This window comes from Streptomyces sp. JW3 (assembly GCF_052216785.1).
Lineage (GTDB): Bacteria > Actinomycetota > Actinomycetes > Streptomycetales > Streptomycetaceae > Streptomyces.
In genome coordinates, this window is the sequence record NZ_JBQOUX010000043.1 from 1 (window position 1) to 53404 (window position 53404).

A 53404-nucleotide genomic window follows, 5' to 3' on the forward strand; every position below is an offset into this window, starting at 1 on the left:
CCGCACCCCCGTCACCGCCGCCTCACCGGCCGGCCGGTGCGCTGACGGCCGGCGCGCTGACGGCCGGGGCCGGATCGGCCGGCCCGGCGGGCGCCGCCTCGCCGAAGCCGACCACCTGCCCCCACAGCCAGACGCCCGCCAGCAGACCGGCGATCGTCCATCCACTCATCCGTTTCGCACTCCGCGGCCTCGGATTGCGGCGGATGTGCGCGCGCACGGTGTGGAACCCGTCCGGTGCGTTCCCCATGTCTCCCCCACCCTGTCGTCGTCGGCCGCCTGGTGCGACCCGTCTCCAGGAACGGGTCTAACAGCGGGCACTGACAGCCGCCGGGGGTGCCGCCGCCCGGCGGGAGACGATCAGGACAGGGGCTCAGGCGGCCGGTCCGGGCCGCCGGGAAACGTGGGCGGGGTGATCGCAGGAGGGGTGTCGACCCAGTTCAGCTGGCCCTTCCCTGCCCTCTGCCCCGCCCACCGCGCCCCCGCGTCACCCGCACGAAGGGGACGGTTCACGGCAAAGCCTGCCTTGCGGGGAATGGCCGGATACCGCGGGCGCGTTCGACGGGCGGCGGGAGCGGGCGGACGGCGCCTGCGCCGGGGCGGACGGCCGGCGGTCCACGCGGGGCGCGGCGGGCGACAGCCGGTAGGACCCGGCCAGCTCCCGCACCTCCGCCGAGCGGATCACGCCGTCCGCCCGCAGGTGCTTGTCGACCAGGGCCAGGATGCTTTCGGCGAGGTGCGCCCGGAGCGCCTCGGACCGGCCCGGCTTCAGACCCACCTCCACATGCACGAAACCATCGCCCGCGTCCGCCCCGGCACCGACGTACGTCTCGGCCGGACGCACGAGCGTCTTGCACACGCCCGTCGATCCGCTCTCCTTCAGGACGAGCGGGTGCAGTTCCCTGACCAGGGCCGCTCGGTCGAAAGCGGCGGCCAGGTGGGCGGAGTAGTCGATGGTGAGGTGGGGCATGGAGGACCTTTCACACAGCCTGGTTTCGTCAGGCAACCATTTTCTCGCGCGGCGGGACCGCCCGGCCCCACCGGCCACGTCATTCACCTCACGTCAACGGCGCGCCGGACTGTCACCCGTACGAGATCGGGCGTGGTAGGCACTGGCCGGGCGTGTCGCCGGAGTGCCTCCCAGGGGGTGACGCGGCGCGGCGGGTGCCCGGGGGCCCGCCGACCGGCCACGCTGCGGTGACCGGCCGATTCCAGAACGTAACGTGGCTGCGGCAGACTGCTCTGCCGCACGGCGCGGAGATCATCGCGGTGCGGCGACGCGCGAGGGAAGGGGACGAGGATGGAGATGGAGGCCCACGCGACGAGCGGGCCGGGTGAGCGGGTGCTGGGGCGGTCCTGGATGGTGCGCCTCGATCCGGCCGGCCGGGGCAGCACGGCGGTGCGGTTCACGTGCACCCGCCCGGCGTGTCCGGCCCAGCGCCTGCCCTCCGCCGCCGCCGGCCGGTCCTTCGCCGTCGCCCACCTCACCGCGCATCTGCGGGCCGCGGCGGGCCCCCGGGGCGAGGCGTACTGCGCGTGCCGGGCCGACGGCTGCCATGGGCACGGCGACGCCGCGGCCGTCGGCCGGCCGTCCGGCGCCCCGGCCTGGCGGTGCGGTGGCGGGGTGGTGTTCGCGGTCCTCACGGACCGGGCGGGACGCTGGTAGCAGGCGCTCGAGTGCTGTGCGCGCTGCGCGGCCGCGCAGCCCGCCGCGCAGGTCGTGGCCACCGCGCCGGCCTCGGCCGGACCGGCCGAGGCCCGGACCGGCCGGACCGCGGTGGGCCCGCGGTTCTCCCACGCGCCCGCGGCCGGGGCCCAGTCCGGCGTACCGGCCGGCGTACCGGGCGCCGGTACGCCGGGTGCCGGGCTGCCCGCCCCGCGTCCGGCCGGCGGCCGGCCGCACGGCAAGCCGGGGAAGATCGCGCAGCGCATCGTGCCGTACCACCTGCGGCCGACCAGTCTGCGCGACGAACTCATCGATCTGGGCAACCAGTTCCGCGCCTACCAGAAACGCGCCGAGCCCGACCTGACCCTCCTCGCCGACCTGCACACCCGCAAGGCGCGCGCCTTCCACGAGTGGGCCGACATCGTCGGCGACGTCCAGTTGCGCGCGGACGCGCAGCGGGCCGAGCAGGCCGCGGCCACCGCCCGGCGCCAGCACCAGCAGCGCACCGGGCACACCGGTGACGGCGTGGAACCCGCCGTGCCGCGGGTGCTGACCGGACCGCAACTGTGGGAACACGCCCGTACCGTGCTCGCCCACGCCCGGGACCACGCGCCGCTGCCCGGCCCGGAGGCCCGGCTGCTCACCCTGCTGCTCGTCCTGCGGGCCGCCCGCACCGGCACCGGCAACCTGACCGGGCAGGACCTGACCGCGCTGCCGCTCGGCGATCCCGAACAGCTCATCGGCCGGCTGACCGAGAGCGGCTGGCTGCGGATTCCCGGTGCGCCCGCCGACGTGCTCGCCTCCCGCCCCGAGAACCCCACGCCCATCACCGTGCCGTCCCTGGAGCCCGGTCCGGACGGCAGCCGTCCGCTCCCGTTCGGGAAGAACACCCGGGCCAAGGTCAGCGGTTGGACGCAGCGCGTCGTCACCGAGCGGAAGCTGCGCAAGTCGAAGGCGAGCGCCGGTGCCCGGCTGCTGGCCCTCGCCCTGGCCACCCGCACCGCCCTGGACGGGCAGGCGCTCGGGCTCGACGGGCAGGGGGTGGACGTGGTCCCGCTCGCCGCCCTGTGCGCCGGTGATCCCGGGGCGCTGCCGCCCCTGGTCGACGAGTTGACGGCCGCGGGCTGGCTGACCGACGCGGAGATCACCGAGGACCGCCTCACCGGCCGGCTGCCCGAACGGGTGTGGCCGCTCAGCTGTCCCCTGCCCTTGCCCTGATCCGGACCGGAGGTTCCTGACCATCATGTCCACTCGGAGACTCGAACTCACCCGGCCGCCGGCCGCCTCCGCTTCCATGATCATCCGCAGGCCCCCGGCGGAGGTGTACGAGGCCTTCGCCGATCCGTCCGTCACGACGCGGTTCTGGTACAGCGCGAGCAGCGGACGGATGGTCCCGGGGGCGGAACTGCGCTGGGAGTGGGCGGTCTACGGCGCCTGTGTCCAGGTCCGGGTGGAGGCGGTGGAGGAAGGCCGGCTGATCCGGTTCGCCTGGGGCAACTACGAACAGCCGACCGTGGTCGAGATGGTGTTCGCCGCGCACCCGGCGAACGCCACGTTCGTGACGGTCACCGAGACCGGCTTCCAGGGGTCCGGGGACGACGCGGTCGGCTGGGTCAACGACACCGTGGGCGGCTTCACCACCGTGCTGTGCGCGCTGAAGGCCCTCCTGGAGCACGGCATCGAACTCGGCGCGGTCGCCGACCACCATCCGGCCTGACGGGCGGCTTTCCGCGCCCGCCGGTTGAATTCGGTTGCGGCGGGGCCGGTGGGACCGGTGAGGTACCGCCATGGACGGTGGCTCGGAGCGGGCACGACGACCGGCTCCCTGGCGCGGGGCGGCCGTACTCACGGCGCTGCTGCTGGCCGCCTTCACGTTCAACACCGCCGAGAGCCTGCCGATCGGCCTGCTGGACGTCATCGCGGAGAGCCTGCGGGTGCCCCAGGCGGCGGTCGGGCTGCTGGTCACCGGCTACGGCCTGGCGGTGGCCGCCGGGTCCGTGCCGCTCGCCCACGCGGTACGGGCCGTGCCCCGCCGCCATGTGCTGGCCGGGCTGCCGGCCGCGCTGGTCGTCTCCGCGCTGATCGCGGCGGCGGCGCGGTCCTACTGGCCGCTGCTCGGGGCGCGGCTGCTGACCGCCCTCGCCCAGGCGCTGTTCTGGGCCGTGGCCGGTCCGGTCGCGGTGGGCCTGTGCGCGGCCGAGGCGCGGGGACGGGTGATGGGCGCGCTGTCCGTCGCCGGTTCGCTCGCTCTCGTCCTCGGTGTCCCCGCCGGAACCTGGCTCGGCCGGGCGATCGGCTGGCGGCTGCCCGTCGCCCTGCTGGCGGTCCTGGGGCTGGTCTCGCTGGTGACGGTCGCCGTCGCGCTGCCGGCCTCGCGGCCGGAGGCGGAGCCCGCCGCCTACGGGGCCGCGCCCGATGTCCGCCGGTTCAGGACCGTAGTGGCGGCCGGAGCGCTGTCCGCCACCGGGGCGTTCGCGGGCTACACCTGCCTCGTGACGTTCCTGGGCGAGGTGAGCGGGTTCTCGCCGGGCACGGTCGGCGTCCTCCCGGTGGCGTTCGGCGGGGCGTGTCTGGCCGGGGCCGGTGTCACCGGGGCGCTGCTGGACCGGTTCGCGCGGGGTGTGCCGGTCGCCGCCGTGGCCACGCAGGCGGTGGGCCTGCTCGGGCTGTCCGCGGCCGGCGCCGAACCGGTGGCCGCGGTGGTGTTCCTGGTGCTGCTGGGCGGGGCGCTCGGGGCCGGTGTTCACGGCCACCCAGCACGCGGTGCTGCGGTGCGCGCCGGGCCGCACCGATCTGGCGCTCGCGGTGAACTCCGGTGGCTACCACGCGGGTATCGCGGCGGGCGCCGCGCTCGGGGCCTTGATGCTGCCACTCGCCGGCGTGCGGGGCGCGTTCCTCCTCGGCGGACTGCTGACCGCCGTCGCCTGCGCGGTGCTGTGCGGCGGCGAGTCGACGCTCCGTCGCCCGGCGGTCCGCCACGAGTACGGTCGTCGGACCCGTCGTCGGTCGCGTCGCCGGTGCGGAGTCGAAGAGACCGGTACGGAGTCGATGAGAGGCGGGATGCCGCGTGAGGGAGAAGTCGGACGGGGTGGCCGAGGCGATCGCGGGTGAGCTGCGGTTGCTGACGCCCCGGGTCAGGGCGTCGCGGGAACTGGCCGGGCGGCTTCTGGACCCCGAGTTCGTCGAGGTGGGCGCCTCCGGCCGCCGGTGGGACCGGGAGACGATGCTCGCCGAACTGCCGGACAAGCCGGGCGCCTCGGACGAGGGGCCGCGCTATCAGCCGGTCGGCATGCGGGGGACCGTACTGGCACCCGGCGTGGTGCATGTGACGTACGAGGCCGTCCTCGGCGGGCGGCGGAGCCGGCACAGTTCGATCTGGCGGCGGCCGGCCGAGGGTGCCGGGTGGCGGATGTACTACCACCAGGGCACCGTCGTTCCGGCCGGGACCGGGTAGGAGCGGGTGCGGTGACGGTGACGCGGTCGGCCGGGCAGGTCTCGCCGCGTCACCGTGCCGCTCGGCCGGAGGACCGGTTGTCGCGGCTCAGGCGCTGACCTCGTGGCGGTCCCGACCCAGCGGTTCCACGGCCTGCGGCATCCGTGCGGCGGGGCGCCGGCGCGGCAGCGGCGGCAGACAGGTGACGATCATCCCGGCGAGGATCAGGGCGCAGCCCGCCCAGGCCGACCCGGTGAGCCGCTCGTCCAGCAGGAACACGCCGATCAGGGCCGCGGCGAGCGGCTCGGCGAGGCTGAGGGTGCTGGCCGTGGTCGCCCGTACCCGGCTGAGCCCGGCGGTGAACAGCCAGTACGCGACGGCGGTGGTGGCCACCCCCAGCCAGCCGATCAGGGCGAGGGTACCGCCGTCCCGCACCGGGGCCAGGTCCCCGAGCATCCAGGGCAGCAGCGGCACCGAACCCACCAGCAGGGTGAGCGCGGAGAGGGTGGGCAGGTGGGCGGCGGGGTGCGCGTCGGCGGTCCGCTTGGCGAAGACGGTGTACAGGCCGTAGCAGGAGCCGGCGGCCACCGCCAGGAGCAGGCCGAACGGGTCCACCCGGGTGTTTCCCGGGGCCAGCAGCAGCGCGCAGCCGGCGACGGCCGCGACGGTGCCGGCCAGCCAGGCGGCGCTCATCCGTTCGCCGGTGAGCCAGCGGGCGCACACCCCGGTCGCGGCGGGGGCGATGCCCAGGGCGACCACCGTGGCCAGCGCCGCCCCGGCCCGCGCCACCGAGGAGAGGAACGCCACTTGGTAGAGGCCGGTGGAGAAGGCGCAGATCAGCAGCGGCCGGACCATGCTGCGGGTGGCGAAGGCCCGTAGCCTGCGCGGGCGGACGGTGCAGACCGCGAGGACCAGGCCGCCCGCGACCAGCCGCCAGCCGCCCAGGGCCGCCGGGGTCATCGGGCTGGACGCCAGGACCTGGGCGGGTCCGACGGTGCCCCACAGCACCGCCGCCGCCAGTACCAGCCCCACGCCGGGGTTCGCACCGCTCTTTCGTACATCCATGAGCGGTGAGGCTAATCAGGGATGCGGGGCTGATGGGGGCCTGCCGTACTTCATTCGGCATACAGTGGATTTCATGGAACTTGATGCGCTGGACCGGGCTCTGCTGCGGGAGTTGCAGAACGATGCACGGCAGACCAATCGCGAGCTGGCGGCCAGGACCGGGGTCTCGCCGTCGACCTCGCTGGAGCGGGTGCGGCTGCTGCGCGAGCGCGGGGTGCTCACCGGCTTCCACGCGGCGCTGGACCTCGACGCGGCCGGCCGGCCCGTCCAGGCACTGATCTCGGTGCGCATCCGGCCGCCGGCCCGGCCCGTCATCGAGGGGTTCCGGGAGTGGGCGGCGCGGCTGCCCGAGGTGATCGGTCTGTTCGTCACCTCGGGCAGCCACGACTTCCTGATCCACGTGGCGGTCCCGGACGTGGACAGCGTGTACGCCTTCGTGATCGACCGGCTCACCGAGCGCCGGGAGGTCGCCGACGTGCAGACCACGATGGTCTACGAGCACGTCCGCTCCCGCTGCATCGAACCGGCCGTCCCGGACCGGCCCCGCTCCTCGCGCCCGGCTCGCTGAGCCGGCGGGCGGCCGCCGCCGTGGCTCCGCCCCCGTGGCTCCGTCTCCGTGGTTCGTCTCCGTGGCTCCGTCTCCGGCGACCGCCCCGGTGTCAGCCGGCCGTGGAGCGCAGCGGCAGGTCCAGCCGGCCCGCGAGTTCGTCGACGGTGGTGCCGAAGGTCTCCCGCACCGAGACGCCCTGCGGCGTGATGTCGAAGACCGCGAGGTCGGTGTAGACCCGGTCGACGCAGGCCAGCCCGGTGAGCGGGTAGGTGCACTCGGGGACCAGCTTGGGCGCGCCGGTCTTGGTGAACAGCGTCATCATGACGAAGACCTTCTTCGCCCCGATCGCCAGGTCCATCGCCCCGCCGACGGCGGGTATGGCGTCCGGCGCGCCGGTGTGCCAGTTGGCGAGGTCACCGGCGGCCGAGACCTGGAAGGCGCCCAGGACGCAGATGTCCAGGTGGCCGCCGCGCATCATGGCGAAGGAGTCGGCGTGGTGGAAGTACGCCGCGCCGGGCAGCTCGGTCACCGGGACCTTGCCGGCGTTGGTGAGATCGGGGTCGATCTCGTCGCCCTTGGCGGCGGGCCCCATGTTGAGCATGCCGTTCTCGGTGTGCAGCACGACACCGGAGTCGGCCGGCAGATGGTCGGCGACCAGGGTCGGCTGGCCGATGCCCAGGTTGACGAAGGCGCCGTGCGGGATGTCGCGGGCCACGAGGGCGGCCATGTCGTGCTTGCCGAGCGGGCCGCGCCCGGTGCCGGTGACGAGGGAGTCGGTGCTCATGCGGTTGCCTCCTGCACCACGCGGTCGACGTAGATGCCCGGGGTGATCACGGTCTCGGGGTCGATGGTGCCGGTGTCGACGATCTCCCGGACCTGGGCGATCACGGTGGTCGCGGCGGTGGCCATGACCGGGCCGAAGTTGCGGGCGGTCTTGCGGTAGACGAGGTTGCCCATGCGGTCGGCCCGATGGGCGCCGATCAGCGCCACGTCGCCCTTGATCGGGTACTCCAGGACATGGCTGCGCCCGTCGATGACGCGGGTCTCCTTGCCCTCGGCCAGCAGGGTGCCGGCGCCGGTGGGGCAGTAGAAGGCGCCGATGCCGGCCCCGGCGGCCCGCATCCGCTCGGCGAGATTGCCCTGCGGGACGACCTCCAGCTCGATCCGCCCGGCCCGGTACAGCTCGTCGAAGACGTAGCTGTCGGTCTGCCGGGGAAAGGAGCAGACGACCTTGCGGACCCGGCCCTTCGCCAGCAGCGCGGCGAGTCCGGTGTCACCGTTGCCGGCGTTGTTGGACACGACGGTGAGGCCGGTGGCGCCCTGCCGGATGAGGGCGTCGATCAGCTCGACCGGCATGCCGGCCATCCCGAAGCCGCCGACCAGCACCGTGGAGCCGTCCTCGATCCCGGCGACCGCCTCGTCGGCGTCGGCGCACAGGCGTGTGCTCATCGGGCCGCCTCCGTGTCGTTCGCGGTGTCGTTCGCGGTGTTGTTCGCCGTGTCGTTCCCCGTCCCGTACCCGGTGACGTTCTCCAGGACGACGGCGAGGGCCTGGCCCACGCCGATGCAGATCGCGGCGAGGCCCCAGCGCTCGCCGGACTCCTTGAGCCGGTGGGCGAGGGTGCCCAGGATGCGGCCGCCGGAGGCGCCCAGCGGGTGGCCGAGCGCGATGGCGCCGCCCTTGGTGTTGACGACGGCCGGGTCGATCCCCCAGGCGTCCACGCAGGCCAGCGACTGCACCGCGAACGCCTCGTTCAGCTCGACCGCGGACACGTCGGACCAGGTGATGCCCGCCCGCTTCAGGGCCCGGTTCGCCGCCTCGACCGGCGCGAAGCCGAAGTCCTGCGGGTCCAGCGCGAACACGCCGCGCCCGGCCACCCGGGCCAGCGGGGCGGTGCCGATGCGGTCCGCGGCGGCGCCCGAGCCGAGCAGCACCGCCGAGGCACCGTCGCTCAGCGGCGAGGCGTTGCCGGCCGTGATCACCCCGTCGGGGCGGAAGGCCGGCTTCAGCCCGGCGAGCTTCTCGGGCGTGGAGCCGGGGCGGATGCCCTCGTCCCGGGCCAGGGTGCTGCCCTTGGCGTCCGTCTCGACCGGGACCACCAGGTCGTCGTAGAAGCCGTCCGTCCAGGCGGCGTCGGCGAGCCGGTGGGAGCGGGCGGCGAACTCGTCCTGCCGCTCGCGGGAGACGGTGAACCGCTCGGCGAGCTGCTCGTTGGCCTCGCCGAGGGAGACCGTCCACTCCTTCGGCATGCCCGGGTTGACCAGCCGCCAGCCGAGCGTGGTGGAGACGGCGGTGACGTCCCCGGCGGGGAAGGCGCGGGACGGCTTGGGCAGCACCCAGGGGGCCCGGCTCATCGACTCCACACCGCCGGTGAGCACGATGTCGGCGTCCCCGGTCTCGATGGCGCGGGAGCCGATGATCGCCGCGTCCAGCGAGGACCCGCACAGCCGGTTGACGGTGGTGGCCGGGACCGAGGTGGGCAGCCCGGCCAGCAGCACGGCCATCCGGCCGACGTTGCGGTTGTCCTCGCCGGCCCCGTTGGCGTTGCCCCACACCACGTCGCCGATCGCGGCCGGGTCGAGCTCCGGCGCCTTGGCCAGGACGCTCCGCACGGCGAGCGCCGCGAGGTCGTCGGGCCGGACACCGGCGAGCGCGCCGGAGAACCGTCCGAAGGGTGTTCTTGCCGCTGCGTACAGGTAACTGTCGGTCACCCCCTCACCGTAGGCTCGCGACCTTCATCACGTCCAAGACCTAATACGGATCGATTAATAAGGTGGCGGTATAAACCCTTGTAGGCTGTGGCCATGGAACTGCGTCAGGTCCGCTCCTTCCTCGTACTCGCCGAGGAGTGCCACTTCGGGCGCGCGGCGGCCCGTCTCCATGTCGCCCAGCCCGCCCTGTCCCAGCAGATCAAGCAGTTGGAGCACGAGCTGGGCACGGCGCTGTTCCACCGCTCCACCCGGCACGTCGAACTCACCGAGGCCGGCCGGCATCTGACGGGGTACGCCCGCACCCTGGTCGCCGAGGCCGAGCGGGCCCGCGTGCACATGGCGGAACTGGCCAGCGGCCACACCGGCCGGGTCTCCGTCGGCTTCATCGGCACCGCCACCTACGACGTGCTGCCGAGGATCGCCCGTACCGTACGGTCGCGGCTGCCGCACATCACGCTGGACCTGCGCGGCGAACTGCTCACCCCGCAGCTCGTCGAGGGCCTGCTCACCGGCGCCTACGACCTCGCCGTGTCGCGGGCCGGCGCGGCCGGCACCGAGGGGGTGAGTATCACGCCGCTGCGCGCCGAACCCCTGGTCGCCGTGGTCCCGGCCCACCATCCGCTGGCGGCCGACCGGGAGCTCCCGCTGTCCGCGCTGGCCGGCGAGCCCTTCGTCATCCATCCCGCGCAGCCGCGCTCCGCCATGTACGACCGGGTGCTGGCCGCCTGCGACCGGGCCGGATTCCAGCCCGCGTCGCTCGTCGAGGTCGGTGAGACCGCGACCCTCGTCGTCCTGGTGGCCGCCGGGCACGGGGTGGCGCTGGTGCCGCGGTCGGTGCAGAGCCTGCGGCTCGACGGGGTGACGTACGTGCCGCTCGCCGAGACGGAGACCATCGATCTGGTGCTGGCCCGCCGCGCGCACCGCAACTCGCCGGCGACCGAGCAGGTCGCCGCGGTCATCGAGGAGTGCGTGCGCGGCTGAAGTGTCACGGTCAAGATGACATCCGCGCGTCGGCACCGGTTCATCACGGCGTCACCGATGACTCCTACGGTTCCCCTGCCCTTGATCAACTCCGAGGGCGCCGACCCTGAAGGAGCCTCTGTGCGCATCGCCGGATCCGCCGCCCGCACCTCCGCCGCCACCGCACTCGCCGCTGCCGCCCTGCTCGCCCAGACCGCGTCGCCCGCTCAGGCCGCCGTCGACTTCGACGTGACGGCCACCGTGGAGACGGCCCCCGTCTCGCACAGCGGCGACGCCGCCGACGATCCCGCCATCTGGGTCAACCCGAGCGACCCCGCCAAGTCGGCGGTCATCGGCACCGACAAGAAGGGCGCGCTGGAGGTGTACGACCTGGCCGGCACCCGCCTCCAGCGGGTCAGCGGCGACTACGGCAACAACGTCGACCTGCGCGGCAACATCGTGATCTCCGCCGACGACGAGGCCGAGGACGGCGACGGCGCCATGCACGTCTACCGCATCGACGCCGCCACCCGGCAGCTCACCCACCTCGCCGACATCCCCACCGAGGTCACCGCGCACGGCATCTGCATGTACCAGTCGCCGGCCACCGGCAAGCTCTACGCCTACCCGAACTCCACCTCCGGCCGGGTGGAGCAGTGGGAGATGGCGGTCAGCGGCAGCACCGTGACCGCGACGTCGGTGCGGCTGTTCGACGCGGGCTCGGCCGTCGAGGGCTGCTACGCCGACGAGCGCACCGGCAAGCTGTACCTCGGCGAGGAGGACGTCGGCGTGTGGGCGTACGGCGCCGAGCCGACCGCGGGCACCACCCGCACCTCGCTGGACTCGGCCGGCTCCGGCGGTCACCTCACCGCCGACGTCGAGGGCATCACCGCGGCCGGCGACCGGCTGTTCGTCTCCTCGCAGGGCAGCGACGACTACACCGCCTACGACCGTTCCTCCGGCGCCTACCTCGGCCGGTTCGCCGTGGTGAGCGGCACGGCGGCCGACGACTGCGAGGACACCGACGGCATCGACGCCACCGCGTCCGCGCTGGGCAGCGCCTTCCCGCAGGGCATGTTCGTCTGCCAGGACGGCTCCAACTCGACGCCCGGCAGCAGCGGCGACCAGAACTTCAAGTTCGTGCCGCTCCAGCGGATCACCGCCTCGCTCTGACCCACGGCGGCCCCCGTATCCGGCCCGCTTCTCCCGAGGTCAGAGCGCAGATTGTCATGGACGGGACCCTGCGGTGCGGCGTATGGTGCGGCGGCCGTGCGATCTTCCGCAGGGCCCGTTCCCGTTGGTCACCCGTGGGGGGTCTCCTCGTCATGTCCGAATCCAGAGCGCCGCGTCCGCTGCCGCCGTTGCCCACGTCACCGCCGGTGCCCGCGCGGGGCTTCCTCGTCGCCGTGCTCACCGGGCTGGCGCTCTCCGCACTGGCCGATCTGTTCAGCCTGTTCGCCGGGTTCCGGTACCGGGCGGTCGTGGACGGGGACGCCGGGTTCCTGACCGCCTCCGAGGAGGAACTGGACGCCGCCGCCTCCCTGTACGACACGGCCGCGCGCTGCCAGATGGTCGTGCTGGTGCCCTGCGCGATCGTCTTCGTCGTCTGGTTCTTCCGGATGCGCCGCGCCACCGGAGCGCTCGCCCCGGACCGGTTCCGCAGCGGTCCCGGCTGGGCCATCGGCGCCTGGCTGATCCCGCTGGCGAACCTGTGGCTGCCGTACCGGGTCGCCTTCGACATGTGGGGCGCCGCCACGGTGCTGCCGTCCGACGGCGGGCTGCCCCGGACCCGGCTGTGGCCGCTCAACCTGTGGTGGGGCCTGTTCGTCGCGGGCATCCTGTTCAGCCGGATCGCCGGGAGCGAGGTCGACGACGCCGGGACCCTGGCCGAGGTGCGGGACGGGGTGGCGCGCTACATGGTGTCGGACGCCCTGCACCTCCTGGCGGCGGCCACCGCCGCGTACTTCGCCGTCCAGCTCACCGCCATGCAGCGGTACAAGGCGGTCTACGGTCCGTACGGCGCGCCGCCGGCCCAGGAAGCACCGGCCCCGTCCTCCTGATCCCGGCCCTCCCGATCCCAGCTCTCCTGATCCCGGCCCTCCCTCATCCCGCCGGGCAGCTTCCGACCCGGGCGCTCACACCGTCCGTACCACCTCCGCCGGTGCCGTCCGCAGGGTGCGCCGGGTGGGCAGTTCGACCGTGAGGAAGGACGTCAGCGCAACCGTCGCCGCGGCCGCCGGCAGCAGCCAGGCCGGGCCGGCCGGCCAGGGGCGGCCCAGGAAGCCCTGACCGAGGAGGGCCAGCGGCAGCGCGGAGAGGGCGAGGCCCGCGGCGAGGGCGGCGACGGTCGTCAGCGCGGACTCGCGGCGGGTCATCGCCAGGATCTGCCGGGGGGTGGTGCCGACCAGGCGGAGCGCGGCGATCTCGGTGCGGCGCTGGGCGGTGGCGGCGACGAGCTTGTTGGCGATGCTGAGCAGCAGGTAGCCGAGGAGGACGACGATGACGGCGAGGTTGATCCACACCTCCGGGGGCGTGTCCTGGCCGGCCGTGGCGGCCGCGTCCGTGCCGGTCAGCGCGAGGCCGGGACGGGCGGCGGCGAACCCGGCCAGCCGCTCGCCGGCGGCGGCCGTGCCGTCGGTGCGGACCAGGGCGCCGCGCGTCGCCGGGTCGGCCGTGGTGTGACCGGCGGCCAGGTCCCGGGACAGGACGACGGGGCCGAAGCCGAGCCCGCGCGCGTACACGGCGACGACCTCGGCGCTGACCTGTGCCCCGTCGCCCAGCACCAGCCGTATCCGCTCCCCCGGCTCCGCGCCGCGCTGTCCGGCGGTCTCGGCGCTGACCGCGACGGTGGCCCCGGTGAGCCGGTCCAGCGAGCCGCGCTCGGTCCCCAGGTCGAGGACGCCGGCCGCCCGGTCGGTGAGGATCATGGCCGACGCGGCCTCGGTCTCCGGCTCACCGAACTGCTCGTAGGACCACACCACCGTGGTCGCGGCGACCGGTTCGGCGGCCCGGACCCCCGGCACCTCGCGGACCGCTGCCAGGGTGTCCGCCGGCAGGCCGCCCAGCGCGGGTGCGGTCAGGCGGTACTGGGCCAGGGTGCCGGTGCGGGTGTCGGCGGCGGTGGCGGCCAGGACGGTGGTCTGGGCGAGGGTGTAGGTCAGGACGAACACGACGCCCATCGCCAGCGGGCTGATCACTCCGGACAGCCGCAGCGCGTGGGCCCGTACGTGGGACAGCGCCAGCCAGGTCGGGGCCGTCGCGCCGGGCCGCAGCCGCCGCAGCGCCGTCCGCCCGGCCGCCCGGACCAGGGCTGGGCCGGCCAGCGCCAGGCCGATCGCGGCGACGATGCCGGCCAGTGAGGTGGCCGAGGCGCCGAGCAGGGTGCGGGAGTACAGCGGGGCGGCGGCGAGCACGCTCGCGCCGAGGATCAGCAGCAGGCCGGCCCGGGTGCGCGGCCGGGACGGCGCCCGGGGTTCGGTGCGGGACTCGGCGACCGCCTCGGTGGCCGGCATCCGGGAGGTGCGCCAGGCCGCGCAGCGCGCCGAGAGCTGCACCGCGCCGGCGGTGAGCAGCAGGGTGGCGAGGGCCGGGAACGGGCTCAGCGTCAACGGCAGCCCGGCGGGCAGCACTTCGCGGTCGACGAGGACGTCGCGGAACGCGTCGGCCAGCAGGTAGCCGAGGGCCACGCCCGGTACCAGGGCGACCGCGGCGACGAGGGTCGACTGGGCGGCGGCCAGGCGCCGGATCTGCCGCGGTGTCGCGCCCACGGCCCGCATCAGCGCCAGGTCGCGGCGCTGTCCGGCGACGGCGAGGCCGAGCGCGCCCGCCGTGACGAATCCGGTGATCAGCAGGACGATGCCGCCGAGTGAACCGGCGAGCAGGACGAGCAGCGAGCGGGCGGAGCCGACGCCGGGTTCGCCTGCCTCGCCGCGGTCGGCGCCGGTGAGGATCCGAAGTCCGGTGCCGCGCAGCCGGTCGCGGACGGCCTGGGCGAGGTCCGGTCCGCCGCCGGGTTCGGCCCGCAGGCCGATCAGGTCGACGGTGCCGGCCCGGGGCCCGGCGCCGCCCGCCGCCCGGCCCGCCAGCCGCGCGGCCGTGCCGTCGGCGAGGTAGACACCGGCCTCCGGGGCGTCGACCAGGGCGGTGACCCGGTAGGACGCGGCGGGGCGGCCGCTGACGACGGCCCGGATCAGGTCGCCGACCCGCACGCCCGTTCCCGCCGGTACGGCGATCTCGTCCGCGCCGGCCGGTGCGCGGCCCGTGACGCGGGCTTCGGCCAGCAGCCGGGTGGAGGACCAGCCGTGACCCGCGGCGGCGGGGTCGGCGGTGGCCGGCCGGGGCCGGCCGTCCGGGTCGAGCAGCGCGGCCGGGAAGGTGATGTCACCGACGATCGCGGTGACGCCCGGCAGTCCGGTCAGGCGGCCGGTGAGCCGGGCCGGGATCGCGGCCCGCTCGGGCAGCGCGATCGGGAGGTCTCCGGCCGGGTGGTGTTCCTGGTCGGCGGCGACCACGACGTCCGCGCCGGCCAGCCGGCCGGGCGGCAGCTGGGAGCGCAGGCCGGTGTCGGCGAGTACGCCGGTGCCGGTGATCAGCACGGCGCCGCCGAGCACCGCGCAGGCCACCGCGAGCAGCGTGGCGATCCGGTGCCGAGCGGTACGCAGGGCGAGATACAGCATCGGTCAGCTCGCCCCCAGTACGACGAGCCGCTCGGCGAGCCGGGGCGCGGTCGGCGCGTCGAGGGACTCCACCACCCGGCCGTCGGCCATCACCAGCGCCCGGTGCGCGCGGGCGGCGGCGGCCGGGTCGTGGGTGACCATCACCACCGTCTGACCGAGTTCGTCGACGAGGTCGCGCAGCAGGTCCAGTACCTGGTGGGCGCTGCGCAGGTCCAGCGCGCCGGTCGGTTCGTCGGCGAAGACCACGGCGGGCCGGGTCACCAACGCCCGTACGATCGCGGCGCGTTGCTGCTGGCCGCCGGAGAGTTCGGCGGGGCGGTGGGTGAGCCGGTCGGCGAGGCCGACCCGTTCGACGAGGGTGCGCAGCCACCGGCGGTCGGGGGCGCGGCCCGCCAGCCGCAGCGGCAGCGTGATGTTGTCCTCGACGCTGAGCGACGGGATCAGGTTGTACGCCTGGAACACGAACCCGACGCGCTCGCGGCGCAGTTCGGTGCGGCGGGCCTCGCTCAGCCCGGCGATCTCCCGCCCGCCGATCCGGACGCTGCCCGAGGTGGGCGAGTCCAGTCCGGCGGCGCAGTGCATCAGGGTGCTCTTGCCGGAGCCCGAGGGGCCCATCACGGCGAGGAACGTGCCGTGCTCGACGGTCAGTGACACGTCGTCCAGGGCGCGGACGCCGCCCGGGTAGGTCTTGCCGACGCCGGTGAGGGCGATGGCGGGCGCGGTGCGCGTGGCGTCCGGCGCGACGGCGGTGCTCATCGGCGGCCGCGCAGCCCGCGCACGGCCAGCGTGCCGGCGGCGAGCACGGTGACGACGCCGCAGGCCAGGTTGACGGCGACGGGGGTGTCGCCGTAGGAGACCGCCATGTTGGTGACGGCGCTGAGCACGACCACCGCCCACAGCAGGGTCCGTACCAGGTCCGAGCGGCTGACGCCGGCCGTGCGGTCGTCGTCGCCGGCGCCGGCGTCGGTCAGCCGGTAGGGGTCGGGGTGCGGCATGGCGGGGGCCTCCCGGGGTTCGTGACGGCCGCTCCGCACGGCCGTCTTGCCATGCCGTCGACGCTAGGGACCGGCACCCCTCGCGGCCGATCCCGCAGTCCGCCCGGTCGGTGGTACAGCAGGCTGTACCTTTCCGGGCCCCGACCGACGGTCGCCCGGCCCGCGGCTTAGGGTCGGTGCGGACGGAGGTGGGCGGATGACGACCCGCGACGCGGCGGCCGGGGCCGCCGGTTTCAAGGAGATCGCGCTGCGGGCCCTGCGGGACGCCCGGGCCGCGGTCGCGCAGCTCGCCGGCGGGCTCGGCACCGCCGTCCCCGCCCTGGCCGTGCTGCTGCTGACGGCGGTGGCGGCGGTGACCGCGCCGCTCGGCGTGGGGCTGCTGGCCGGCCGGGCGGTGCCGCGTGCCCTGCACGCGCTGGCCCGCCGGGAACGCGCCCGGCTCGGCCGCTTCGGGCCCGAGGTGATCGCCCCCGAGCCGCCGCCGGTGCGGCTGCGGGCGGCGCTCGCCGATCCGGTCACCCGGCGCGAACTGCGCTGGCTGGTCCGGCACGGCACCGGGGGCCTGCTGCTGGGGCTGCTCGGAGTGCTGCTGCCGGTGGCCGCCGTGCGGGACTGCCTCTTCCCGCTGCTGTGGCCGCTGGCGCCCGCGGACGCCACCAGCACCTCCCTCGGCATCGGCACCGCGCACACCTGGCCGGAGGCCGCCGCGGTGGCCCTGCTGGGCCTCGGCTGGATCGCCATCGTGCTGGGTCTGTTCCCCGCGCTGGCCCGGTTCCAGGCGGCTACCGGGCGGCGGCTGCTGGCGGCCGGTCCGGAGACCGACCTGTCGCTGCGGGTCGCGGAGCTGACCGCCACCCGGGCCGCCGCGCTGGACGCCCACGCCACCGAACTGCGGCGCATCGAGCGCTCGTTGCACGACGGCACGCAGAACCGCATCGTCACCGTCACCGTGCTGCTCGGCGCCGCCCGCCGGATGGTGGCCCGCGACCCCGAGGGCGCCGGCGAGCTCCTGGAACGCGCCCAGTCGGCCGCCGAACAGGCCCTGGCCGAGCTGCGGTCCGTCGCCCGCGGCATCCTGCCGCCGGTACTGGCCGACCGGGGCCTGGCGGGCGCGCTGTCCGGGCTGGCCGCGCAGTGCGCGGTGCCCTGCCGGACCGACGTCGAGGTGCCGGAGCGGTGCGCCGCCTCGGTCGAGGCGACCGCCTACTTCGTCGTCGCCGAGGCCCTCACCAACATCGCCAAGCACAGCGGCGCCCGGACGGCCACCGTCACCGCGCGGGCCCGGGGCGGCCGGCTGCGGCTGCGGATCGCGGACGACGGGCGGGGCGGGGCCGACGAGCGGGGCGGTTCCGGGCTGGCCGGCATCCGGGGCCGGGTCGCCGCCCACGACGGTACGCTCACCCTGGCCAGCCCGCCGGGCGGCCCGACCGTCCTCGACGTGGAACTGCCGTGCGGGACATGAGCGATACGGACTGCGGAACGTGACATGCGCATCGTGATAGCCGAGGACGACCCGCTGCTGCGCGAGGGGCTCGCCCTGCTGCTGCGCGCCGAGGCGCTCGACGTGGTCGCCACGGCCGGTACCGCCGACGGCGCGCTGGCCGCCGTCGACGAGCACCAGCCGGACGTCGCCATCCTCGACGTACGGATGCCGCCCAGCCACACCGACGAGGGCGTCCGGGCCGCCGTCGAGGCCCGGCGGCGCCGTCCCGGGCTCGCGGTGCTGGTGCTGTCGGCGTACGTCGAGCAGTCCTTCGCCACCGAGCTGCTCACCGGCGGGGTGAGCGGCCTCGGGTATCTGCTCAAGGAGCGGGTCGGCCGGGTCGAGGAGTTCCTCGCCGCGCTGCGCCGGGTGGCGGCCGGCGGCACCGCCATCGACCCCGAGGTGGTCGCCCAGCTCTTCACCCGCTCCCGGCAGGACACCCGCCTGGAACGGCTCAGCCCGCGCGAGCGGGAGGTGCTGGCGCTGATGGCGGAGGGGCTCGGCAACACCGCGATCGCGCGGCGGCTGGTGGTGACCGACGGCGCGGTGCACAAGCACATCCGCGCCATCTTCGCCAAGCTCGACCTCTCCCCCGCCGACCAGGTGGACCGGCGGGTGGCGGCGGTGCTGCACTACCTGGAGGACGCCCGCCGCCGGAACTGACCCACGCCTTCCGGGACTTTGCCAGTTCTTTACAACCGGCCCTCCCGCTGTCTCGTCTCTCCGGTCGTTACCCGCCCCGCCCGGTCGCGCCGACCGCGCGGGGCGCCGAGACGGACCGACGAAGGAGAGCGCCCGATGCGCCGAACCACCCTCACTTCCCTGGCCCTCGCGGGCACCGCCGTACTGGCCGGTGCCGTGCCCGCGTTCGCCGCCGAGTCGGCGACCGCCGCCCCGAGTCCGGTCCCGGCCGAGAGCCAGGAGCCGACCGCGGTGCCGTCCACCGCCGATTCGGCCGCTCCGGTGCCCGCGGAGGAGCCGACCGGGGCTCCCTCCGAGGGCCAGGTCTCCGTCGTCCCGTCCGGCGCCGCCGACACCGGCGTGACGACGGCGGACCCGGCGTCCGGGCCGAGTGACGCGCTGCTCGGCGGGGGCGCGGCCGCGGTGGTCCTCGCGGGCGGCGCCACGGTGCTCGTCGTCCGCCGCCGTGGGGCGACCGGGGCGTGAGTACGTTCTCCAGGCGGGCGCTGGTCACCGCGGCGGCGGCCGCGCTGCTCACTGGCTGCGGCGACTCCGGCACCGGGCTGCGTACCAGTCCCGGCGTACGTACCCCGCAGCCGCCGTCACCGGCCTCGTCCGGCGGGTCGGCGCGGGCGGTGGCCCGTTCGGTGCCGGTGCGGCTCCAGGTCCCGGCGATCGGCGTGGACACGCCGGTCGTCCGGCTGGGGCTGGCGCCGGACGGCAGCGTGCGAGTGCCGCCGGTCACGGCGCACGACCGGGCGGGCTGGTACGAGCACTCGCCCACCCCGGGCCAGGTCGGCCCCTCGGTGCTGCTCGGCCATGTCACCGTCGGCGCGTACGGCGACGGCGTCTTCCGGCGGCTGGCCGCGCTGCGCCGGGGCGACCGGGCCGTGGCCCGCCTGGAGAACGGCACGGCCGTCGAGTTCGAGGTCACGGCCGTGCGCACGGTGGCCAAGTCCGACTTCCCGACCGAGGAGGTCTACGGGGACGTGGACCGCCCGGAGCTGCGGCTGATCACCTGCGGCGGCCCCCGGACCGGCGACGGCTACGCCGACAACGTCATCGTCTTCGCGGCCCGGGTCCCCGCCGGCCGCTGAACCAACCCGCCCCCACGACCCTGGACTACGTTGAAACGCTCCCGCGACCGGGCGGCCTCCGAACTGTTCGCCGCCCTCTACCCGCGCCTGGCCGGCTGGTGCCGCCGGCTCGTCGACGACGACGAGACGGCCCACGAGATCGCCGCCGAGGCGTTCACCCGGCTCTGGGCCCGGTGGACGTCGGTGGAGGAGCCGCGCGGCTTCCTCTACGTCACCGCCGCCAACCTGGTCCGGGACCACTGGCGGAAACTGGAGCGCGAGCGCCGGGCGGTGCGCCGGGCCACCACGGAGGCCGCCGTGCGCCCGCACACCGAGCAGGACGATCCCTCCGTACGCCTGCTGGTGCGGTCGCTGCCCGAGCGGCTGCGGGTGCCGATCCTGCTGCACTACTACGCTGACATGCCGATCCGGGAGGTCGCCGCGCTGACCGGACGCAAGGAAGGGACCGTCAAGGCCGATCTGCACGCGGCCCGGGAACTGCTCCGTGTCCATCTGAGGAGAAGCCTTGATCACACGCGTTGACGAGGGCGGCGAGGGCCCGGAGCCGGACGCCGACGACCCCTTCCTGGTGGTCCTGCGCCCCGCCCCCGGTTATCTCCCGACGCCCCCCGGCCGCTACGAGCAGGTCCGCCGCGCCGCGTCCCGGCGCCGCCTGCTGCGCACCGCGGCGGGCGCCGGCCTGACCGTGGCCGTGGCCGGCCTCGTCGCGCTGCCGTTCCTGACGGCGGAGTCCGGGCGGCCGGCGGCCCCGACGGTGCCGATGGCACCGCCCGCCGCGACGGCCGAGCGGTCCACGCCCCCGGCCACCGACCCGCCGGCCACCCAGGCGCCCACCGACCCGGCCCCGGCCGCGCCCACTCCCTCCGAGGAGCCGACCGCAGCCACCGCCACGGCCTCCCCGTCCACCGCCCGGCGGCCGTGACCGGACGGCACCCACGGCTCGCACGCCACCGGCACCGCCACCGGCTCCGGCGGCCCGGACGGCGGCACCGACTGGCCGACACCCCGCGCGCGTACGCCGACGAGTCGGAGAAGTGACCGCCGGGCCGGGTCCCGGGCCGCATGGGGCCCGGGGCCTCACTCCCAGACGACCACGCTGCGCCGTACCGGCACCGTCGCGGGGTCCGAGGCGAACAGTTCGGGCGCCTGGGCGCGGATGCGTTCGATGTCGTTGAAGACGGCCCGCAGATGGTCGCGCATCCGGGCCCGGGCCAGTGCCACGTCACCGCCCTCGACCGCGGCGAAGATCTCCTGGTGCTGGTCGGCGAAGACGGCCGGCGACTCGTGCCCGTGCAGGCCGAGCCGGCGGGCCCGGTCCAGGTGGCCCTTGGCCGCGGCCACGGTGGTCCACGCGTTGCCGTGGCCGCTCAGCCGCAGCAGGTCCTGGTGGAACGCCTCGTCCAGGGCGAAGAACTCCTCCAGGCCGAGGCCGGCGTCGCGCTGGCGTTCCAGGTTAGTGCGCAGTTCCGCGACGATCCCGGCGTCGAGCCGCTCGGGCAGGTCCTCCAGGGAGGCCAGTTCCACCGCCTCGCGCAGGAACTGGGCGTCGGCGACCTGCGCCGGGTCCACCCGGGACACGAACGACCCGATCTTCGGGAACACCTGCACCGGCCCCTCCTGCGCGAGCAGGATCAGGCTCTCCCGCACCGGGGTCCGGCTGACCCCCAGAGAGGCGGCCAGCTAGTTCTCCGACAGGGCGGCGCCCGGGGCGAGTTCCAGGGTCAGGACCAGCTGGCGCAGCTTCAGGTAGATGTCGCGCCGACTGGTCCGCCGCCCGTTCGATTGAGGCATGGGCCCATCCTACGTACCTGCGGAAAGGGTATTGCTCCGCTGTACGACAGATCCTTGTATACAAGCACTGCACGACAGGATGGAGCCGCAAGTGAGCACAATCGAGCGGGCCGAGGTCTTCGTCTCCTCCCCGGGGCGCACGTTCGTCACGCTGCGCGTCACCACCAGCGACGGGGTGACCGGCCGCGAGGTCGGCGGCGACCGGTGCCTGCGCCCGAGACCCGCGGCCGCGACCTGGTCCGCCTGGAGGACGCCGTATGACCACCGCCGGCACCGTCACCGAACGGGACACCATGCGGGCCGTCGTGGCGCACGGGGCGGAGGACGTGCGCGTCGACACCCGGCCGCGCCCGGTGCCCGGCCCCGGGCAGGTGCTGCTCGCCCTGGAGTGGGGCGGGATCTGCGGCTCCGACATCGCGTACTGGAGGAAGGGCGCGTCCGGCACCGCCGCGCTGGCCCATCCGCTGGTGCTCGGCCATGAGGTCGCGGGCCGGATCGCGGCCCCCGGCGCGGGTGTCACCGGCCTGCCGGAAGGGCTGCCGGTTACCGTGCACCCGGCCCGGCTGGTCGGTGACGGCACGCTGCCGGAGCGGATCGCGGGCCGGACCAACCTCTGTCCGCGGGTCCGCTACTTCGGCTCGGCGGCGTTCACCCCGCACACCGACGGCGGGTTCAGCGAGTACCGGGTGGTCGACGCCGACCAGGTCAGGCCGCTGCCGGACGGGGTGGACACCGAGCGGGGCGCGCTGGCGGAGCCGCTCGCGGTGGCCCTGCACGCGGTGGGCCGGGTCCCCGACCTGCGCGGCCGGACGGTGCTGGTGAACGGCGCCGGGCCGATCGGCTCCCTGGTGGTGGCCGCCGCCCGGTACCGCGGCGCCGGTGCCGTGCTCGCCGCCGACCTGTCGCCCGCCGCGCTGGCCGTGGCCCGTGCGATGGGCGCCGCCGAGACCCGCGACCTCTCTCGCGGCGAGGCACTGCCCGCGGACGTGGACGTGGTCTTCGAGGCGTCCGGCGCCCCGGCGGCGCTCGGCGCGGTGCTGCGGGCCACCGCCCGCGGCGGCACCCTGGTCCAGGTCGGCAACCTGCCCGGGACGGCCGTCGCCGCCGTCCTCGGTGACCTGGTGACCCGGGAGATCACCTGGACGGGCTCGTACCGCTTCGTCGAGGAGATCGTCGACGCGCTGCGCGCCCTGCGGGACGGCGTGGACGTCCGCCCGCTGATCACCCACCGGTTTCCGCTGGCGCGGGCCGAGGAGGCGCTGTCGGTCGCCGCCGATCCGGGCAGTGGCAGCGGCAAGGTCATGCTGGCGCTGTCCGGCGCCGAGGCGGCCCGCTGAGGTTCAGGCCGTCCCCCGGGCCGCCGCCCGGAACTCCAGCGGGGTGCGCCCGTCGTGCCGGCGGAAGAACGCGCCGAAGTCGCTGGGGTCGGCGAAGCCGAGCCGGCGGGCCACGTCGGCGGCGGTGCGGTCGGTGTGCACGAGGAGGCGTTTGGCCTCCAGCACGATCCGGGCTTCGAGGTACGCCTTGGGGGCGCGGATCGTGCCGCCGATGCCCGCCTTCTACAACCGGCCGGCCACCGTCGACGACGTCGTGGAGCACATCGTCTCCCGCGTCCTGGACCAGCTCGACCTGCCCGCCACCGGCGCCCGCCGCTGGACCGGCCTGCGCGCCGCCCGCGCGTCCTGAACCCACCCGCCGCACCGGAACCAACCCGCCGCACTGGAGGAGACCCATGCCCTACGCCGATCTGCGCTCGTTCCTCGACACCCTGGAGAAGGAGGGACAGCTGCTGCGCATACCGGACGAGGTGCTGCCGGAGCCGGACATCGCGGCGGCGGCCAACGCCGCGGGCCGGATCGGCGAGGGTGCGCCGGCCCTGTGGTTCGACCGGGTCAAGGGGTTCACCGACGCCCGGATCGCGATGAACGTGCACGGCTCCTGGCGCAACCACGCCCTCGCCCTCGGCCTGCCGAAGGAGACCTCGCCGCGCGAGCAGGTCGAGGAGTTCGCCCGCCGCTGGGACGCCTTCCCCGTCACCCCCGAGCGGCGCGCGGACGCGCCCTGGCAGGAGAACACCCTGACCGGCGACGACGTGGACCTCTTCGCCGTACTCCCGCTGTTCCGCCTCAACGACGGCGACGGCGGCTTCTACCTCGACAAGGCCGCCGTGGTCTCCCGCGACCCCGCCGACCCGGACCACTTCGGCAAGCAGAACCTGGGCACGTACCGCATGGAGGTCATCGGCCGCGACCGGCTCGCCCTGCAGCCGGTGCCGGTGCACGACATCGCCCAGCACCTGCGCACCGCCGAGGAGCGCGGCGAGGACCTCCCGGTCGCCATCACCCTGGGCAACGACCCGGTGATCCCGATCGTGGCCGGCATGCCGCTGCGCTACGACCAGTCCGAGTACGAGATGGCGGGCGCGCTGCGCGGTGCGCCGATGCCGATCGCCACCGCGCCGCACACCGGCCTGGACGTCCCGTGGGGCGCCGAGGTGGTGATCGAGGGCGTCATCGAGTCCCGGGTGCGGCAGATCGAGGGGCCGTTCGGCGAGTTCACCGGGCACTACTCGGGCGGCCGGCGGATGCCCGTCATCCGCGTCGAGCGGATCTCGTACCGCTCCCGGCCGGTCTTCGAGTCGCTGTACCTCGGCATGCCGTGGACCGAGTGCGACTACCTGGTCGGCCCCAACACCAGCGTGCCGCTGCTGAAGCAACTGCGCGCCGAGTTCCCCGAGGTGCGCGCGGTCAACGCGATGTACACCCACGGCCTGCTGGTCATCAGCTCCACCGCCAAGCGGTACGGCGGTTTCGCCAAGGCGGTCGGCATGCGCGCCATGACCACCCCGCACGGCCTCGGTTACGTCTCCCAGGTCATCCTCGTCGACGAGGACGTGGACCCGTTCGACCTGCCGCAGGTGATGTGGGCGCAGTCCGCCGAGGTGAACCCGAAGGAGGACGTCCTCGTGCTGCCGAACCTGTCGGTCGTCGAACTCGCCCCCGCCTCCCAGCCGGCCGGCGTCACCAGCAAGATGATCATCGACGCGACGACCCCGGTCGCCCCCGACCTGCGCGGCAACTTCAGTACGCCGGTCAAGGACCTGCCCGAGACCGCCGAGTGGGCCGCGCGGCTGCGCACCCTGCTCGCCACCCGCTGAGCCACTCCCCCGGACCGGAAAGGACCACCCCCTGATGTCCGCCCTCTGCCCCCGCTGCTCCGACGACAGCGTCCGTACCGTCACGCACTCCCCGGTGCCCGGTGCGTGGGACGTGCTCCAGTGCGCCCGGTGCCGCTACATGTGGCGCACCACCGAACCCGCCCGCCGCACCAGCCCCGACGCCTACCCGGAGCGGTTCCGGATGACCGCCGAGGACATCGCGGCGGCCTCGGAGGTGCCGGCCGTCCCGCCGCTCCTGGCCCAGTGAGGGCCCCCATAGTCTGTCCCCGTGTCATCCTCCCCTCCTCCGCGCCGCGTCGCCGTCCTCGTCCTGGAGGGCGCCAAGCCCCTCGACGTCGGCATCCCCGCCCAGGTGTTCTCGACCCGCGCGAGCATGCCGTACGAGGTACGGGTGTGCGGGGCGCGGCCCGGTCCGGTCTCCGGCGGTGACGGGCTGTCGTACCACGTCGCCGACGGTCTCGACGCGCTCGCCTGGGCCGGGACCGTCTTCGTGCCGGGGTACCGGTTCCCGGACCGGGAGGACCCGCCGGCGGCGGTGGTCGAGGCGCTGGTCGCCGCCCACGCGCGCGGCGCACGGCTGGCCGCCATCTCCACCGGTGCCTTCGCGCTGGCCGCCACCGGCCTGCTGGACGGCCGGCGCGCCACCACCCACTGGCACTACACCCGGGCGCTGGCGGCCCGGTATCCGCGGATCCGGGTCGACGAGAACGTCCTCTTCGTCGACGAGGGCACGGTGCTGACCTCGGCGGGCGCCGCCTCCGGCATCGACCTGTGCCTGCACATGCTGCGCGGCGACCTCGGGGTGGCCGCCTCCAACCACGCGGCCCGGCGGCTGGTCGCCGCGCCCTACCGCAGCGGTGGCCAGGCGCAGTACGTGCCGCGCAGTGTGCCCGAGCCGCTCGGCGAGCGGTTCGCCGCCACCCGGGAGTGGGCGCTGCACCGGCTGGGCGAACCGCTCACCCTGGAGATACTCGCCCGGCACGCGGCGGTGTCGCCGCGCACGTTCTCCCGGCGGTTCGCGCAGGACACCGGGTACACGCCGATGCAGTGGGTGATGCGGGCCCGCCTCGACCTGGCCCGGGAGCTGCTGGAGCGTTCGCAGCGCAGCGTGGAGCAGATCGCGGCCGACGTCGGTCTGGGCACCGGCACCAATCTGCGGCTGCACTTCCAGCGCGTCCTGGGCACCACACCCAGCGAGTACCGGCGCACCTTCGCCCGGGGCGAGTAACCCGGCCGGGTACCGGTGGCGCGATACTTTCGAACCCTGGCACTCGCGCCGTTGCGGGCGGCTGTCGTACCGCGCGAGTCTGGTGGCGAAACGAAAGGGACACATCCATGACTCGCATCGCCATCAACGGATTCGGCCGCATCGGACGCAACACGCTGCGCGCGCTGCTGGAGCGCGACAGTTCCCTGGAGGTCGTCGCCGTCAACGACCTCACCGAGCCGGCCGGCCTGGCCCGGCTGCTGGCCTACGACTCGACCGCCGGCCGCCTGGGCCGTCCGGTGTCGGTGGACGGGGACACCCTCGTGGTCGACGGCCGGCGCATCAAGGTGCTCGCCGAGCGGGAGCCGGCCCAGCTGCCCTGGGCCGAACTGAACGTGGACATCGTCCTGGAGGCGACCGGCCGCTTCACCGCCGCCAAGGCGGCCCGCGCCCACCTCGACGCGGGCGCGCGCAAGGTGCTGGTCAGCGCCCCGTCGGACGGCGCCGACGTCACCCTCGCCTACGGTGTCAACACCGACGCCTACGACGCCGAGTTGCACACGATCGTCTCCAACGCCTCCTGCACGACCAACGCGCTGGCGCCGCTGGCCAAGGTGCTGGACGACCTGGCCGGCATCGAGCACGGGTTCATGACCACGGTGCACGCCTATACCCAGGAGCAGAACCTCCAGGACGGCCCGCACCGCGACGCCCGCCGGGCCCGCGCCGCCGCCGTGAACATCGTGCCGACCACCACGGGCGCCGCGAAGGCGATCGGCCTGGTGCTGCCGAACCTGGACGGCAAGCTGTCCGGCGACTCGATCCGGGTGCCGGTGCCGGTCGGTTCGATCGTCGAGCTGAACACGACCGTCGCCCGCGACGTGAGCCGCGAGGACGTCCTCGCGGCGTACCGCACCGCCGCCGAGGGCCCGCTCGCCGGTGTCCTGGAGTACTCGGAGGAGGCGCTGGTCTCCTCCGACATCACCGGCAACCCGGCCTCGTCGATCTTCGACTCGGCGCTCACCCGGGTGGACGGCCGGCACGTCAAGGTGGTCGCCTGGTACGACAACGAGTGGGGCTTCTCCAACCGCGTCATCGACACGCTGGAACTCCTCGCCCGCGGCTGACCGGCGTCAGCGCAGATCGCGGAGGAACTCGGCGATGTCCCGGGCCGGCAGGCCGGGTTCCTCATGGGCGGCGCATTCCTATGGGGCCGCGGGCGGCCGGTAGCGGCGGCGCGCGGTGTGGTGCTGGTAGGGCTGGGGGTCGGGGTAGGTGATCAGCTCCAGCGTGCTGCCCCACGGGGTGCGGGTGTAGACCATGCGGTTGCGCGGTCCCGCTTCCGGGCCGGGCAGCGGGTGCGGGCCGGACAGGGCGCGGCCGCCGGCCCGCTCGACGGCGGCGACGGCACGCTCGAGGTCGTCGACGTAGACGGCGAGGTGCTGCCAGCCGAGGTCGCGGGGGAGCGCCGGGTCCCGCTGCCGGGGGCCGTCGAACTCGAAGAGTTCCAGACCGGGGCCGGCGGGCAGGGCGAGCATCCGCACGGCCCGCTGCCGGGTGCCGGGCGGTACGCCCAGCCGTTGTTCCAGCTCTCCGCCGCCGTTCGGTCCGTCCTCGCGGCGCAGCGTGTCGTAGAGCACTTCGGCGCCCAGGGCGCGGACGAAGAAGTCGCTCGCCGTGGGGATGTCGGGGACGGTGACCCCGACGTGGTCGATGCCCCGGCAGCCGGGATCCTGGGCCGTCGTCATCAGGAGGCGGTGTCGCAGGGGCGCAGGCGGCGCAGCGGCTGGGCGAGTTCGCTCTCGTAGAAGTCGATGAATCCGTCGGGGTCGGGGCCGGCGTTCTGGAGCACCAGGCGGTCGAATCCGGCGTCGACGTAGCGCTGGGCCGCCGCCAGATACCGCTCCGGGTCGGGGCCGCAGGCGAACTTCTCCAGGATGTCCTGCTCGCGCACGGTGCTGGTGGCCGCGTCGAAGTTCACCGGGTTGGGGAGTTCGCTCATCACCTTCCACCCGGTCAGCGCCCAGCGGGAGGTGCGCAGGGCCTCCCGCGCGGCGCCGCGCTCGTCCGGCGCCCAGGCCATCGGGACCTCCGCGTAGCCGGGTCCGGAGCCGCCGGCCACCCGGTAGTGCCGGACGATGGACGCTTTGTCCTCCGTGGCGAACAGGCCGTCGCCGAGTTCGGCGGCGATGCGCGCCGAGTGCGGGCCGCTCGCGGCGACGGCGATGAGCGGGAGCCGCTCGGGCAGGTCGAAGACCCGGGCGTCCGCGAGCCGCAGGTGCGCACCGTCGTAGGAGCGGTAGCCGCCGCGCCACAGCAGCCGGATGATCTCCAGTGCCTCGCGCAGGAGTTGGTGCCGTTCGCGGACGGTGTCGGGGAAGCCGCGGCCGACGACGTGCTCGTTGAGCCGTTCGCCGGAGCCCACGCCGAGCACGAACCGGCCGTCGGAGACCAGGGCCAGGGTGGCCGCGGCCTGCGCGATGATCGCCGGGTGGTAGCGGACCGTCGGACAGGTCACCCCGGTGACCAGCCCGACGCGTTCGGTGCGGGCCGCGATCGCGCCCAGCACGGTCCAGGTGAAAGAGGAGTGCCCCTGGACGTCGAGCCAGGGATGGTAGTGGTCGCTCATCTCGACGAAGTCGAAGCCCGCCGCCTCGGCGCGCACCGCCTGCCGGATCAGTTCCCGCGGACCGAAGGCCTCCGAGGCCAGTTTGTACCCGATTTCCATGCCCCCGACCCTGACACCGGGGGTGCGCGCGGCCGGTGGGACAGCACCGGGGCGGTCCACCGGCTCCGCTCGAATGGCGGCCCGGCCCTCAGCCCCGGGGCAGCATCGCGACCACCACCAGGGCGAGCAGTGCGACGTACGCCCAGGAGTGCACCCGGTCCGGGATGCGCGGCGGGCGCCGGCGCAGGACGGCGATCACCGGCAGCGCGCCGAGCAGCAGCGCCGCGGCGGCCACCGGGTCGACCAGACCCACCAGCCGCTGATGCCCGGCCTGGGCCACCGCGAGCGCCGGGCCGGACAGCGCGACGGCGGCGGCCGGGAGGGCGATGGCGACGGTGAGCGGGTTGGCCAGCGCGGTCGCCACCCGCATGGGGTGCCCGGCCCGGCGCAGCGCGGGCACGGTCAGGACGCTGCCGCCCACCCCGAGAAAGGCGGCGACCGCGCCGACCGGCGCACCGAGCAGCGGCGGCAGTGGGTGCGCGGCCTGCCGCTGAGCGCGCGGGCGCAGGAAGCCGGGGCGCAGCAGCAGGTCCACGACGGTCAGGGCGACGTACCCGACGAACGCCCAGCGGGCCGGGCCGGGCGGGGCGACCCGGGCGACGAGCGCGCCGGCCGTGGCGCCGGCGGCGAGCAGGAGCAGCAGGGCGCCGCTGCCGCGCAGGGCGGCGAGCATCCGCCGCGGGGTGACGGCGGTCGCGAACCCCGCGTTCACCACCATCACCAGCGCGGAGGTGGCCGTCGCCACCCGCATCGCGTCCGGGCCGAGCGCGGCGTCGGCCCACACCACCACCGGCACCGCGACAAACCCGCCGCCGAACCCGAACAACACCGTGGTCAGCCCGGTGAGGGCCCCGATACCGACCAGTGTCAAAAGACTCATGACACCCACCTCACCAGCTCACCCGCGCGTCCCGCATGCGAAAGTCGGCCCGATCCCTTCGCGTCCCGGCCAGTACGGTCGTAAGGGTGCGCAACATTCCCCTGGCCGACGTCGACCACCTCGACCGGGCCGTCCTGCCGATCGCCACCGACTATCCGCACGGCCACCTGCTGGACTGGCACGAGCACCGACGCGCGCAGTTCCTGCACGGCGCCACCGGCGTCATGGTCGTCGACACCGCCGAGGGCAGCTGGACGGTGCCGCCGGACCGCGCCGTCCTGATCCCGTCCGCCACCCGGCACCGGGTCCGCATGCTGGACGTGAGCACCCGGAGCCTGTACGTCGAACCGGGCGCCGTCCCCTGGTGGCCGGCCACCTGCATGGTGGTGGACGTCCCGGCCCTGCTGCGCGAACTGCTCCTGACCAGTGCCGAGTTCGGGCCCGACTACCGCGTGGCCGGGCGGGAGGGGGCCGTCGCCGCGCTGCTCCTGTACGAGATCGCCGCCCTCGCCCCGCTGCCGTTCCACGTCCCGGTCCCCGCCTCCGCCGACCTGGCCGCGCTGTGCCGCGCGTACCTGGCCGCCCCGGACGCGGGGGTCGGCAACGCCGAGTGGGCGGCCCGGGTGGCGATGAGCGAGCGGGCCTTCACCCGGCGTTTTCGCGCCGAAACCGGTGACAGTCCAGCCGGCTGGCGGTCCCGCGCCCGGCTGCTGGCCGCCGTACCGCTGCTGCGCACCTCGTCGGTCAGCGAGGTCGCGGGCCGGCTGGGCTACGCCTCCCCCGCCGCCTTCACGGCCGCGTTCACCCGCACCTTCGGCACACCGCCCTCCCGGTTCACCGCGGGCCGGGCGGGCGGCGGCCCGCGGCCGTGACGGCGCCCGGTGCGCCGATCGCCAACTCTCCTGAGCTGACGCCAAGTCGGCCACCGTCCACGTCCCGCGTCCCGCGTCCCTAGAGTTCACAATGTCCGCACCGGACGACGACTGGCCCGAGACACCCCGGATCGACACCAGCTCGACATCGGCGCCGGCATACCGACCGAGCCCAACCTGCACCAGGTGGCGCAGCGGGTGGCACCGGAGGCCCGCGTCGTCTACTGCGACCACGACCGGCAGGTACAAGGCCTGCGGACTCACCCTGGCCCCGCGCGACCGCGCGGCGTTCACCCGGTTCTTCGCCGGACTCGAACTCGTCGACCCGGGCGTGGTGCTCGCCGGACAGTGGCACCCGGAACTGGGCGAACCGGTGGCCGGCCAGGAGGAGGGCTTCGTCAGCGCGAGGTACGCGGGGGTGGCGCGGACGCGGTGACCCGATGTCCGTCAGCCGCGACACCAGGTCGACAGTGCCGGGGAGCTGGAAGCGGGCGGGCGGGCCGCTACCTCCCGGCCTTCCGTGACCGGCGCCGGTCGAGTACGGCGACGAGGTTGTCCACCAGGCGTTCGGCGTCCGCCTCGGCGGTGAGCGGCGCGCCCAGCAGGGTGTGCGCGTAGGCCGGGGCCAGGATCAGTTCGCCCACGTCGAGGAAGCCGATCTCGGTGGTCCCGCTCGCGGCGAGGACCTCCTCGACCTGGCGTACCCGCGGCTCGGCGAAGTCGGCCAGGCCGGAGAGGCCGCCGGTGCGGACCGCGGCGGCGATCGCCCGGACGAAGACCCGGTTGCCGGGCGCCTGAAGGTCCGCCAGCAGCCCGCGGGTGTAGGTGAGCAGGTCGCCGCGGAGATCGCCGGTGACCGGCAGCGGCGAGCGGTGGCTCAGCTCCTCGAACAGGGTGTCCAGGACCAGTCCCTCGGGGCCGCGCCAGCGCCGGTAGATGGTGGCGGTGTGCACACCGGAGCGCTGTGCCACCTCCGCCACCGTCACCGTGCCGTCCGCCGACTCGTCCAGCAGCGACCGCACGGCGGCGTGCACCGCCGCCCGGGTCCGGGCCGATCTGCCGCCGGGCCGGGTCACTCCCACCGCCTGTGTCATGACACCAGTCTATCGCGAGTCATTCGCGTTAGAGCGGGAGCGGGTGTAGCTTCTAACGCGAGACTTTCGCGTCAGTGGTTGGGAAAGGAACGTCATGGCACGTGTTCTGGTGGTCGGTGGCGGCATAGCCGGTGACACCCTCGCGCTGTTGCTCGGCCGGGCCGGCTGGCAGGTCACGGTGGCGGAGATCGCGCCGGACCTGCGCACCGGCGGGCAGACCGTCGATCTGCGCGGGGACAGCCGTGACGTCCTGGCCCGGCTCGGCCTGCTGGAGGAGGTGCTCGGCCGGCTCGTCCCGCAGCGCGGCGCCGCCTGGATCGACCGCGCCGGACGCCCGCTGGCCACCATGCCGGTCGAGGCGTTCGACGGGAACGGCTACGTCTCGAAGGAGGAACTCCTGCGCGAGGATCTCGCCCGGGTGCTGCACGAGGCGGCCGGCCCGACCGTCACGCACCGCTTCGGCGAGACGGTCGACGAGCTCACGGACACCGCGCACGGGGTGCTCGCCCGCTTCCGGAACGCGCCGGCCGAGGAGTTCGACCTCGTGGTCGGGGCCGACGGCGCGCACTCACGGGTGCGGCGGCTGCGCTTCGGCCCCGAGACGTCCTTCCGCCGTCCGCTCGGCCTCGCGCACGCCTGGTTCACCCTCGCCGAGACACCGTCGACGCCCCCGCTCGACGGCTGGTTCCTGACCCACAACGCGCCCGGCCGGCGGTCCGTCGAGGCGCGGCCCGGCCATCCGGGCAGCCAGGAGGTGGGGCTGACCTTCGCCGCCACCGAACTGCCGGCGCGGCAGGACCGGGCCGCGCGGTTCGCCCTGCTCGACGAGGTGTTCGCGGACGTGGGCTGGCGGACGGCGGAGTTCCTCGCCGCCGCCCGCGTAGCGCCCGACTTCGCGCTCGACACCTACGACCAGATCCTGCTGCCGAGGTGGCACGACGGCCGGGTGGTGCTGCTGGGCGACAGCGCCTGGTGCGCCAGCCCGCTGAGCGGGCTCGGTACGGCCCTCGCCCTGCGCGGCGCCGCCGAACTGGCCGACGCGCTCGGCTCCGCCGAGGTCCCGCGCCACCCGGCCGACACGCGTCGGCTGTCCGGTGCGATCACCGCGTACGAACAGTCGATGCGGCCCCGTACCCACGCCGCACAGCGGCTGTTCCCCGGCCGAGTGCGGCAGGCCGCGCCGCGTACCGAGTGCGGCATCCGCGTCAACGCCTGGATCATCCGGCAGTTGCAGTCCCCTGCCGTGCAGAAGGCAGTCGGCCGGCTCGCCGCCCGGCACGGACAGGACCCCCGTCACAGGCAGGCCAGCAGGCCGTCGAGCGGGGCGGGTACGCGGTCGGCGTCGCAGGCCTCGACGAGGACCCGGCCGTAGTGGATCTTGCGGCCCTTCTTCGTGCCGAGGAAGCGGCGCAGTTGCTGCCGTGCGGTGCGGCCCCGCTGGGCGGGCTGGCGCAGGAAGGTCTCCAGGGCGCGCAGGTCGCCCTCGGCCCGGACCAGTTCGGCGACCCGCCTCACGCCGAGCGCGCGGATCAGCTCGTCCTCCAGGTCCGCCGCGCAGACGAAGAAGCCGTGCTGTGCCGCGCCGGCCCGGGCCAGGCCGCGGAGGTAGTAGGGGTGTTCCCGTTCGTCGCACAGGCCCGCCAGGCGCAGTCCCAGGCCGGGCGGGCCGAGGAGACCGGCGAAGCGGGCGATGTTCATCGCGCCGCCCATCGCCAGCACGCAGACCCCCTCGGCGTCCAGGTCCCGGCCGCGCCGCCCGGTCAGCGCGCGGACCGCGGCGACGTCGCTCGGCCCTTCCAGCAGGACGGCCGCCCGGACGGGCAGCCGTACCGCCAGTTCCCGGGCCGGGTCCCCGGACCCGCCGGCCGCCCACCCGGCGACCGCTTCCCGGAAGGACCCCATGTCGTCGGTCATGGGGCCCAGTCTGCGTCGTTTCCGGTCCCGGCGGTACCGGGTCACCGCCCCGGGCAGGGTCAGGTCACGGTGATCCGGTCGATGTCGGGTGCCCAGCCGGAGTCGTTGCCGATGGTGATGCTGTTGCCGGTGCCGCTGTCCAGGTCGAGGCTCAGGGTGACCGAGCCCGGGGTGGTCCAGTCGGCGGTGGCGGGGAAGTCGACGGTGCGCGGGGTGCCGCCGTTGACCTGGACGGTGGCCGAGCGGGCGACCGCGGTGGCGTAGTGGACCGTCACCTGCCGGGTGCCGCCGCTGCCGCCGTCGACCCGGGGGAAGGTGAGGGCCGCGCCGTTGCCGAGGTAGCCGACCTTGGCGCCGCCCGAGCAGCCCGCGCAGTCGGCGACCACGGCGGTGCCGGTGCGGGTGTTGCCGCCGGCCTCCGCCTCGTAGCCGGCCGGGCCGGTGGTGTCGTCGGAGCCCACGGTCATCGCACCCAGGTCGAGCCAGCCGTCCGCGTTCTGCCCGGTGTTGGCGAACCGCAGCTTCTTGGCGTTGGCGCTGACGTCCTCCAGCGGGTTCTTGGCCTTCATGACGAGCTGGTAGCCGCCGGCGGTGACATCGGACAGGTCGACGTCCGTGTCGAAGTAATGGGCGTAGCCGTAGTCGAGGTAGGTCGGGTCCGAGCCGACTCCCCAGTCGGGGAAGGCGCGGATCTTCGCCGGCATGACCTCGCGCAGGTCCCAGTCCGTGTCCCAGGTCTTGACCACGTTGCCGGCCGCGTCCTTGAGGCCGAGGCTGACCGCCCAGGGGTAGTAGAACGGGGCCACGCCGTCGTTGCTGATCCGCACGCCGACGGTGGTGCTGCCGGCGGCGGTGTCGTGGAAGTAGGCGTCGTCGACGCTCAGGTCGTAGCCCATCAGCCGGACCGCCGCCGCCACGCCCGCGTCCGAGGCGGAGTAACCGGCGCTGCCCTCGTTCATCTTCCAGGTGGTGTGCTCCAATTCGATGCACGCCTTCATGTTGTCGACGTCACCGGAGCCGGTGGGCCAGTTGGTGAAGGCCCTGGGCTGGATCTCGGGGCGGACCTCACCGCCCATGGACGCGGTGGTCCAGCGGTTCTCCAGACCGTTCTCGACGGCGCGCTGGAGCTGGGAGTACGAGGCGCCGCCCATCGACGACGGCAGGGTGACGCCGGCCAGCGGACTGCCCTCGCGGAAGCAGAACGAGTCGTCGTGGAAGCCGACGGACGGCAGGTCGGCGGCGGCGCCGCCGGCCGAGTCCGGGTAGCGTACCTCCACCTTGGTCCGGGTGAAGGCGCTGGTGTAGGCCCGCATGATCTCGGCGCCGTGGGCGTCGGTGGGCATGTGGTTCGGGTAGCCGTCACCGGTGTCGGTGTCGTAGGGGTAGGTGTGCCACTCGCCCCAGAGCCCGATCAGGCCCATGTGGAGGTAGCCGATGCGCGCATCGCCGTCGTAGCGCGCGCCGAACGCGGCGATGAAGTCCTTCAGCCCGTCCAGCAGGTAGGCGTTGTCGTAGTCGGGGCGGGTGGTGCCGTTCACGGCGTCGGTGCGGTAGTCGACGTGGCCGTCGAAGCAGTGCGGGATGGCGTTGGAGGGGTGGCTGCCGCCGGGGTCGCCGGGGTACTCCAGGTAGAAGCGCAGCGCCATCTGGTTGCCGTAGGAGGCGGACTCGTCGAGCGCCTCGTCCAGCACGCTCCAGTCGTAGCTCCCGCAGTCCGAGGCGTTGGTCATGACCTCGGACAGGCCGAAGTAGCTCCAGGTCAGCGCGTGCGGGTAGCCGGTGTTCTGGTCGGCGCCGGGCTGGTAGAAGCGGGCGAAGCCCTTGAGCGGGTTGTCCAGCGGGGCGTCGGCGCGGGTCAGGGTGTGCACCGGCAGCGAGGGGTCGGGGTCCGGGCCGGGCGCCGGGCGGTCGGGCACGCCCGCGGCGGTGGCGGCGGCCGCGCTCGTGGTGTCGGCGGCCTGGGCGGTGAGCGGCAGCACCGCCAGGGACAGCGCCAGGGCCGAGGAGCAGAACGCGGCCAGCAGTGATCTGCCGCGCCGTGGTGCGAAGGTGCGCATGGAGACGTCCTCCGGGAGACCTAGGGGGAAGCGAAGTTATGCGACAGCATTGACAAAGTTTCGCTGTTGCTCATCAATATGTTGTCCACGGTGCCCCACTGGCAAGAGGTGCGGCGCAAATCCCTTCGGAGGGAACCATGGGCGCGGAGACCGCAGTTGCGCCACCGCACAAGAGCGTCGGACCACCGCCGGGCGGGGCCCCGGCCCCGGGCCGGGTCCGACGGCGCCGGGACGACCGGAAGGCGGCGTGGCTGTTCCTGGCCCCCGCGCTGGTGGGGTTCGCGCTGTTCTACGCGTATCCGACGGTGCGCGGCGTCTACTACTCGCTCACCGACTACAGCCTGCTCGCTTCACCGGACTTCGTCGGCGCGGACAACTACAGCCAGCTGATCGGTGACGAACAGTTCTGGAACGCGCTCAAGGTCACCGGCTACTACGTGCTGCTCAACATCGTCTCGCAAACCCTGCTGGCGCTGCTCCTGGCCACACTCATGCACCGGCTGACCCGGTCGGTGGCGCTGCGCGCGATGCTGCTGGTCCCGTGGCTGGTGCCCAACGTCACCGTGGGCCTGCTGTGGATGTGGATGCTGGACGCCAACCTGGGCCTGGTCAACCATGTGCTCGGCGCGTTCGGCCTGGGCCCCAACGGCTTCTTCACCGACCCCGACTGGGCGATGCCGTCCGTCGCCGCGGCCAACACCTGGGCGTACACGGGCTATACGGCGCTGCTGCTGTACGCCGGGATGCTCCAGGTCCCGCAGTACCTGTACGAAAGCGCCTCACTGGACGGGGCCGGCGAGTGGCGGATGTTCACCAAGATCACGCTGCCGCTGCTGCGGCCGGTGCTGTCGCTGGTGCTGGTGGTGTCGCTGATCGGCTCGTTCCAGATCTTCGACACGATCGCGGTGGCCACCAAGGGCGGACCGGTCGGCGCCACGCACGTCATCTACTACTACATCTACGAGCAGGCCTTCACCTACTTCCACATGGGATACGCCTCCGCCGTGGCGGTGGTGCTCGCGCTGATCCTCGGTGTGCTGACCGCCGTACAGATGCGCCTGTTGCGTGCCTCCCGCTCGGATCTGGCCTGATGAGGAGCGCAGTCATGTCCCGTATCCGTACGCGGGTCTCGCCCGGCCGGATCGCCGCGTGGACGGTGCTCGCCGTCGCGCTGTTCCTGACCGTCTTCCCGTTCTACTGGATGGTCCGCACCGCCCTGACCCCGGCGGCCGACCTCTATTCCGACGCCACCGGGCTGGTCCCGGACCATCCCACGATGATCAACTTCCTGCGGGTGCTGGGACTGACCAGCCAGGAGGAAGCGGTGGCCGCCGGCGGCTCCGGCGCGCAGGTGGACTTCCTGCGGTACCTGCTCAACTCGGTCGTCTACAGCGGGCTGATCGCGGTGCTGCAGACGATGTTCTGCGCGATGGCCGGCTACGCCTTCGCCCGGCTCCGCTTCCCCGGCCGGGACCTGGTGTTCGGAGTGCTGATCGCCGCGCTGATGGTGCCGCCGATCTTCACCGTGCTGCCCAACTTCGTCCTGGTGAAGGACCTGGGCTGGCTGAACACGTTCACCGGCATGGTCGCGCCGAGCGTGCTGATGACGCCGTTCGCGGTCTTCTTCCTGCGCCAGTTCTTCCTGTCGATCCCCCGCGAAGTGGAGGAGGCGGCCATCTTGGACGGGGTGGGCCCCTGGGGCATCTTCTGGCGGGTGGTGCTGCCGATGACCCGCGGCCCGCTGCTGACCATCGGGCTCACCACCACGGTCTGGGCCTGGAAGGACTACCTGTGGCCACTGCTGTCCGGCCGTGAGGAGCAGACCCGGGTGCTCACCGTCGCGCTCGGCATCTTCCAGCAGCAGTCGCCCAACGCCCAGCCCGACTGGACCGGACTGATGGCCGGGTCCGCCCTGTCGGTGCTGCCCGTCCTGGTGCTGCTGGCCCTGCTCGGCCGCCGACTGGTCGAGTCCCTCAACTTCACCGGCATGAAGTGACCGCCGGCCCTGCACGTCCCGAAAGAGGCCCCCTTGCGATGAGCCCCCGACTTCCGCGCGTCCGCGCGGCCCTGCTGTGCCTGACCGCCACCGCCACCCTTGTCTCCTGCGGAAGTTCCGACACCTCGTCGGACGGCAGGACGACCCTGAACTACTGGCTGTGGGACGACCTCCAGCTGCCCGCGTACCAGGAGTGCGCCAACGCATTCCAGCAGGCCAACCCCGACATCACCGTCAAGATCACGCAGACCGCGTGGAACCAGTACTGGCAGAACCTGACCACCGAGATCGTCTCCGGTGAGGCCCCGGACGTCTGGACCAACCAGAGCACCTACTACCCGACGTACGTCGACGGCAACCAGCTGCTGGACCTCCAGCCCTACGTCGAGCGGGACAAGGTCGACCTGTCCGCCTACCAGTCCGGCCTCACCGACGTCTGGGTGAAGGACGGCAAGCGCTACGGCCTGCCCAAGGACTGGGACACCATGGCCATCGTCTACAACGCCGGGCTGCTGAAGAAGCAGGGCGTGGACGCCGCCGACCTCGCCGACCTCACCTGGAACCCCGACGACGGCGGCACCATGGAGAAGACGATCGCCAAGGCCACCGTCGACACCCACGGGCGCAACGGGCTCGACCCCGCCTTCGACAAGGACCATGTGGCGACCTACGGGTTCCTGCCCGAGTGGGCCGACGGCTCCACGGGCCAGAACGGCTGGGGCATGTTCGCCGCCGCCAACGGCTTCTCCTATCTCGACAAGAACCCGTGGGGGACGCGGTACCAGTACGACGACCCGAAGCTCGTCGAGACCCTCGCCTGGTTCAAGCACCTGATCGCCAAGGGGTACGCGCCCCGCCTCGACCAGAAGTCGAGCCTCGCCAACTCCGAACTGCTCATGGCCGGCAAGGGCGCCATGACCCTCGCCGGCTCCTTCACCGTCTCCACCTACCTCGACCCGGAGCTGACGGGCAAGTTCGCCTACGCCCCGCTGCCCATCGGTCCGGAAGGCCGCAAGAGTTCCATCAACGGCCTGTCCGACGCCATCTGGGCCGGCACCGACCACAAGGAGGAGGCGTGGAAGTGGGTGAAGTTCCTCGCCTCGGCCGACTGCCAGGACATCGTCGCCGAGCACGGTGTCGTCTTCCCCGCGCTGAAGAGCTCCAGCCAGAAGGCGCTCGCCGGGCACCGGGCCAAGGGTGAGGACGTGCACGTCTTCACCGACGCCGCCGCGGCCGAGGGCGGCACCTTCCTGCTGCCGGTCACCGAACGCGGCACCGAGATCGGCCCCGTCGTCCAGGACGCCATCCAGTCGGCGATCCTCGGCCAGACCTCCCCCGAGGACGCCCTGAAGTCGGCCAACGACAAGGTGAACGGCCTCCTCGACTGACCGTCCGGGCACCCCTGTCCGTACCCGTACCCCCCTCACCCGCAAGGAGATCCATGGCCCAGCTCGTAGAACTCGACGGGCGCGCGTTCGCCGTCGAGCTCGAAGGCGACGCCCCGCCCCAGGCCGTCGACGGCGGTCTGCTGCTGCCACCCGGCCGGACGGCCGTGCTGCACGGGCTCGGTGACGCGCTCTTCTACCGGCACGGACACAACTCGTGGAGCCCGTGCGGCTGGCGCCGGCTCTCCGAGCCCCCGCTGCGCATCGAGAGCGCCGAACGCCGGCTCACCGCCGACGACACCGTGTGGGACGACCCGGCCCGGCACCACTCCTCCGCCGTCGCCGCGCTGGAGGGCGCCGACGGACGGGTGCTGCTGCTCGGCGCGCTCGGCCTGGACATCCCCCGCCTCACCGCCGACCAGGACACCCTGGTCGGCTGGTCCGAGCGGGCCGGGGCGCCGTGGTTCCTGGCCCACGGGAGCGAGGAGGAGGTGTTCGCCGCCTACGCCCGGCACCTGGCCGCCCGGCTGGGGCACAGCGGCAAGCGGGCCGGCAACGTGTGGTGCAGCTGGTACGCGTACTACGAGAACATCACCGAGGAACAGCTCACCAAGGACATCACCGCCCTGCGCGGGCTGCCCTTCGACGTCGTCCAGGTCGACGACGGCTGGGAGCGGGCGGTGGGCGACTGGGAGGCCAACGACAAGTTCCCCTCCGGGATGCGGGCGCTGGCCGACCGGATCACGGACGCCGGGCTGCGGCCGGGACTGTGGATCGCCCCGTTCATCGTGCTGCCCGACTCCCGTACCGCCCGAGAGCGGCCGGAGCTGCTGCTGCGCGACGCCGCCGGCCAGCCGGTGGTGGCCGGGCACAACTGGGGCACCGGCTACTGGGCGCTCGACCTCACCCTGCCCGCCGCCCGGGAACACCTGCGGGAGACGATCCACCGGGTCAGCCGGGAGTGGGGGTTCACCTACCTCAAGCTCGACTTCATCGGCGCCGGCACGGCGGCCGGCGTCCGGTCCGCGGACACCGGCCGGGAGGAGGCGTACCGGGCCGGCCTCGCCGTCATCCGGGAGGCGGCGGGTCCGGACGCCTACCTGCTCGGCAGCGGCGCCCCGCTGCTGCCCTCGCTCGGACTGGTCGACGGCATCCGCAGCGGCCCCGACGTGGCCCCGCTGTGGGAGCACTACGCCACCCAGGACCCCTCGGACGCGCTGGCCCGCAACGCGGTGGTCAACACCGTGCACCGGCTGTGGCAGGCACCGCTGCTGGAGGTCGACCCGGACGTGGTGTACTTCCGCAGCCGCCTCAACCTGCTCACCGAGCCGCAGCAGAGCCTGCTGCGCGACCTGGCCGACATCTGCGGGTTCCGGGCGGTGTCCGACCCGCCGGGCTGGCTGCGCCCCGAGGAACTGGACGCGATGACCGCCTACTTGACCGCCCGGCCCGAGGTGCGCAGGCTCGGCCGGTACCGGTTCGCGCTGGACGGACGGGAGGTGGACTTCACCCCGGCGGTGGCGCCCGAGTCGGAGCAGCGGTATCCGATCGCGTAATCCCGGACCTGGGCGTTCCTGGCATGACCACCGCCGGTAATTAGTAAACTGCTCAGCATTATCCGGCGGTGGTCACCGCAACGCCTCCAGGGAGCACCAGCATGGCGACGACCGGAACAGACATGTCCCGGATGCGCGAGATGAACCAGCTGTCCATCGTGGGCGCGCTGCGCGGCAACCCGCCCTCGACCGTCACCGAGCTGGCGGGCCGGGCCGGGCTGTCCCGGCCCGCGGTGGACGTGCTGGTGCAGGCGCTGGTCGCCGACGGGTGGGCGGAGGTCGAGGAGCCGGGGGCCAGCAGTGTGGTGGGGCGGCCGGCCCGCCGGTACCGGTTCCGGGCCACCGCCGGGCATGTGCTCGGCATCGACATCGGCGTGCACAAGATCCTGGTCGTGCTGAGCGACCTGGAGGGCCGTCTGGTGCGGACGGTGCGCCGCCCGGCCGACCCGGAGGCGGCGCCCGAGGCCCGGCTCGCGGCGGTGGACGGTGTCATCGACGAGGTGCTGCGGGGCGCGGGCATGGGGCCGGCCGACATCTGGGCGGTGACGGTCGGGGTGACCGGGCCGGTCGACGCCACCGGCCGCACCACCCTGTTCACCCCGCTGCCCGGCTGGCACACCACCGATCCGGCCGCCCACCTGGCGGCCCGCTTCTCCTGCCCGGTCCAGGTGGAGAACGACTGCAAGCTGGCCGCCGTCGCCGAACGCTGGAACGGCGTCGCCCAGGACGCCGACGACATCGTCTACCTGCTGGCCGGCCTGCGCACCGGCGCCGGTCTGATCCTCGACGGCACCCTGCGCCGCGGCCACGGCGGCGCCGCGGGCGAGATCGGCGCCCTCAAGGCGGTGCGCTGGCTGTCCGCTCCCGAGCACCTCCAGAACTGTCCCGGCGTACCGGCGACGGCCGCGCCGGGCGAGGCGGCCGCCTGGGTGTTCCAGGCCGCCCGGGACGGCGACCGGGAGGCCCGCAAGGCGGTCCGCCGCTACACCCGCGACCTCGCGGTGGGGGTCGCCGCGCTGGTGCTCGCCCTGGACCCGCAGGTCGTCGTCTACGGCGGCGGCTTCTCCCGCTCCGCCGACGTGGTCCTGGACCCGCTGCGCCGCGAACTCACCAAGCACTGCCTGCGGTTGCCGGAACTGCGCGCCTCCACCCTCGGGGACGAGAGCGTGGCGCTGGGAGCGGTGCGCCTGGCCCTGGACGAGGTCGACGCCCGGCTGCTCAGCGACGGCCTGGCGGCCCCGGCCGCGCCCCGGCGCTAGCCCAGCGCCGGCCCTCCCCCGCCGGGGCACGCCGGGAACCGGTCAGGCGGGTGTCTCGGCGGTGGCGGTCAGCACCGCGCGGCCGAGGATGTGGCCGGCCATGGTGAAGCCGAGGACCGCCGGGGTGGCGTCGGCCGGGACGCCGATGGTGTCGACGTCGAGGGCGTGCACCACCACGAAGTAGCGGTGCGGGCCGTGCCCGGCCGGCGGCGCGGCGCCGAGGAAGCGGGCCGCGCGGGCGTCGTTGGGCAACTGGTAGGCGCCCTCGGGCAGCGCCGCCCCGGTGTCGTCGCCGGCGCCCTCGGGCAGGTCGGTGACGGTGGCCGGGAGGTCGGCGACCGCCCAGTGCCAGAACCCGGACCCGGTGGGGGCGTCGGGGTCGTAGACGGTGACCGCGTAACTCCTGGTGCCCTGCGGGGCGCCGCTCCAGGACAGCTGCGGGGAGCGGTCCCGGCCGCCGGGAACGCCGGAGATGCCGGAGTACTGGTCGAGCGCCCAGGCACCGCCGTCGGCGACGGTCGTGCTGGTGACAGTGAAGGAGGCCGCCTCGGGGAGACGGGCGAAGGGGTCGTTGGCGCTCATCACGTCGGTCCTCTCACAAGGTTCTCGGTACGGGCCTGTCGGCCGATGAATCGACCGTAACATGGATAATCGATTATTCAGCCGATCGTCTACGATGGTCCCATGACGCAGACGGCTCCCCCCTCCCCTCCCCCATCGGGCAAGCGGATGCTCTCCGAGCAGGTCCACGCGCGACTGCGGGACGCGATCATGCGCGGCCGGCACGCGCCGGGCGACGCCCTGAAGCCGCAGGACCTCGCCAAGGCGCACGGCGTGAGTCTGGCCGTGGTGCGCGAGGCGCTGGTACGGCTGGTCGGCGAGGGCTACGCCGACCGGCTGCCCAATCGCGGCTTCGCCGTCCCGGCCTTCTCCGACCGCCGCTGGCAGGAGATCGCGGAGGCCCGCCGCACCGTCGAGCCGGCGATGCTGCGCATGTCGGTCGAGCGCGGCGACGTCGACTGGGAGGCCCGGGTGCGCGCCGCCCATCACCGGCTGGCCCGCACCCCGCCGTACGCGCCCGAGGAGGGCGACTACTACACCGCCGCCTGGGCCGAGGCCCACCGGGTCTTCCACCGCACCCTGCTGGAAGGCTGCGGCAACGCCGTCCTGCTGGAGACCTTCGACCGGATGTGGACCGCGAGCGAACTGACGCGCCGCTGGTCGGCACAGCGCGATCCCGGCCGGGACGGCGTCGAGGAGCACCGCCGGCTGGAGGAGGCGGCGCTGGCCCGGGACGCCGACACCGCGGCCGAGGTACTGGTGCGGCACCTCACCCTGACCGCGGCGGCGCTGACCGAACCGCCCTCCGGTCAGCGCCGGGAGAGGTAGAGGCCGAAGGCCGTGTGCAGGACCTTGTTGAGCGGGTGTTCCCATTCGCCGAGGTACTCGACGGCCTCACCGCCGGCGCCGGCCTTGAAGCGGAGCAGTCCCAGCAGGTGGTTGCCCTCCTCCAGGGTGTCGGTGATGCCGCGGAAGTCGTAGACGGCGGCCCCCCGTTCATGGGCGTCGCACATCATGCGCCACTGGAGGGCGTTGTTGGGCTGGACCTCGCGGCTGCGGCCGGTGGAGGCGCCGTAGGAGTACCAGACGTGTGCGCCGACGGTCAGCATGGTCGCGGCGGCGAGGGTGTCGCCGTCGTGGTGGGCGAGGTAAAGGCGCATGCGGCCCGGGTCCTCGGCGCGCAGCGCGGTCCACATCCGCTGGAAGTAGGAGAGCGGGCGGGCGACGAAGCGGTCCCGCTCGGCGGTCTCGGTGTAGAGGGTGTGGAAGACCGGCAGGTCCTCGTAGCCGCCCTCGACCACCTTGACGCCGGCCTTCTCCGCCTTCTTGATGTTGCGGCGCCACTGCTGGTTCAGGCCGTGCTGGACCTCCTCCAGTGACCGGCCGGCCAAGGGCACCTGGAACACGTACTGCGGCTGCCCGGCCGCGAAGCCGTCCTCGCCGCCCGGTTCGGTCCGCCGCCAGCCCGCTCGGCGCAGCCGTTCGGCGATCTCGTCGGCCCCGGGCTCGCGCGTGGTGGCCTCGACGTCCCCCAGCCGCCTGGCCGCCGGGTCGGCGATCGCGGCCTTGACCGCGTCGGCGCTCCAGCGGCGGGCGACGACGGGCGGCCCCATCCGTACGGTGAAGGCGCCGCGCGCCTTGAGGTGGGCGAGCAGCGGTGCGAGCCACTGCTCCAGGTCCGGTGCGGCCCAGTCGATGACCGGGCCCTCGGGCAGGTAGGCGAAGTACCGCCGCACCTTCGGGAGCGGCCGCAGCAGCACCAGCCCGGCCCCGGCGAGCCGGCCCTCCCCGTCGAACCACCCCAGGCCCTCCGCCCGCCAGTCCGGCTTCACCTCACCCCACGAGGGGAGCTGTAGATGGCTCACCGAGGGCCGGGCCGCGGCGAAGGCCAGATGTTCCTCGCGGGTGATCACCTTCACGCGGTAGCTCATTGCGCAGCGCTCCTTTGTCGGGCGCACCAGCCTACTGACCCGAATGTCCGCTTTCGTGCATCACATGGCCGCGCCCTTGCATCCCCGGACCCACGAGCATATGATCGATTGAAATACAAATAATCGATTATATGAACCGGGGAAACATGGAGACGACCACCGCCCGCCGCTGCCACCACGCCGTCGCCCCACTGCACTCGGTCGTCTATTTCGCACCGGAGCACCGGGACGCTCTCGCGGCGCTCGGGCTGGACCGCGGGCCCATGTCCTACCTCGCGGGGCGTGCCGCTCCGCTCGGGGCGGTCGGGGCGGGTGCCGTCACGGCGACGTTCTACAACTTCGATCACGCGCAGGTGGCCCGGTGCCTCCCCGCCGCCTGGGCGGTGACCACGCCGGAAGCGGTGCTGGCCGCGCGGTTGCGTGGCGCGGACGGGACGCTGCGGCGGCTGCTCGGGAAGGAGGTGCTCGCGTCCGGGGAGATGGCGGAGGCGGCCGGGCTGGCGCTGCGCGCCGCCGAGGGGTGCCGCCGTGCGGGACGGCCGTTGTACGCCGCGAACGCCGACCTCCAGGTGCCCGAGGAACCGCATCTGGCCCTGTGGCACGCCGCGACGCTGCTGCGCGAACACCGGGGCGACGGTCACGTCGCCGCGCTGGCGGTCGCCGGGCTCTGCGGGCTGGAGGCGCTGGTTCTGCACAACGCCACCGGCGAAACCGTCACCTCGGCCGTGCTCAAGCAGACCCGCGGCTGGTCGGACGCCCGGTGGAGCGCGGCCGGGGACCGGTTGCGCGACCGCGGCCTGCTGGACGAGGCGGGAGACCTCACCGGGGCGGGCACCGCCCTGCGGGCCGACACCGAGGCGCTCACCGACCGCCTCGACACCGCGCCGTACGACCGCCTCGGGCCGGACGCCACCGCGCGGCTGACCGAACTGGCCGCCGGATTCACCCGGATCGCGCGGGCCGCGGGCGCCTTCCCCGCGGAGTTCTACGGCAAGGGCTGACCGGCCCGCCACAGGTCGCGCAGGAGCGCGATCTCGGCCATGTGGTGGATGAACTCAAGGTTGTCACCGGCCAGCACGTCGACGTACCTGTCGTCGGCGTGGGAGCCGTACGGGTACTGGGAGAAGCCGACCGTGTCGAGCTGTTCGTCGGTCACGGTGGCGACGCTCGCGCGCCAGCGGTCCAGCTCCGTCCAGAACCGGTCGAGTGCCGGGGCGGCGCGGGGCTGGAAGTCGACCAGGAGCCTCGGGTCCCGCCGCCGTGCGCCGAAGGTCCACTCCCACTCCCCGGCGAAGCAGGAGTGCAGGTGGCCCAGGCGCCAGGCGATGGTGGTGACCGGCGTCGCGGTGGGCTGCGGCGGGCCGGTGTGGGCGAGGACCTCCTCGACCCGTTCGACGCTCACGCTCCAGTCGTCGGCGATCCTCGCGACGGTCATGCCGCCCGCCGCCTGCCGGGCGACCTCCGCGTACTCGTTCCCCGGGATGTCCGGGGCGCCCAGGTCCAGCACGCACTCCCCGGGCCCGTACGCCCTCGGCGTCACCGCCTCCTGCCGGCGCCGGACGGACCAGCAGCCGGGGACCGGCTCCCACAGGTACTCCTCGTCGCCGAGCCCGGCCAGCCGTACCCGCGCCATCTCCCTGGCGTGGTCGAACTGGTCGAGCAACAGCTCCAGACGGCCGCCCATGCCGGCCCCCCCTTCCCGTGGTCGCGTCCCGCTGCGGAAGGTAACGCCTCGTCGCGCCGGGCGCGACCGGGTTTCCGCCGGTCTTCGCGACGGTGCCGTGGCCGGCCCGGGGCCGTACCCTCTGCGTGAGTGACCGGACCGGGACCAGGACCGGAACCGGACAGGAGGACGGGCGGGCCATCGGTGGACGTGACCGAGTCGGAACACGCCGCGCGGATCTCCGCGTACACGGCGGTGGGCACCCGGCTGGCGCTGTTCAGCGACCGCCGGCTGGCGCGGGCGGTGGCCGCGGCGCCGGGCCTCGGGTCGGGCATCGGCGGCCGGTCGGCACGGCTGGAGGTGGACGGCACCCCCGTCTTCGTCAAACGGGTGCCGCTGACGGACGTCGAACTGCTGCCCCGGCACGTACGCTCCACCGCCAACGTCTTCGGCCTCCCCCTCTTCTACCAGTACGGGGTCGGGTCGACGGGGTTCGGTGCCTGGCGCGAGCTGGCCGCCCACGTCATGACCACGGGGTGGGTGCTGCGGAACGCGTACGCGGGTTTCCCGCTGCTCCATCACTGGCGGGTGCTGCCGGACACTCCCCCGGCCGGTTTCGTGGACGCGTTCGGTGGGGTGGCTGGGGCGGTCGCGCACTGGGACGGGTCACCGGCCGTGCGGCGCCGGCTGGAGGCGATCGGGCGCTCCGCGCACAGCCTGGTCCTGTTCCTGGAGTACGTGCCGCGGACGCTGGCCGGGTGGCTCGGCGAGCACCGGGCCGCGGGCGGGGCGGCGGACGGCTACCGGTGGGTGGAGGAACAACTGCTGCGCGGCACGCGCTTCATGAGCGAGCACGGACTGGTCCACTTCGACGCCCACTTCGCCAACCTGCTCACCGACGGACGGCGCGTCCTCTTCGCCGACTTCGGGCTGGCGCTGAGCCGCCACTTCGACCTCTCGGCCGAGGAGACCGCCTTCCTCACCCGGCACCTCACCTACGACCGCTCCTACGCGCCGGCCCATCTGCTCCGCCACCACCTGCCCGAAGCGGTGCGCGGCGGCGCCGGGTTCGGCACCTTCCTCGGGGAGTGGCGCGCGGGCCGCCGGCCGGACGGGGTCGCCGCCGGCCTCGGCGCGCTCATCGACCGGCACGCCGGGCACGCCGCGGTCCTGGACGACTTCCACCACCGGCTGCTCACCCGGAGCAAGCGCACCCCGTTCCCGGCGGCCGGGATCGAGCGGGCGCTGCCCAAAGGCGACGGCGGTGGGACCCCGGCCGCTACCCGCCGGTGAACTCCGGGGCGCCCCGGTCTCCCTGCTCCGACCCGGCCAGGGCCGCCGTCGCCAGGTGGTCGCGGAACCAGCGGTGGCCCGGGTCGGCCGCGTTGCGCGGGTGCCAGGCCATGCCGAGTTCGAGGGGGGCCAGGTCGAGGGGGATCGGGAAGGTGCGCAGGCCCAGCGCGGCGACCGTGCCGGGGAGCCAGTCGGCGAGGGTGAGCGCGACCAGGTCGGTGTCCCGGGCCAGCATCATCGCGCTGGTGTGACTGGGCACCACGACCGCGACCCGGCGCTTCAGCCCGCGTTCGGCGAGCGCCGTGTCGATGGGACCGGACCGCTTGCCGAGCCGGGAGATGCCGATGTGCCCGGCCGCGGCGAACCGGCGGGCGTCGATCCGTCCGTCGAACAGCGGATGACCCGCGCGCGCCACGCCGACCAGCCGCAGCCGGGTGAGCCGCCTGGTGCGGATCTCCGGGTCGAGGTGCCCGAGGACGCCCAGTTCGACGTCGACCGTGCCCTGCCGCAGCGCGGGGCCGCCCTCCACCGCCTCCGGCAGGAAGACCACGTCCACCTGGGGCGCCTCGACGCGGAGGCGGTCGGACAGGGTCCCGGCCAGCTTCGCGAGCAGCAGTTCGGTGGTCTGCACGGTGAAGGTGCGCTGGAGGTGCACGGCGTCGAACCCGGCGCCCGGCCGCAGCACCCGGTCGCAGCCGAGCAGCAACGCGCTCACCTCGTCCCGCAGTTCCAGAGCGCGCGGGGTCGCCACCATGCCCTGTCCGGCCCGGACCAGCAGCGGGTCGCCGACGGCCCGGCGCAGCCGGGCCAGGGTGCGGCTGACGGCCGCGGGCGAGGTGCCCAGCCGCTCCGCGGCCCGGGTCACGCTGTTCTCCTGAAGCAGCGCGTCCAGCACCCGCAGCAGATTGAGATCCATCATCAAAGACACACCTGACCTGCGTTTTTACGTCTGAGTCAATTATGTGGTGCCTATTCTTGCATTGTCGTGGAATCGGCCGGTCAGCAGAGTGGAGGTGTTCACGGAACCCCCCTCACCTCTCGTAAGGAACCACCATGCAACCGTCCCCCCGCGCCGGCCGGGCAGGAGACGTCCTGGCCGTCGTCGACCAGAGCGGGCCGACCGTCTCGTTCCACGACGCCGCCGACGACCGGTACCTCGGCGCGCTCGACGTCCTCGCCGAGCCGCACGAGCTGTGCTTCGACCCGGTGCGGCGCCTGCTGTGGTGCACGGTCACCTACCGCTCGGGCTACTACCACGCCAACAGCGGCCGGCGCACCGAGCTGATCGCCATCGACCCCGACACCCGCGAGGTGGCCGAGATCGTCGACCTCGCCCCGGAACACGCGCCGCACGGCCTGGCGCTGGACGCGGCACGCGGCCGTCTCTACGTCACCGTGGAGGGCTCGACGGACCGGTCCGGCGGCGTCGTGGTGATCGACACGGCGACCCGTCGGCCGGTCGGCCGGATCGACACCGGCGCCCCCGGTGCGCACTGGATCGCCATCGACGCGGCCGGCCGGACGGGTTACGTCGCCAACAAGGAGGCGCCGTTCGTCTCGGCCGTCGACCTCGAACGAGGCGTCCTGACCGGGAAGGTGGCGGTGCCCGGCAGCGAGGGCGTCGCCGTCTCCGCCGACGGCGCGTACGCCTTCGTCGCCGCGCCCTACAGCGGCTCGTTCGCCGCCACCGGGGACGCGTCGGTGCCCGGTATCAGGGTCGTCGACACCCGGACGGCGTCCGTCGTCGACGTCCTGGTCACGGACGACCGGATCATGCCGGTGCATCTGACGTCGACCGGGCTGCTCCTCGTCGGTGAGGTGCGCGCGGACCACGATCCGGCGGACGGGTCCGTCCGGATGGCACCGGGCCGGCTCGTCGTCTTCGACACCGGCACCCGCGAGCGGCTGGGCGCGTTCGAGGTGGGGCACTGCCCGCTGACCATCACCTCGTCGCCCGACGGCCGGCTCGCCTACGTGGCCTGCTACGCCTCGTCCACCGTGCACGTCGTCGACCTGGCGTCGATGCGCGATGTGACCCGGCTCGCCATCGGCGGGCCCGGCGCCAGTGGCGCCCACGGCCTGGCCTACCTCCCGCGGACCGGCTGACCTCGGCCGTACCGCATCCCGCTTCCGTCACACGACAAGGAACACAGCAGCCAAATGATCGTCATCACCGCACCCACCAGCACCATCGGCCGCCGGCTCGTCACCGATCTGCTCGACCGGGGGGCGCCGCTGCGGCTCGTCGTCCGTGACGCCTCGCGGCTGGCTCCCGAGGTCCGAGAGCGCGTCGAGATCGTCGAGGGCTCGCACCGCGACGCCGCCGTCATCGACCAGGCGTGCGAGGGCGCCGAGGCCGTGTTCTGGCTCGCCCCGGGCGACGGGTCGGAGCCCGGCCCCGAGGTCGCCTACGTCGACTTCACCCGCCCCGCCTGCGCGGCGTTCGCCCGCCACGGCGTCCGGCGGGTCGTCGGTGTCTCCGCCCTCGGGCGCGGCACGCCGATGGCCGCGCGGGCCGGGCTGGTCACCGCCTCCCTGGCGATGGACGACCTGATCGCCGCCTCGGGCGTCGCCTACCGGGCGGTCGTCTGCCCCTCGTTCATGCACAACCTGCTCCACCAGGCCGGAACGATCAGGGAGAAGGGCATGTTCTTCCTGATGGCCCGGGCCGACCTGAAGGTGCCCACCGTCGCCACCCGCGACATCGCCGGCACGGCGGCCCGGCTGCTGCTCGACGACTCCTGGACCGGCTCCGGCGAGGTCCCCGTCCTCGGTCCCGAGGACATCTCCCCCGACCAGATGGCCGAGGTCGTCTCCGAGGTACTCGGCACCGAGGTCCGCTACCAGCAGATTCCGGGCGCGGCGCTCAAGGACCGCATGACGGGCTTCGGTTCGACCGCGGCGATGGCGCAGGCGATGGTCGACATGTTCGAGGCGAAGAACGAGGGCATGGACAACGCCGTGCCGCGCACCGCCGAGTCGACGACCCCGACCTCGTTCCGCCAGTGGTGCGAGGAGGTGCTCAGGCCGGCGGTGACGGGCTGACCGCACCGGCCCTCGCCCCGCTGCCCCCCGACCACGGGTTCTGACCGACCGTCAGATCCCGTGGTCGTGCAGGAAGGCGCGGAGCAGGTCGTCGTAGCCCGCGGGGTCCTCCAGGAACGCCGCGTGGCGCCGGCCCGCCAGTACCGTCGGCGCACCGCGCCACAGGGCGGCGTACGACAGGGACGCCACGTAGGCGTGGTTGACGAACGGGTCGTCGCGGCCGTCGATGACCGCGAGCGGCACTGGCGACTTCTCGACGAGGGCCTTCTGGTCCGAGTCCCGGCCGGCGGCGAACGACTCGAACATGAGCCGCCGGGCCCGCCCGTCCGTCCGTACCACGTCGTCGATCACCCAGGCGGGCGGCGGGACGACGGTGATCTGGGCGGCGAACTCGGCCGCCTGGCCGGCCGTGACGTGTTCGGTGCCGGCGTACCCCAGGGTCGGCAGGAAGCCGTCCGCCAGGGTGTGCCGGTTGACCGGCGGGGTGCCGGTCACCACGAGTCCGGCCAACCCGGGGAAGATCTGGCCGAGTTCGAGGCCGATGTGGCCGCCGAGCGACCAGCCGACGACGACGGCCCGGTCGATGCCCAGGGCGGCGAGGAACTCGGCGAGGGTGGCCGCGTAGCCGCGCTGCGTGTACGCGGCGCCGGGGTCCGTGGCGTCGTCGGACTCGCCGTGGCCGAGCAGGTCCGCGGCGAGCAGCCGCCGTCCCGCGAAGTCGTCGGCGAGCTGGGCGTGGAAGACCTTGCGGGAGGCGGAGTTGCCGTGCACGAACAGCAGCGGCGGCGCGGCCGAGGAGCCCTCCGGGCCGGTGTCCGTGTAGGCGACCCGTCCGTACCGGGTCGCCGCGTACCGGGTGGCGCCGGGCAGCCTGGGCGATTCGTGTTCTGCGTCCATGGGGCATGGTAACGAGGGAGGTCACGCCTGCGGTCCGGCGGGCGGGGTCCCGTCGGGCGGCTCGGCCGCCGGGTCGCCGGTGCGGCGCTGGGTGGTGCCGGGCTCGCCGGTGTCCCGGTGCCAGACCACCACCAGTTCGTCCCGGGCGCCGAAGCGCACCAGGTGGCGGCCGACCACGTCCTCGAGCCGGGCCAGCCGGTCGGCCGGCGCCTCCACGGTCAGCAGCAGGGCTCCTTCGGTGGCGGTGAGGGTGCCGGTGCCGTCCTGGAGGACGAGGTGGCCCTCGGCGGCCGCCTCGTCCCAGTCGGTACGGGCCCGCCGGCCGAGGTGGGCGGCGAGCTGTCTGGCGTAGCGGTGCGGGCGGTCGGTGGCGACACGGGCCTGTGAGCGGGGCACGGGCGACTCCCTGGGAGACGGTCGGACGGCGGCACGTCCCCTGACTACCAGGACCGGGCCGCCGCCATGCCACGCCCGCCGCAAGCTATGCGTGCGCCCTCACAGGGCCTCGTGGTTGGCCCAGACGACCCGGTAGGGGTAGCGGGACTGCCGGCGCCGGATCAGGTCCTCGGCCCCGGGCACGGTGAACACCGCGTCCAGGGCGTCGTGGTCGGCCACGCCGAGCCGGATGATCGCGTCGGCCACGAAGGAGGGGGCGTGGTCGTCGCCGGGGACCCGCCGCGCTGCGGCTGTCGATCGCGCAGCCGGCGCTGTCGAAGGCGATCCGGCGCGTGGAGACGCGGCTCGGCGTCCAACTGCTGGTCCGCACCAGCCGGCACGTCTCGCTCACCCCCGCCGGAGAAGCGCCGCTGCGCCACGGCCGGGACGCGCTGGACGCGGTCCGGGTGGCGGCCCGTGCCGCGCGTCGGGCCGGTGACGACCAGATCCGGCTGCGGCTCGTGATCAAACCCGGTGGTGACGCCGCCCTGCTGTCCGGCATCCTCGCGGCGTACGCCGGCCGGCCCGACGCACGGCGGGTGGACATCCTGTTCGGCGGTGCCACCGACCGCGCCGACCACGTCCGGAACGGCCGGGCCGACGTGGCGCTGCTGTACGCGCCGTTCGACGACCTCACCGGCCTGGCGCACCACACCCTGTGCACCGAGGGACGGGTCGCGGTGCTGCCGCCGGAGCACCGGCTGGCCGCCCGTGCGGAGCTGCGGCTGACCGATCTGGCGGGCGAGACGCTGCCGCGCTGGAAGGGGGTGCGCTGGACGGGCGTCCCCGACGACGGCAGCGGCCCGGAGATCACGGACGTGCCGCAACTGGTCCAGTTGGTCATGGTGGGGCGCGTGGTGGCGGTCCTGCCGCGGTCGCTCGTCGAACCCGTCCACCCGCGACTGGTGTACCGGCCGGTCACCGACGCGGCCCCAGCAGCCTGGTCGTCGCCTGGTCCCGGCTCGACCGCCGGCCGCTCGTCGCCTCCTTCGCCGAGGCGGCGGTCACGGCGGCGCGCCGAGTGTGAGGAACGAGCGGCGTCGGCCACCGGGGCCGGCCCCGCCGACGAAGCGGCGGGCGCCGTCCGTCTCGGTGCCCCCGCTCAGGCCGGTGTCCGCACGGCCCGGTCCGTCCGGGGCGCGTCCGGTACGACGCGGCGGCGGCGGGCCGGCAGGCCGAGGGTCGGGTGGGCGACGCCCCAGGCCGCGCCCTTGCAGACCAGTTCCTTGTAGAGGGCGGCGAGCCTGCCGGTCAGGGCCGCGCCGACCGACCGGTCGTCGGCGGTGACGTACTGGATCAGCCCCTCGCGGCGGCCCAGCGAGACGCACTGGTTGAAGTAGCGGATCGGCAGGTTCGGCAGCTTGCCACCGGTCAGCCGGGCCGCGATGGCGTCGGCCGCCTGCCAGGCGGTGGGGCCGCCCGAGGCGCACGACATGCGCAGCGGCTGGTCGCCGGGGCCCATCGCCAGGGCGGCGTCGCCGACCGCGTACACGTCCGGGTGGGACACCGAGCGCATGGTCGGGTCCACCACGATCTGCCCCGTGCCGGTGACTTCCAGGGCGGTGGCCCGGGCGATGGGGTGGGCCGCGAAGCCGGTGGTCCACACGGTGACCTCGGCCGGTAGGGCGGTGCCGTCCGCGGTGCCGACCCGGCCGGCCGCGACGGCGGTGACGGCGGTGTGCTCGTGCACGGTGATGCCCAGTCCGTCGACGACCTTCCGCAGGTGCCGGCGGCCCTTGGCGGAGAGCCGGTCGCCGAGGGCGCCGCGGGTGACCAGGCCGACGGCGAGGTCCGGACGGGCCTCGGCGAGCTCGGTCGCCGCCTCCAGGCCGGTGAGGCCGCCGCCGACGACGACCACGGGCCGCCCGGCGCCGAGGCCGGCCAGCCGCTCGCGCAGCCGGCGGGCGCCGGGCCGGCTCGCGATCTCGAAGGCGTGCTCGGCGACGCCGGGGACGTCCTGGTCGTGCCGGCCGCTGCCGAGGGCGTACACGAGGGTGTCGTAGGCCAGTTCGCCGGTGCCGCCGGCCGGGTCCGCGACGGTGACGGTGCGGCGGTCGACGTCGACGCCGGTGACCCGGGCGATCCGCAGCCGTACGCCGGTGCCGGCGAACATCTCGCTCAGCGGCCGGGGCCGCAGGTCCTGGCCGGCCGCGAGCTGGTGCAGCCGGACGCGTTCGACGAAGTCGGGCTCGGCGTTCACGAGGGTGACGGTCACGTCGTCGCGGTGCAGCCGCCTGGCGAGGCGGCCGGCCGCGATCGCTCCGGCGTAGCCGGCGCCGAGGACGATGATGCGGTGCTGCATGTTCCTGCTCCTGTCTGCGCGGGTCCAGCCCTTCTCGGGTGCGCTT

The 53404-nt window shown here is 74.2% G+C and carries 57 protein-coding genes and 3 pseudogenes; 35 read left to right on the forward strand and 25 right to left on the reverse strand.

The window, feature by feature from the left end; translation table 11 throughout:
- Window positions 1–22: 22 nt before the first annotated feature.
- Both ACTT8P_RS18960 and ACTT8P_RS18965 read right to left on the reverse strand, forming a co-directional pair.
- Window positions 23–169 (reverse strand): hypothetical protein, encoded by a 147-nt coding sequence (locus ACTT8P_RS18960; protein ID WP_442832840.1) that lies wholly within the window; start codon window positions 167–169, stop codon window positions 23–25.
- 315 nt (window positions 170–484) lie between these two features.
- The gene (locus tag ACTT8P_RS18965; protein ID WP_442832841.1) at window positions 485–967 is read right to left on the reverse strand and encodes a 5-carboxymethyl-2-hydroxymuconate Delta-isomerase; all 483 of its coding nucleotides are present in this window, start codon (window positions 965–967) and stop codon (window positions 485–487) included.
- A gap of 330 nt (window positions 968–1297) precedes the next feature.
- On the opposite strand from ACTT8P_RS18965, the gene ACTT8P_RS18970 reads away from it, so the two are divergent.
- The 5 genes and pseudogenes from ACTT8P_RS18970 to ACTT8P_RS18990 all read left to right on the forward strand — a co-directional run bounded on the left by ACTT8P_RS18970 (window position 1298) and on the right by ACTT8P_RS18990 (window position 5117).
- Complete coding sequence (locus ACTT8P_RS18970) at window positions 1298–1663, forward strand: hypothetical protein (protein ID WP_442832842.1); 366 nt, start codon at window positions 1298–1300, stop codon at window positions 1661–1663.
- A 54-nt stretch (window positions 1664–1717) separates the two neighbouring features.
- Window positions 1718–2881, forward strand: coding sequence for a hypothetical protein (locus tag ACTT8P_RS18975; protein ID WP_442832843.1), 1164 nt, complete (start codon window positions 1718–1720; stop codon window positions 2879–2881).
- A 25-nt stretch (window positions 2882–2906) separates the two neighbouring features.
- Window positions 2907–3380, forward strand: a complete 474-nt coding sequence (locus ACTT8P_RS18980) for an SRPBCC family protein (protein WP_442832844.1) — start codon at window positions 2907–2909, stop codon at window positions 3378–3380.
- A 70-nt stretch (window positions 3381–3450) separates the two neighbouring features.
- Window positions 3451–4774: pseudogene (locus ACTT8P_RS18985) on the forward strand (MFS transporter).
- Window positions 4731–5117, forward strand: a complete 387-nt coding sequence (locus tag ACTT8P_RS18990) for a nuclear transport factor 2 family protein (protein ID WP_442832845.1) — start codon at window positions 4731–4733, stop codon at window positions 5115–5117. The pseudogene ACTT8P_RS18985 and the gene ACTT8P_RS18990 overlap by 44 nt, the downstream one beginning before the upstream one ends.
- Window positions 5118–5204: 87 nt before the next feature.
- On the opposite strand, the gene ACTT8P_RS18995 is transcribed toward ACTT8P_RS18990, so the two are convergent.
- A complete protein-coding gene (locus tag ACTT8P_RS18995; protein WP_442832846.1) occupies window positions 5205–6161 on the reverse strand; it encodes a DMT family transporter in 957 nt (318 codons plus the stop codon).
- Window positions 6162–6234: 73 nt separating this feature from the next.
- On the opposite strand from ACTT8P_RS18995, the gene ACTT8P_RS19000 reads away from it, so the two are divergent.
- Window positions 6235–6729 (forward strand): Lrp/AsnC family transcriptional regulator, encoded by a 495-nt coding sequence (locus ACTT8P_RS19000; RefSeq protein ID WP_442832847.1) that lies wholly within the window; start codon window positions 6235–6237, stop codon window positions 6727–6729.
- Window positions 6730–6820: 91 nt separating this feature from the next.
- Here ACTT8P_RS19000 and ACTT8P_RS19005 read toward each other — a convergent pair whose 3' ends face one another.
- Genes ACTT8P_RS19005 through ACTT8P_RS19015 form a run of 3 tightly spaced genes read right to left on the reverse strand, consistent with a single transcriptional unit; the run spans window position 6821 to window position 9422 of the window.
- Window positions 6821–7495, reverse strand: a complete 675-nt coding sequence (locus ACTT8P_RS19005) for a 3-oxoacid CoA-transferase subunit B (RefSeq protein ID WP_442832848.1) — start codon at window positions 7493–7495, stop codon at window positions 6821–6823.
- Window positions 7492–8160 (reverse strand): 3-oxoacid CoA-transferase subunit A, encoded by a 669-nt coding sequence (locus ACTT8P_RS19010; RefSeq protein WP_442832849.1) that lies wholly within the window; start codon window positions 8158–8160, stop codon window positions 7492–7494. The genes ACTT8P_RS19005 and ACTT8P_RS19010 overlap by 4 nt, the downstream gene beginning before the upstream one ends.
- Complete coding sequence (locus ACTT8P_RS19015) at window positions 8157–9422, reverse strand: thiolase family protein (protein ID WP_442832850.1); 1266 nt, start codon at window positions 9420–9422, stop codon at window positions 8157–8159. The genes ACTT8P_RS19010 and ACTT8P_RS19015 overlap by 4 nt, the downstream gene beginning before the upstream one ends.
- A 93-nt stretch (window positions 9423–9515) precedes the next feature.
- Between ACTT8P_RS19015 and ACTT8P_RS19020 the strand changes: the two genes are divergently transcribed.
- From ACTT8P_RS19020 to ACTT8P_RS19030, 3 genes are all read left to right on the forward strand, one after another.
- Entirely contained in the window at window positions 9516–10403 is an 888-nt protein-coding gene (locus ACTT8P_RS19020) for a LysR family transcriptional regulator (RefSeq protein WP_442832851.1), read from the forward strand.
- Between the two features lie 120 nt (window positions 10404–10523).
- Window positions 10524–11555, forward strand: a complete 1032-nt coding sequence (locus ACTT8P_RS19025) for a phytase (protein WP_442832852.1) — start codon at window positions 10524–10526, stop codon at window positions 11553–11555.
- A 152-nt stretch (window positions 11556–11707) separates the two neighbouring features.
- Window positions 11708–12442, forward strand: a complete 735-nt coding sequence (locus tag ACTT8P_RS19030; RefSeq protein ID WP_442832853.1) for a DUF4328 domain-containing protein — start codon at window positions 11708–11710, stop codon at window positions 12440–12442.
- Window positions 12443–12517: 75 nt separating this feature from the next.
- Here the strand turns inward: ACTT8P_RS19030 and ACTT8P_RS19035 are convergent, their stop codons facing one another.
- From ACTT8P_RS19035 to ACTT8P_RS19045, 3 genes are read right to left on the reverse strand one after another with little or no spacing between them, the layout of a single operon-like run.
- Entirely contained in the window at window positions 12518–15058 is a 2541-nt protein-coding gene (locus ACTT8P_RS19035; RefSeq protein ID WP_442832854.1) for an FtsX-like permease family protein, read from the reverse strand.
- A 3-nt stretch (window positions 15059–15061) separates the two neighbouring features.
- The gene (locus tag ACTT8P_RS19040) at window positions 15062–15814 is read right to left on the reverse strand and encodes an ABC transporter ATP-binding protein (protein WP_442832855.1); all 753 of its coding nucleotides are present in this window, start codon (window positions 15812–15814) and stop codon (window positions 15062–15064) included.
- Window positions 15811–16053 (reverse strand): hypothetical protein, encoded by a 243-nt coding sequence (locus ACTT8P_RS19045; protein ID WP_442832856.1) that lies wholly within the window; start codon window positions 16051–16053, stop codon window positions 15811–15813. The genes ACTT8P_RS19040 and ACTT8P_RS19045 overlap by 4 nt, the downstream gene beginning before the upstream one ends.
- A 196-nt stretch (window positions 16054–16249) precedes the next feature.
- Here ACTT8P_RS19045 and ACTT8P_RS19050 point away from each other — a divergent pair, with 196 nt between their 5' ends.
- From ACTT8P_RS19050 to ACTT8P_RS19075, 6 genes are all read left to right on the forward strand, one after another.
- On the forward strand, window positions 16250–17515 hold the full coding sequence (locus tag ACTT8P_RS19050) for a sensor histidine kinase (RefSeq protein ID WP_442832857.1): 1266 nt from the start codon (window positions 16250–16252) through the stop codon (window positions 17513–17515).
- A 24-nt stretch (window positions 17516–17539) separates the two neighbouring features.
- Window positions 17540–18199 carry a response regulator gene (locus ACTT8P_RS19055; RefSeq protein WP_442832858.1) on the forward strand — a complete coding sequence of 220 codons (660 nt, stop codon included), beginning with the start codon at window positions 17540–17542 and terminating at the stop codon, window positions 18197–18199.
- 135 nt (window positions 18200–18334) lie between these two features.
- A complete protein-coding gene (locus tag ACTT8P_RS19060) occupies window positions 18335–18703 on the forward strand; it encodes a sortase-dependent protein (protein WP_442832859.1) in 369 nt (122 codons plus the stop codon).
- Complete coding sequence (locus ACTT8P_RS19065) at window positions 18700–19314, forward strand: class F sortase (RefSeq protein ID WP_442832860.1); 615 nt, start codon at window positions 18700–18702, stop codon at window positions 19312–19314. The genes ACTT8P_RS19060 and ACTT8P_RS19065 overlap by 4 nt, the downstream gene beginning before the upstream one ends.
- A gap of 30 nt (window positions 19315–19344) precedes the next feature.
- Entirely contained in the window at window positions 19345–19836 is a 492-nt protein-coding gene (locus tag ACTT8P_RS19070; protein WP_442832861.1) for an RNA polymerase sigma factor, read from the forward strand.
- On the forward strand, window positions 19820–20236 hold the full coding sequence (locus tag ACTT8P_RS19075; protein ID WP_442832862.1) for a hypothetical protein: 417 nt from the start codon (window positions 19820–19822) through the stop codon (window positions 20234–20236). Before ACTT8P_RS19070 ends, ACTT8P_RS19075 begins: the two co-directional genes overlap by 17 nt.
- A gap of 155 nt (window positions 20237–20391) precedes the next feature.
- Here ACTT8P_RS19075 and ACTT8P_RS19080 read toward each other — a convergent pair whose 3' ends face one another.
- A complete protein-coding gene (locus ACTT8P_RS19080; protein ID WP_442832901.1) occupies window positions 20392–20994 on the reverse strand; it encodes a GntR family transcriptional regulator in 603 nt (200 codons plus the stop codon).
- Window positions 20995–21362: 368 nt separating this feature from the next.
- Here ACTT8P_RS19080 and ACTT8P_RS19085 point away from each other — a divergent pair, with 368 nt between their 5' ends.
- Window positions 21363–22442 carry an L-idonate 5-dehydrogenase gene (locus ACTT8P_RS19085; protein ID WP_442832863.1) on the forward strand — a complete coding sequence of 360 codons (1080 nt, stop codon included), beginning with the start codon at window positions 21363–21365 and terminating at the stop codon, window positions 22440–22442.
- Between the two features lie 3 nt (window positions 22443–22445).
- On the opposite strand, the gene ACTT8P_RS19090 is transcribed toward ACTT8P_RS19085, so the two are convergent.
- Entirely contained in the window at window positions 22446–22607 is a 162-nt protein-coding gene (locus tag ACTT8P_RS19090; protein ID WP_442832864.1) for a helix-turn-helix domain-containing protein, read from the reverse strand.
- 46 nt (window positions 22608–22653) lie between these two features.
- Between ACTT8P_RS19090 and ACTT8P_RS19095 the strand changes: the two genes are divergently transcribed.
- The 5 genes from ACTT8P_RS19095 (at window position 22654) to gap (ending at window position 26617) form a co-directional block, all read left to right on the forward strand.
- Window positions 22654–22791 carry a hypothetical protein gene (locus tag ACTT8P_RS19095; RefSeq protein ID WP_442832865.1) on the forward strand — a complete coding sequence of 46 codons (138 nt, stop codon included), beginning with the start codon at window positions 22654–22656 and terminating at the stop codon, window positions 22789–22791.
- A gap of 46 nt (window positions 22792–22837) precedes the next feature.
- Window positions 22838–24262, forward strand: a complete 1425-nt coding sequence (locus ACTT8P_RS19100) for a non-oxidative hydroxyarylic acid decarboxylases subunit C (RefSeq protein WP_442832866.1) — start codon at window positions 22838–22840, stop codon at window positions 24260–24262.
- A 34-nt stretch (window positions 24263–24296) separates the two neighbouring features.
- On the forward strand, window positions 24297–24530 hold the full coding sequence (locus ACTT8P_RS19105; RefSeq protein ID WP_442832867.1) for a non-oxidative hydroxyarylic acid decarboxylases subunit D: 234 nt from the start codon (window positions 24297–24299) through the stop codon (window positions 24528–24530).
- A gap of 21 nt (window positions 24531–24551) precedes the next feature.
- Window positions 24552–25511: a GlxA family transcriptional regulator gene (locus ACTT8P_RS19110; protein ID WP_442832868.1), complete on the forward strand. Its 960-nt coding sequence runs from the start codon at window positions 24552–24554 to the stop codon at window positions 25509–25511.
- 107 nt (window positions 25512–25618) lie between these two features.
- Window positions 25619–26617 (forward strand): type I glyceraldehyde-3-phosphate dehydrogenase, encoded by a 999-nt coding sequence (gene gap / locus ACTT8P_RS19115; RefSeq protein ID WP_442832869.1) that lies wholly within the window; start codon window positions 25619–25621, stop codon window positions 26615–26617.
- A gap of 78 nt (window positions 26618–26695) precedes the next feature.
- Here the strand turns inward: gap and ACTT8P_RS19120 are convergent, their stop codons facing one another.
- The 3 genes from ACTT8P_RS19120 to ACTT8P_RS19130 form a co-directional block, all read right to left on the reverse strand.
- Complete coding sequence (locus tag ACTT8P_RS19120; protein WP_442832870.1) at window positions 26696–27238, reverse strand: VOC family protein; 543 nt, start codon at window positions 27236–27238, stop codon at window positions 26696–26698.
- The gene (locus tag ACTT8P_RS19125) at window positions 27238–28218 is read right to left on the reverse strand and encodes a TIGR03557 family F420-dependent LLM class oxidoreductase (RefSeq protein WP_442832871.1); all 981 of its coding nucleotides are present in this window, start codon (window positions 28216–28218) and stop codon (window positions 27238–27240) included. The genes ACTT8P_RS19120 and ACTT8P_RS19125 overlap by 1 nt, the downstream gene beginning before the upstream one ends.
- 88 nt (window positions 28219–28306) lie before the next feature.
- Window positions 28307–29098 carry a TSUP family transporter gene (locus ACTT8P_RS19130; RefSeq protein ID WP_442832872.1) on the reverse strand — a complete coding sequence of 264 codons (792 nt, stop codon included), beginning with the start codon at window positions 29096–29098 and terminating at the stop codon, window positions 28307–28309.
- A gap of 86 nt (window positions 29099–29184) precedes the next feature.
- Between ACTT8P_RS19130 and ACTT8P_RS19135 the strand changes: the two genes are divergently transcribed.
- Window positions 29185–29970 (forward strand): AraC family transcriptional regulator, encoded by a 786-nt coding sequence (locus tag ACTT8P_RS19135; RefSeq protein ID WP_442832873.1) that lies wholly within the window; start codon window positions 29185–29187, stop codon window positions 29968–29970.
- A gap of 54 nt (window positions 29971–30024) precedes the next feature.
- A pseudogene (locus ACTT8P_RS19140) lies at window positions 30025–30406 on the forward strand (SAM-dependent methyltransferase); the annotation flags it as partial.
- A 67-nt stretch (window positions 30407–30473) separates the two neighbouring features.
- Here the strand turns inward: ACTT8P_RS19140 and ACTT8P_RS19145 are convergent.
- Complete coding sequence (locus ACTT8P_RS19145; RefSeq protein ID WP_442832874.1) at window positions 30474–31064, reverse strand: TetR/AcrR family transcriptional regulator; 591 nt, start codon at window positions 31062–31064, stop codon at window positions 30474–30476.
- Window positions 31065–31158: 94 nt separating this feature from the next.
- Here ACTT8P_RS19145 and ACTT8P_RS19150 point away from each other — a divergent pair, with 94 nt between their 5' ends.
- Window positions 31159–32436, forward strand: coding sequence for an FAD-dependent monooxygenase (locus ACTT8P_RS19150; protein ID WP_442832875.1), 1278 nt, complete (start codon window positions 31159–31161; stop codon window positions 32434–32436).
- Here the strand turns inward: ACTT8P_RS19150 and ACTT8P_RS19155 are convergent.
- Window positions 32358–32978, reverse strand: coding sequence for a TOPRIM nucleotidyl transferase/hydrolase domain-containing protein (locus tag ACTT8P_RS19155; RefSeq protein WP_442832876.1), 621 nt, complete (start codon window positions 32976–32978; stop codon window positions 32358–32360). The genes ACTT8P_RS19150 and ACTT8P_RS19155 overlap by 79 nt on opposite strands.
- 59 nt (window positions 32979–33037) lie before the next feature.
- Window positions 33038–35035 (reverse strand): DUF4832 domain-containing protein, encoded by a 1998-nt coding sequence (locus tag ACTT8P_RS19160; protein ID WP_442832877.1) that lies wholly within the window; start codon window positions 35033–35035, stop codon window positions 33038–33040.
- 137 nt (window positions 35036–35172) lie between these two features.
- On the opposite strand from ACTT8P_RS19160, the gene ACTT8P_RS19165 reads away from it, so the two are divergent.
- The 5 genes from ACTT8P_RS19165 (at window position 35173) to ACTT8P_RS19185 (ending at window position 41231) form a co-directional block, all read left to right on the forward strand.
- Window positions 35173–36126, forward strand: coding sequence for a carbohydrate ABC transporter permease (locus ACTT8P_RS19165; RefSeq protein WP_442832878.1), 954 nt, complete (start codon window positions 35173–35175; stop codon window positions 36124–36126).
- Window positions 36127–36140: 14 nt separating this feature from the next.
- Window positions 36141–37031, forward strand: coding sequence for a carbohydrate ABC transporter permease (locus tag ACTT8P_RS19170; protein ID WP_442832879.1), 891 nt, complete (start codon window positions 36141–36143; stop codon window positions 37029–37031).
- A 38-nt stretch (window positions 37032–37069) separates the two neighbouring features.
- Entirely contained in the window at window positions 37070–38419 is a 1350-nt protein-coding gene (locus ACTT8P_RS19175) for an ABC transporter substrate-binding protein (protein WP_442832880.1), read from the forward strand.
- 53 nt (window positions 38420–38472) lie between these two features.
- Entirely contained in the window at window positions 38473–39972 is a 1500-nt protein-coding gene (locus ACTT8P_RS19180; RefSeq protein ID WP_442832881.1) for a glycoside hydrolase family 36 protein, read from the forward strand.
- Window positions 39973–40073: 101 nt separating this feature from the next.
- Window positions 40074–41231 (forward strand): ROK family protein, encoded by a 1158-nt coding sequence (locus ACTT8P_RS19185; protein ID WP_442832882.1) that lies wholly within the window; start codon window positions 40074–40076, stop codon window positions 41229–41231.
- Window positions 41232–41273: 42 nt separating this feature from the next.
- Here ACTT8P_RS19185 and ACTT8P_RS19190 read toward each other — a convergent pair whose 3' ends face one another.
- Window positions 41274–41813 carry a YbhB/YbcL family Raf kinase inhibitor-like protein gene (locus ACTT8P_RS19190; protein ID WP_442832883.1) on the reverse strand — a complete coding sequence of 180 codons (540 nt, stop codon included), beginning with the start codon at window positions 41811–41813 and terminating at the stop codon, window positions 41274–41276.
- A 102-nt stretch (window positions 41814–41915) separates the two neighbouring features.
- Between ACTT8P_RS19190 and ACTT8P_RS19195 the strand changes: the two genes are divergently transcribed.
- Entirely contained in the window at window positions 41916–42620 is a 705-nt protein-coding gene (locus ACTT8P_RS19195; RefSeq protein ID WP_442832884.1) for a GntR family transcriptional regulator, read from the forward strand.
- On the opposite strand, the gene ACTT8P_RS19200 is transcribed toward ACTT8P_RS19195, so the two are convergent.
- Window positions 42602–43723: a lipid II:glycine glycyltransferase FemX gene (locus ACTT8P_RS19200; RefSeq protein WP_442832885.1), complete on the reverse strand. Its 1122-nt coding sequence runs from the start codon at window positions 43721–43723 to the stop codon at window positions 42602–42604. The two genes, ACTT8P_RS19195 and ACTT8P_RS19200, sit on opposite strands and share 19 nt — an antisense overlap.
- A gap of 131 nt (window positions 43724–43854) precedes the next feature.
- Between ACTT8P_RS19200 and ACTT8P_RS19205 the strand changes: the two genes are divergently transcribed.
- Complete coding sequence (locus ACTT8P_RS19205) at window positions 43855–44724, forward strand: SCO6745 family protein (RefSeq protein ID WP_442832886.1); 870 nt, start codon at window positions 43855–43857, stop codon at window positions 44722–44724.
- Here ACTT8P_RS19205 and ACTT8P_RS19210 read toward each other — a convergent pair.
- Window positions 44709–45407, reverse strand: a complete 699-nt coding sequence (locus tag ACTT8P_RS19210) for a DinB family protein (RefSeq protein WP_442832887.1) — start codon at window positions 45405–45407, stop codon at window positions 44709–44711. The genes ACTT8P_RS19205 and ACTT8P_RS19210 overlap by 16 nt on opposite strands.
- Before the next feature lie 183 nt (window positions 45408–45590).
- Between ACTT8P_RS19210 and ACTT8P_RS19215 the strand changes: the two genes are divergently transcribed.
- The gene (locus ACTT8P_RS19215; RefSeq protein WP_442832888.1) at window positions 45591–46679 is read left to right on the forward strand and encodes a protein kinase family protein; all 1089 of its coding nucleotides are present in this window, start codon (window positions 45591–45593) and stop codon (window positions 46677–46679) included.
- Here ACTT8P_RS19215 and ACTT8P_RS19220 read toward each other — a convergent pair.
- A complete protein-coding gene (locus tag ACTT8P_RS19220; protein ID WP_442832902.1) occupies window positions 46666–47595 on the reverse strand; it encodes a LysR family transcriptional regulator in 930 nt (309 codons plus the stop codon). The genes ACTT8P_RS19215 and ACTT8P_RS19220 overlap by 14 nt on opposite strands.
- Before the next feature lie 137 nt (window positions 47596–47732).
- On the opposite strand from ACTT8P_RS19220, the gene ACTT8P_RS19225 reads away from it, so the two are divergent.
- Window positions 47733–48785, forward strand: a complete 1053-nt coding sequence (locus tag ACTT8P_RS19225) for a YncE family protein (protein ID WP_442832889.1) — start codon at window positions 47733–47735, stop codon at window positions 48783–48785.
- Between the two features lie 54 nt (window positions 48786–48839).
- Complete coding sequence (locus ACTT8P_RS19230) at window positions 48840–49724, forward strand: NAD(P)H-binding protein (protein ID WP_442832890.1); 885 nt, start codon at window positions 48840–48842, stop codon at window positions 49722–49724.
- 51 nt (window positions 49725–49775) lie between these two features.
- Here the strand turns inward: ACTT8P_RS19230 and ACTT8P_RS19235 are convergent, their stop codons facing one another.
- The 3 genes from ACTT8P_RS19235 to ACTT8P_RS19245 form a co-directional block, all read right to left on the reverse strand.
- Window positions 49776–50621 carry an alpha/beta fold hydrolase gene (locus tag ACTT8P_RS19235; protein ID WP_442832891.1) on the reverse strand — a complete coding sequence of 282 codons (846 nt, stop codon included), beginning with the start codon at window positions 50619–50621 and terminating at the stop codon, window positions 49776–49778.
- Window positions 50622–50642: 21 nt separating this feature from the next.
- Window positions 50643–51017, reverse strand: coding sequence for a DUF2218 domain-containing protein (locus tag ACTT8P_RS19240; RefSeq protein ID WP_442832892.1), 375 nt, complete (start codon window positions 51015–51017; stop codon window positions 50643–50645).
- Window positions 51018–51116: 99 nt separating this feature from the next.
- Window positions 51117–51263: a hypothetical protein gene (locus ACTT8P_RS19245; protein WP_442832893.1), complete on the reverse strand. Its 147-nt coding sequence runs from the start codon at window positions 51261–51263 to the stop codon at window positions 51117–51119.
- Window positions 51264–51289: 26 nt separating this feature from the next.
- Between ACTT8P_RS19245 and ACTT8P_RS19250 the strand changes: the two are divergent.
- Window positions 51290–52083, forward strand: a pseudogene (locus tag ACTT8P_RS19250) (LysR family transcriptional regulator); the annotation flags it as partial.
- A 75-nt stretch (window positions 52084–52158) separates the two neighbouring features.
- Here the strand turns inward: ACTT8P_RS19250 and ACTT8P_RS19255 are convergent.
- On the reverse strand, window positions 52159–53358 hold the full coding sequence (locus ACTT8P_RS19255; RefSeq protein WP_442832894.1) for an NAD(P)/FAD-dependent oxidoreductase: 1200 nt from the start codon (window positions 53356–53358) through the stop codon (window positions 52159–52161).
- Window positions 53359–53404 lie beyond the last annotated feature (46 nt).

Excerpts from the sequence above, each read along its gene's own strand:
- ACTT8P_RS19040 (WP_442832855.1), bottom strand. The coding sequence starts at position 15,814 with ATGAGCACCGCCGTCGCGCCGGACGCCACGCGCACCGCGCCCGCCATC.
- ACTT8P_RS19235 (WP_442832891.1), bottom strand. The coding sequence starts at position 50,621 with ATGGACGCAGAACACGAATCGCCCAGGCTGCCCGGCGCCACCCGGTAC.
- gap (WP_442832869.1), top strand. The coding sequence starts at position 25,619 with ATGACTCGCATCGCCATCAACGGATTCGGCCGCATCGGACGCAACACG.
- ACTT8P_RS19095 (WP_442832865.1), top strand. The coding sequence starts at position 22,654 with ATGCCCGCCTTCTACAACCGGCCGGCCACCGTCGACGACGTCGTGGAG.
- ACTT8P_RS19085 (WP_442832863.1), top strand. The coding sequence starts at position 21,363 with ATGACCACCGCCGGCACCGTCACCGAACGGGACACCATGCGGGCCGTC.
- ACTT8P_RS19020 (WP_442832851.1), top strand. The coding sequence starts at position 9,516 with ATGGAACTGCGTCAGGTCCGCTCCTTCCTCGTACTCGCCGAGGAGTGC.
- ACTT8P_RS19150 (WP_442832875.1), top strand. The coding sequence starts at position 31,159 with ATGGCACGTGTTCTGGTGGTCGGTGGCGGCATAGCCGGTGACACCCTC.
- ACTT8P_RS19190 (WP_442832883.1), bottom strand. The coding sequence starts at position 41,813 with ATGAGCGCCAACGACCCCTTCGCCCGTCTCCCCGAGGCGGCCTCCTTC.
- ACTT8P_RS19230 (WP_442832890.1), top strand. The coding sequence starts at position 48,840 with ATGATCGTCATCACCGCACCCACCAGCACCATCGGCCGCCGGCTCGTC.
- ACTT8P_RS18960 (WP_442832840.1), bottom strand. The coding sequence starts at position 169 with ATGAGTGGATGGACGATCGCCGGTCTGCTGGCGGGCGTCTGGCTGTGG.
- ACTT8P_RS19055 (WP_442832858.1), top strand. The coding sequence starts at position 17,540 with ATGCGCATCGTGATAGCCGAGGACGACCCGCTGCTGCGCGAGGGGCTC.
- ACTT8P_RS19185 (WP_442832882.1), top strand. The coding sequence starts at position 40,074 with ATGGCGACGACCGGAACAGACATGTCCCGGATGCGCGAGATGAACCAG.
- ACTT8P_RS19105 (WP_442832867.1), top strand. The coding sequence starts at position 24,297 with ATGTCCGCCCTCTGCCCCCGCTGCTCCGACGACAGCGTCCGTACCGTC.
- ACTT8P_RS19205 (WP_442832886.1), top strand. The coding sequence starts at position 43,855 with ATGAACCGGGGAAACATGGAGACGACCACCGCCCGCCGCTGCCACCAC.
- ACTT8P_RS18965 (WP_442832841.1), bottom strand. The coding sequence starts at position 967 with ATGCCCCACCTCACCATCGACTACTCCGCCCACCTGGCCGCCGCTTTC.
- ACTT8P_RS19195 (WP_442832884.1), top strand. The coding sequence starts at position 41,916 with ATGACGCAGACGGCTCCCCCCTCCCCTCCCCCATCGGGCAAGCGGATG.
- ACTT8P_RS19010 (WP_442832849.1), bottom strand. The coding sequence starts at position 8,160 with ATGAGCACACGCCTGTGCGCCGACGCCGACGAGGCGGTCGCCGGGATC.
- ACTT8P_RS19175 (WP_442832880.1), top strand. The coding sequence starts at position 37,070 with ATGAGCCCCCGACTTCCGCGCGTCCGCGCGGCCCTGCTGTGCCTGACC.
- ACTT8P_RS19060 (WP_442832859.1), top strand. The coding sequence starts at position 18,335 with ATGCGCCGAACCACCCTCACTTCCCTGGCCCTCGCGGGCACCGCCGTA.
- ACTT8P_RS19225 (WP_442832889.1), top strand. The coding sequence starts at position 47,733 with ATGCAACCGTCCCCCCGCGCCGGCCGGGCAGGAGACGTCCTGGCCGTC.
- ACTT8P_RS18995 (WP_442832846.1), bottom strand. The coding sequence starts at position 6,161 with ATGGATGTACGAAAGAGCGGTGCGAACCCCGGCGTGGGGCTGGTACTG.
- ACTT8P_RS19220 (WP_442832902.1), bottom strand. The coding sequence starts at position 47,595 with ATGGATCTCAATCTGCTGCGGGTGCTGGACGCGCTGCTTCAGGAGAAC.
- ACTT8P_RS19050 (WP_442832857.1), top strand. The coding sequence starts at position 16,250 with ATGACGACCCGCGACGCGGCGGCCGGGGCCGCCGGTTTCAAGGAGATC.
- ACTT8P_RS19030 (WP_442832853.1), top strand. The coding sequence starts at position 11,708 with ATGTCCGAATCCAGAGCGCCGCGTCCGCTGCCGCCGTTGCCCACGTCA.
- ACTT8P_RS19165 (WP_442832878.1), top strand. The coding sequence starts at position 35,173 with ATGGGCGCGGAGACCGCAGTTGCGCCACCGCACAAGAGCGTCGGACCA.
- ACTT8P_RS19160 (WP_442832877.1), bottom strand. The coding sequence starts at position 35,035 with ATGCGCACCTTCGCACCACGGCGCGGCAGATCACTGCTGGCCGCGTTC.
- ACTT8P_RS18970 (WP_442832842.1), top strand. The coding sequence starts at position 1,298 with ATGGAGATGGAGGCCCACGCGACGAGCGGGCCGGGTGAGCGGGTGCTG.
- ACTT8P_RS19130 (WP_442832872.1), bottom strand. The coding sequence starts at position 29,098 with ATGAGTCTTTTGACACTGGTCGGTATCGGGGCCCTCACCGGGCTGACC.
- ACTT8P_RS19120 (WP_442832870.1), bottom strand. The coding sequence starts at position 27,238 with ATGACGACGGCCCAGGATCCCGGCTGCCGGGGCATCGACCACGTCGGG.
- ACTT8P_RS19100 (WP_442832866.1), top strand. The coding sequence starts at position 22,838 with ATGCCCTACGCCGATCTGCGCTCGTTCCTCGACACCCTGGAGAAGGAG.
- ACTT8P_RS19170 (WP_442832879.1), top strand. The coding sequence starts at position 36,141 with ATGTCCCGTATCCGTACGCGGGTCTCGCCCGGCCGGATCGCCGCGTGG.
- ACTT8P_RS19155 (WP_442832876.1), bottom strand. The coding sequence starts at position 32,978 with ATGACCGACGACATGGGGTCCTTCCGGGAAGCGGTCGCCGGGTGGGCG.
- ACTT8P_RS19035 (WP_442832854.1), bottom strand. The coding sequence starts at position 15,058 with ATGCTGTATCTCGCCCTGCGTACCGCTCGGCACCGGATCGCCACGCTG.
- ACTT8P_RS19000 (WP_442832847.1), top strand. The coding sequence starts at position 6,235 with ATGGAACTTGATGCGCTGGACCGGGCTCTGCTGCGGGAGTTGCAGAAC.
- ACTT8P_RS19210 (WP_442832887.1), bottom strand. The coding sequence starts at position 45,407 with ATGGGCGGCCGTCTGGAGCTGTTGCTCGACCAGTTCGACCACGCCAGG.
- ACTT8P_RS19125 (WP_442832871.1), bottom strand. The coding sequence starts at position 28,218 with ATGGAAATCGGGTACAAACTGGCCTCGGAGGCCTTCGGTCCGCGGGAA.
- ACTT8P_RS19045 (WP_442832856.1), bottom strand. The coding sequence starts at position 16,053 with ATGCCGCACCCCGACCCCTACCGGCTGACCGACGCCGGCGCCGGCGAC.
- ACTT8P_RS19255 (WP_442832894.1), bottom strand. The coding sequence starts at position 53,358 with ATGCAGCACCGCATCATCGTCCTCGGCGCCGGCTACGCCGGAGCGATC.
- ACTT8P_RS18980 (WP_442832844.1), top strand. The coding sequence starts at position 2,907 with ATGTCCACTCGGAGACTCGAACTCACCCGGCCGCCGGCCGCCTCCGCT.
- ACTT8P_RS19180 (WP_442832881.1), top strand. The coding sequence starts at position 38,473 with ATGGCCCAGCTCGTAGAACTCGACGGGCGCGCGTTCGCCGTCGAGCTC.
- ACTT8P_RS19005 (WP_442832848.1), bottom strand. The coding sequence starts at position 7,495 with ATGAGCACCGACTCCCTCGTCACCGGCACCGGGCGCGGCCCGCTCGGC.
- ACTT8P_RS19200 (WP_442832885.1), bottom strand. The coding sequence starts at position 43,723 with ATGAGCTACCGCGTGAAGGTGATCACCCGCGAGGAACATCTGGCCTTC.
- ACTT8P_RS19145 (WP_442832874.1), bottom strand. The coding sequence starts at position 31,064 with ATGACACAGGCGGTGGGAGTGACCCGGCCCGGCGGCAGATCGGCCCGG.